Origin of the sequence: Vibrio ichthyoenteri ATCC 700023 (assembly GCF_000222605.1) — a bacterium.
Taxonomy (GTDB): Bacteria; Pseudomonadota; Gammaproteobacteria; order Enterobacterales; family Vibrionaceae; genus Vibrio; species Vibrio ichthyoenteri.
Map to the genome: position 1 here is coordinate 57672 of NZ_AFWF01000003.1, position 43072 is coordinate 100743.

General features: G+C 44.7%; 36 protein-coding genes (1 of these 36 running past the window's edge). 28 read left to right on the forward strand and 8 right to left on the reverse strand.

Annotation, left to right across the window (positions count from 1 at the left end; translation table 11 throughout):
• From mltA to RH85_RS00305, 12 genes are all read left to right on the forward strand, one after another.
• Window positions 1-223 carry the end of a murein transglycosylase A gene (gene mltA / locus RH85_RS00250; RefSeq protein WP_006710155.1) on the forward strand. Its footprint begins 878 nt before the window's first position, so only the last 223 of its 1101 coding nucleotides appear in the window; its start codon lies off the left edge, out of view; it ends in the stop codon at window positions 221-223.
• A 104-nt stretch (window positions 224-327) separates the two neighbouring features.
• Window positions 328-1137 carry a tRNA cyclic N6-threonylcarbamoyladenosine(37) synthase TcdA gene (gene tcdA / locus RH85_RS00255; protein WP_006710156.1) on the forward strand — a complete coding sequence of 270 codons (810 nt, stop codon included), beginning with the start codon at window positions 328-330 and terminating at the stop codon, window positions 1135-1137.
• Window positions 1138-1147: 10 nt separating this feature from the next.
• Window positions 1148-1591, forward strand: a complete 444-nt coding sequence (gene csdE / locus RH85_RS00260; protein ID WP_006710157.1) for a cysteine desulfurase sulfur acceptor subunit CsdE — start codon at window positions 1148-1150, stop codon at window positions 1589-1591.
• A gap of 144 nt (window positions 1592-1735) precedes the next feature.
• Window positions 1736-2860, forward strand: coding sequence for a dual-specificity RNA methyltransferase RlmN (rlmN, locus tag RH85_RS00265; RefSeq protein WP_006710158.1), 1125 nt, complete (start codon window positions 1736-1738; stop codon window positions 2858-2860).
• Window positions 2861-3295: 435 nt separating this feature from the next.
• Window positions 3296-4261: a cytoskeleton protein RodZ gene (gene rodZ, locus RH85_RS00270; protein WP_006710159.1), complete on the forward strand. Its 966-nt coding sequence runs from the start codon at window positions 3296-3298 to the stop codon at window positions 4259-4261.
• Window positions 4262-4269: 8 nt separating this feature from the next.
• A complete protein-coding gene (gene ispG / locus RH85_RS00275; protein ID WP_006710160.1) occupies window positions 4270-5388 on the forward strand; it encodes a flavodoxin-dependent (E)-4-hydroxy-3-methylbut-2-enyl-diphosphate synthase in 1119 nt (372 codons plus the stop codon).
• Window positions 5389-5423: 35 nt separating this feature from the next.
• Window positions 5424-6692 (forward strand): histidine--tRNA ligase, encoded by a 1269-nt coding sequence (hisS, locus tag RH85_RS00280; protein WP_039948280.1) that lies wholly within the window; start codon window positions 5424-5426, stop codon window positions 6690-6692.
• A 64-nt stretch (window positions 6693-6756) separates the two neighbouring features.
• Window positions 6757-7371, forward strand: a complete 615-nt coding sequence (locus RH85_RS00285) for a YfgM family protein (RefSeq protein WP_006710162.1) — start codon at window positions 6757-6759, stop codon at window positions 7369-7371.
• An 11-nt stretch (window positions 7372-7382) separates the two neighbouring features.
• Window positions 7383-8543, forward strand: coding sequence for an outer membrane protein assembly factor BamB (bamB, locus tag RH85_RS00290; RefSeq protein WP_006710163.1), 1161 nt, complete (start codon window positions 7383-7385; stop codon window positions 8541-8543).
• A 186-nt stretch (window positions 8544-8729) separates the two neighbouring features.
• Window positions 8730-10223: a ribosome biogenesis GTPase Der gene (gene der / locus RH85_RS00295; protein ID WP_006710164.1), complete on the forward strand. Its 1494-nt coding sequence runs from the start codon at window positions 8730-8732 to the stop codon at window positions 10221-10223.
• 106 nt (window positions 10224-10329) lie between these two features.
• Window positions 10330-11235 (forward strand): alanyl-tRNA editing protein, encoded by a 906-nt coding sequence (locus tag RH85_RS00300; RefSeq protein ID WP_006710165.1) that lies wholly within the window; start codon window positions 10330-10332, stop codon window positions 11233-11235.
• 304 nt (window positions 11236-11539) lie between these two features.
• Window positions 11540-11770 (forward strand): zinc ribbon domain-containing protein, encoded by a 231-nt coding sequence (locus RH85_RS00305; protein ID WP_006710166.1) that lies wholly within the window; start codon window positions 11540-11542, stop codon window positions 11768-11770.
• 67 nt (window positions 11771-11837) lie between these two features.
• Here RH85_RS00305 and xseA read toward each other — a convergent pair whose 3' ends face one another.
• Window positions 11838-13169, reverse strand: coding sequence for an exodeoxyribonuclease VII large subunit (xseA, locus tag RH85_RS00310; RefSeq protein WP_006710167.1), 1332 nt, complete (start codon window positions 13167-13169; stop codon window positions 11838-11840).
• Between the two features lie 233 nt (window positions 13170-13402).
• Here xseA and guaB point away from each other — a divergent pair, with 233 nt between their 5' ends.
• From guaB to RH85_RS00330, 4 genes are all read left to right on the forward strand, one after another.
• Window positions 13403-14866 carry an IMP dehydrogenase gene (gene guaB / locus RH85_RS00315; protein ID WP_005594225.1) on the forward strand — a complete coding sequence of 488 codons (1464 nt, stop codon included), beginning with the start codon at window positions 13403-13405 and terminating at the stop codon, window positions 14864-14866.
• Between the two features lie 112 nt (window positions 14867-14978).
• Entirely contained in the window at window positions 14979-16532 is a 1554-nt protein-coding gene (gene guaA / locus RH85_RS00320) for a glutamine-hydrolyzing GMP synthase (protein ID WP_006710168.1), read from the forward strand.
• Window positions 16533-16709: 177 nt separating this feature from the next.
• A complete protein-coding gene (locus RH85_RS00325) occupies window positions 16710-18230 on the forward strand; it encodes a Na+/H+ antiporter NhaC family protein (RefSeq protein ID WP_006710169.1) in 1521 nt (506 codons plus the stop codon).
• A 295-nt stretch (window positions 18231-18525) separates the two neighbouring features.
• Window positions 18526-19122, forward strand: coding sequence for an acetate uptake transporter (locus tag RH85_RS00330; protein WP_006710170.1), 597 nt, complete (start codon window positions 18526-18528; stop codon window positions 19120-19122).
• 70 nt (window positions 19123-19192) lie between these two features.
• On the opposite strand, the gene RH85_RS00335 is transcribed toward RH85_RS00330, so the two are convergent.
• Window positions 19193-20740, reverse strand: coding sequence for an alanine/glycine:cation symporter family protein (locus RH85_RS00335; RefSeq protein ID WP_006710171.1), 1548 nt, complete (start codon window positions 20738-20740; stop codon window positions 19193-19195).
• Between the two features lie 446 nt (window positions 20741-21186).
• On the opposite strand from RH85_RS00335, the gene RH85_RS00340 reads away from it, so the two are divergent.
• From RH85_RS00340 to RH85_RS00350, 3 genes are all read left to right on the forward strand, one after another.
• Window positions 21187-22455 (forward strand): O-acetylhomoserine aminocarboxypropyltransferase/cysteine synthase family protein, encoded by a 1269-nt coding sequence (locus tag RH85_RS00340; RefSeq protein ID WP_006710172.1) that lies wholly within the window; start codon window positions 21187-21189, stop codon window positions 22453-22455.
• Between the two features lie 161 nt (window positions 22456-22616).
• Entirely contained in the window at window positions 22617-23546 is a 930-nt protein-coding gene (locus tag RH85_RS00345; RefSeq protein WP_006710173.1) for a DUF808 domain-containing protein, read from the forward strand.
• 245 nt (window positions 23547-23791) lie between these two features.
• A complete protein-coding gene (locus RH85_RS00350; protein WP_006710174.1) occupies window positions 23792-25303 on the forward strand; it encodes a PTS transporter subunit EIIC in 1512 nt (503 codons plus the stop codon).
• Window positions 25304-25469: 166 nt separating this feature from the next.
• On the opposite strand, the gene RH85_RS00355 is transcribed toward RH85_RS00350, so the two are convergent.
• Window positions 25470-26819 carry an MBL fold metallo-hydrolase RNA specificity domain-containing protein gene (locus RH85_RS00355; protein ID WP_006710175.1) on the reverse strand — a complete coding sequence of 450 codons (1350 nt, stop codon included), beginning with the start codon at window positions 26817-26819 and terminating at the stop codon, window positions 25470-25472.
• 729 nt (window positions 26820-27548) lie between these two features.
• Here RH85_RS00355 and RH85_RS00360 point away from each other — a divergent pair.
• Window positions 27549-29543 carry a methyl-accepting chemotaxis protein gene (locus tag RH85_RS00360; protein ID WP_039948282.1) on the forward strand — a complete coding sequence of 665 codons (1995 nt, stop codon included), beginning with the start codon at window positions 27549-27551 and terminating at the stop codon, window positions 29541-29543.
• 42 nt (window positions 29544-29585) lie between these two features.
• Here the strand turns inward: RH85_RS00360 and RH85_RS00365 are convergent, their stop codons facing one another.
• Both RH85_RS00365 and RH85_RS00370 read right to left on the reverse strand, forming a co-directional pair.
• On the reverse strand, window positions 29586-31121 hold the full coding sequence (locus tag RH85_RS00365; RefSeq protein ID WP_006710178.1) for a bifunctional GNAT family N-acetyltransferase/carbon-nitrogen hydrolase family protein: 1536 nt from the start codon (window positions 31119-31121) through the stop codon (window positions 29586-29588).
• Between the two features lie 214 nt (window positions 31122-31335).
• Window positions 31336-31629: a hypothetical protein gene (locus RH85_RS00370; protein WP_006710179.1), complete on the reverse strand. Its 294-nt coding sequence runs from the start codon at window positions 31627-31629 to the stop codon at window positions 31336-31338.
• Window positions 31630-31915: 286 nt separating this feature from the next.
• On the opposite strand from RH85_RS00370, the gene RH85_RS00375 reads away from it, so the two are divergent.
• On the forward strand, window positions 31916-33328 hold the full coding sequence (locus tag RH85_RS00375) for an amidohydrolase family protein (RefSeq protein WP_006710180.1): 1413 nt from the start codon (window positions 31916-31918) through the stop codon (window positions 33326-33328).
• 71 nt (window positions 33329-33399) lie between these two features.
• Here the strand turns inward: RH85_RS00375 and RH85_RS00380 are convergent, their stop codons facing one another.
• Window positions 33400-34671, reverse strand: coding sequence for a mechanosensitive ion channel family protein (locus RH85_RS00380; RefSeq protein WP_006710181.1), 1272 nt, complete (start codon window positions 34669-34671; stop codon window positions 33400-33402).
• A gap of 205 nt (window positions 34672-34876) precedes the next feature.
• Complete coding sequence (locus tag RH85_RS00385; RefSeq protein ID WP_006710182.1) at window positions 34877-35485, reverse strand: short chain dehydrogenase; 609 nt, start codon at window positions 35483-35485, stop codon at window positions 34877-34879.
• 99 nt (window positions 35486-35584) lie between these two features.
• Between RH85_RS00385 and RH85_RS00390 the strand changes: the two genes are divergently transcribed.
• The 3 genes from RH85_RS00390 to RH85_RS00400 all read left to right on the forward strand — a co-directional run bounded on the left by RH85_RS00390 (window position 35585) and on the right by RH85_RS00400 (window position 38539).
• A complete protein-coding gene (locus RH85_RS00390) occupies window positions 35585-36481 on the forward strand; it encodes a LysR family transcriptional regulator (protein ID WP_039948291.1) in 897 nt (298 codons plus the stop codon).
• A gap of 472 nt (window positions 36482-36953) precedes the next feature.
• Window positions 36954-37283, forward strand: coding sequence for a helix-turn-helix domain-containing protein (locus RH85_RS00395; protein ID WP_006710184.1), 330 nt, complete (start codon window positions 36954-36956; stop codon window positions 37281-37283).
• Entirely contained in the window at window positions 37280-38539 is a 1260-nt protein-coding gene (locus RH85_RS00400; RefSeq protein ID WP_006710185.1) for a type II toxin-antitoxin system HipA family toxin, read from the forward strand. The genes RH85_RS00395 and RH85_RS00400 overlap by 4 nt, the downstream gene beginning before the upstream one ends.
• Window positions 38540-39004: 465 nt before the next feature.
• Here RH85_RS00400 and RH85_RS00410 read toward each other — a convergent pair.
• A protein-coding gene (locus RH85_RS00410; RefSeq protein WP_086027057.1) for an IS3 family transposase occupies window positions 39005-40170 on the reverse strand; the annotation gives its coding sequence in 2 pieces (ribosomal slippage) (window positions 39005-39912 and window positions 39912-40170; 1167 coding nt in all).
• A 232-nt stretch (window positions 40171-40402) separates the two neighbouring features.
• Between RH85_RS00410 and RH85_RS00420 the strand changes: the two genes are divergently transcribed.
• From RH85_RS00420 to RH85_RS00435, 4 genes are all read left to right on the forward strand, one after another.
• Complete coding sequence (locus tag RH85_RS00420; RefSeq protein WP_006710188.1) at window positions 40403-40984, forward strand: recombinase family protein; 582 nt, start codon at window positions 40403-40405, stop codon at window positions 40982-40984.
• A gap of 397 nt (window positions 40985-41381) precedes the next feature.
• Window positions 41382-41588: a hypothetical protein gene (locus RH85_RS00425; protein ID WP_006710189.1), complete on the forward strand. Its 207-nt coding sequence runs from the start codon at window positions 41382-41384 to the stop codon at window positions 41586-41588.
• A gap of 53 nt (window positions 41589-41641) precedes the next feature.
• Window positions 41642-42829 (forward strand): reverse transcriptase family protein, encoded by a 1188-nt coding sequence (locus RH85_RS00430; protein ID WP_006710190.1) that lies wholly within the window; start codon window positions 41642-41644, stop codon window positions 42827-42829.
• A complete protein-coding gene (locus tag RH85_RS00435; protein WP_006710191.1) occupies window positions 42830-43048 on the forward strand; it encodes a retron Se72 family effector protein in 219 nt (72 codons plus the stop codon).
• The last annotated feature ends 24 nt before the right edge of the window (window positions 43049-43072 follow it).

Sequence of the window (43072 nt, forward strand, 5' to 3'; positions counted from 1 at the left end):
TGCCGATGGCACTTGGAGCGGAGCGCATCAATTACGCCTTCTTATCGTGTTAGATACTGGTGGTGCGGTAAAACAAAACCATTTGGACCTTTACCATGGTATGGGGGATCGAGCGGGTAACGAAGCCGGCCACTACAAACATTTTGGTCGAGTTTGGAAGCTCGGTCTTGAAGGCTCTGCAACTCAAGCTCCTTGGGCTATGCCGCCAGAGAAACTAAACTAATCCATACCCCTTTGGCTTCAATTAGGCCGGGTATAGACATTTCAATAAAGAGTGCGTATAAATCGCACTCTTTGTTTTTGTAACCGATTTACAGGCTTTACGTTATGCGTGAATTAGACACTCCAGCTTCAGATAATTACAACCAACGTTTTGGTGGTACTCGTCGTTTATATGGCAACAGCGAAGTGGAAATCCTCCGTGCTGCACATGTGTGTGTGATTGGTATCGGCGGTGTTGGTTCATGGGCTGTGGAAGCGCTGGCGCGTAGCGGTGTGGGTGAGTTGACGTTGATTGATATGGACGATGTGTGCGTCACCAATATCAACCGTCAAATCCATGCCATGAGCGGCACGGTAGGACAAAGCAAAATTGAAGTAATGGCTGAACGCGTTAAGTTGATCAACCCAGAGTGTAAGATCAACCTTATCGATGATTTTATTACTCCGGATAATCAGCATGAGTACTTGAGTAAAGAGTACGATTACGTGTTGGATGCGATTGATAGTGTCAAAGCGAAAGCGTCACTATTGGCTTACTGCCGTAGCAATAAAATCAAGGTAATCACTACCGGTGGGGCGGGCGGTCAAACCGATCCGACACAAATCAAAATCGCCGATTTGACGAAGACTATCCAAGACCCATTGGCGAAGAAAATCAAAGATACCTTGCGTCGTCACCATAATTTCCCGAAAAATCCGCAGCGCAAATTCAACATTGACTGCGTATTTTCGACCGAACAGCTCAAATACCCACAAGCGGATGGTTCAGTGTGCGCTGTCAAAGCCACAGCGGAAGGGCCAAAGCGTATGGACTGTGCCAGCGGTTTTGGCGCGGCGACCGTCGTGACTGCCACGTTTGGCTTTGTGGCAGTATCGCGCATTATCGAAAAACTGATCCAGAAACACACCAAGTAGGAGAGAGATTATGTCATCGTTTCCTTCATGCCTTTTTGGTCATACCGTCGCTTCTGACAATATTACGGCTGAGCAGATTGCTGAGGTAATGCAAAACTTCCGTGGTTGGGAAGATCGTTATCGTCAGGTGATTCAATGGGGCAAAAAGCTTCCTGTGATGCCGGAAGAGCTAAAGTCGAGCCAAGTGATGGTCGCAGGCTGCGAAAGCCAAGTATGGCTGGTGAGCGAGCAAATTGATGGTGTGTGGCATTTCTGTGCCGATTCAGATGCCCGCATCGTACGTGGTCTGATCGCTCTAGTCTTAGCAGCGTATAACGGCAAAACCAGTGCACAAATTCAAGCATTTGATATTGATGCCTACTTTGACCAACTCGGCCTTGTCGCTCATCTCAGTCCATCTCGCGGTAATGGTCTAAAAGCGATTGTTGAACAGATAAAACAATTGGCTGCTTAAATGCATTACCGCTAGAGTTGAGTAAAATTTAATCACTGCAATTTTAATGTCTTAGCAAAACAGCCGGTTGTCACACTTGTTGTCATTAGCTAAAGACTGTAAAATCCGCGCCCTTAATAATTGTTCCGTTGCTTGAGAGACACCATGACCTCTGAAAAAATCAACCTGCTCGATTTCGATCGCCAAGGATTGTGTACATTCTTTGCTGAAGAATTAAATGAAAAAGCATTCCGCGCCGAACAGGTGATGAAGTGGATCTACCATTTTGGTGTTGATGATTTCGACAACATGAACAACATCAACAAAGTATTACGTGAGAAGCTAAAACAACGTTGCGAAATTAAAGCGCCAGTTGTATCAGAAGCTCAGCACTCGTCGGATGGCACCATTAAGTGGGCTATGCGTGTGGGTGATCAAGACGTTGAAACGGTTTATATCCCAGAAGATGACCGCGCAACACTGTGTGTTTCTTCTCAAGTTGGTTGTGCGTTGGAATGTAAATTCTGTTCAACCGCTCAGCAAGGCTTTAACCGTAACCTGAAAGTGTCAGAAATCATTGGTCAGGTATGGCGTGCCGCACGTGAAATCGGTCTGCAAAAAGAGACAGGTCGTCGCCCTATTACTAACGTGGTAATGATGGGTATGGGCGAACCACTACTGAATATGAAAAACCTAATCCCAGCATTGGAAATCATGCTGGACGATCTTGGTTTTGGTCTGTCTAAGCGCCGTGTAACGGTATCAACATCTGGTGTGGTTTCAGGCCTAGACCAAATGACGGGTAAAATTGACGTTGCACTTGCAATCTCGCTGCATGCGCCAAACGACAAGTTGCGTAGCGAAATTATGCCAATCAACGATCGTTGGGATATTCAAGAGTTTCTTGCATCAGTGCGTCGTTACATCGCATCATCCAACGCAAACCGTGGTCGTGTAACGGTTGAATATGTATTGCTTGATCATATCAACGATGGCACTGAGCACGCACACGAATTGGCGCAGTTGATGAAAGACACGCCGTGTAAGATCAACCTGATTCCGTTTAACCCGTACCCAGGTTCTCCTTACAAAAAACCAAGCAACTCTCGCATTGACCGTTTCCAAAAAACCTTGATGCAATATGAGCACACAGTGACGACGCGTAAAACACGCGGCGACGATATTGATGCGGCTTGTGGCCAGTTGGTGGGTGATGTGATTGACCGTACTAAGCGTACAGCAATGGCAAAAGCCGCTAAAGGCGAGAGCATCGACATCAAAGCGCTATAATTTAGCCAAATTTTGAAAAGCCAGAGCATTGCTCTGGCTTTTTTATTGCTACCGATAACAAGAAAAATTGTTCGATAAGGGATATTTATCTAAGTTTGTTGTCTTTTTACCCACTTAGAATGTCAGTTTTTAGAAAAACCTTGAGCTTGCTGTAATTTATCTATCTTAGTTGTGTTGTTTCGTGCCTGATATCTATTAGAATTAACAGTCATACTCATTATCGTATTTGTTTGTAAATTGATTTGCTAATTTACACAGAATGCGGTTTTGTACAGGAAGACGAGATTTACCGAAGCAGTGCCAGAACTATCTTGCAAACAAGATGCCTTATATCGGTATATGAATTAACGAATTAAATGACATTGGGTACAACCAACCACTAACGAAAAATAATAAAAATGGTTAGCCCACTGTAAAACTAGAGAATTGAATACTATGAACGCGGACCAACCAACCCCAGTTACAGAAGACAATGTAGATACTATCCGAGTAGAAGCGGGCACCATACTTAAGCAAAAACGTGAAGAGCTGGGTTTATCAAAGAAGCAGGTTGCAGATCGTCTTCGTTTGCGCCTTGCTCTGATAGAACAGATTGAAAGTAACCAGTTTGAAGCCGATCAAGTTGCGACTTTTACACGTGGTTATTTGCGTTCTTACGCCAAGATTGTTGGGATTGATGAAGCGATCGTGTTATCTGCGTTGGATGAGAGCTTAGGCACTCAGCCACAAGAGCAAACGATGAAGAGCTTCTCGCGTAAAACCAATCGTGAAAAACACGATAGCCGTATCATGGCGCTTACTTGGGGGATCGTCGCGATTATCGTCGCGATTTCATCGGTTTGGTGGTGGCAGAATCAGCAAAAAGATATGGTTGATATTGTGGCCGAAGAAGAGGCTGCATTGGTTTCTCCCGCTCCAGAGGTCAGTTTAGAATCTGTAGCAGAAGCTGAAAATGCGCTAACCACAGAAGAACAAGCTCCACAAGTCGATGAGCTGCAACCTTTAGAGCCAGCCGCAGAAACGCAAACGTTGCAAGAGGGCGATGCAGATGCGCAATCAGCAACACAGAGTGCTGATGCTGCGGTAGCGGAAACAACAGCAACGGATGCTTCAGTCGACGTTGTCAGCAATGAAGAACCAACCCCTAGCGCTGATATTGTCAGCGCTAATCATATGGAAATGAGCTTTAGCGATGATTGCTGGGTTCAAGTGAAGGATGCCGCTGGTAAAACGCTTACGACGGGCATTAAAAAAGCCGGACAAACTCTACAAGTTGAAGGCAAAACACCTTATAAAGTTATTTTAGGTGCGCCTGAAAACGTTTCTATCACATTAGCGAGTGAACCTGTCGACCTTTCTGGGTATACTGCAGGCAAAGTAGCAAGATTCACCTTACCTTAGATACGATTATGCAATACGAATCCCCTATCAAACGTCGCCCATCGACTCGAATTTACGTGGGCGATGTGCCTATTGGTGACGGCGCACCGATTGCTGTGCAATCAATGACGAACACCAGAACGACAGACGTGGAAGCGACTGTTGCACAAATTCGAGCGTTGGAAAATGTCGGTGCGGATATCGTACGCGTTTCAGTGCCGACCATGGATGCTGCAGAAGCATTCAAATTGATCAAACAACAAGTGAATGTGCCGCTCGTGGCAGATATTCATTTCGATTACCGCATCGCACTTAAAGTGGCGGAATACGGTGTTGATTGTTTGCGCATCAACCCAGGTAATATCGGCAACGAAGAGCGTATTCGCGCGGTTGTTGATTGCGCCCGTGATAAAAACATCCCAATTCGCATCGGTGTTAACGGTGGTTCTCTGGAAAAAGAAATCCAGATGAAATATGGCGAGCCAACCCCACAAGCACTGGTTGAATCGGCGATGCGCCATGTTGATATTCTTGACCGTCTCAACTTTGATCAGTTCAAAGTCAGCGTGAAAGCATCTGATGTATTCCTTGCGGTGGATTCATACCGCTTGTTAGCACAGCAGATTGATCAACCACTGCACCTTGGTATTACCGAAGCAGGTGGTGCTCGTGCCGGGGCTGTAAAATCGTCGGTTGGCCTTGGCATGCTGTTGGCAGAAGGCATTGGTGATACGTTACGTATTTCTTTGGCGGCGAATCCGGTTGAAGAAATCAAAGTGGGTTTCGATATTTTGAAATCACTGCGCATTCGCTCACGTGGTATCAACTTCATCGCTTGCCCAAGCTGTTCACGTCAAGAGTTTGATGTGATTAGTACAGTAAACGCGCTTGAAGAGCGCTTAGAAGACATTATTACGCCAATGGACGTATCGATCATTGGTTGTGTGGTAAATGGTCCGGGTGAAGCTGAAGTTTCACATCTTGGTCTAGCAGGTAGCAGTAATAAAAGCGCCTTCTACGAAGATGGCAAACGTCAAAAAGAGCGTCTTGATAACCAAGACCTTATTACGACTTTGGAAGCGAAAATTCGCGCCAAGGCTGCGCTTATGGACGAAAGCAACCGCATCAACATTAAAGTACAAGATTAAATCTCAACGAAGTAATACAAATTACGGTAATTATTGTGGCAAAAACTATTCAAGCAATCCGAGGCATGAACGACTGCCTTCCAACTCAATCACCACTGTGGCAAAAACTTGAAAACACAGTGAAAAACGTAGTTAGCGCATACGGTTATAACGAAGTGCGCATGCCAATCGTTGAAGAAACAAACCTATTCAGCCGCGCAGTTGGTGAAGAGACAGACGTCGTTTCAAAAGAAATGTACACCTTTGATGATCGTAACGGCGATAGCCTAACACTTCGCCCTGAAGGTACTGCGGGTTGTGTACGTGCATGTATTCAAAACAGCCTGATCAACCGTGACGAACAGCGTCTGTGGTACATGGGCCCTATGTTCCGCCATGAGCGTCCGCAGAAAGGCCGTTACCGTCAATTCCACCAGTGTGGTGTTGAGGTGTTTGGTCTAAATGGTCCAGATGTTGATGCTGAGCTGATTATGATGACAGCACGTCTATGGCGTGAGCTGGGTATCAATGAACATGTTCGTCTTGAGCTTAACTCTATCGGCTCTCAAGAAGATCGCGCAGAGTACCGTACTGCATTGGTTGCATTCCTTGAACAGCACATCGATGTGCTAGACGAAGATTGTAAGCGTCGTATGCACACTAACCCATTGCGTGTTCTGGATACGAAGAATCCTGACGTTCAGGCAATTCTAGGTGATGCTCCTCGTCTTTCTGAGTATTTAGGCGAAGAATCTAAGCAACATTTTGCTGGTCTATGTGAACTTCTTGATGCTGCGGGTATCGAATATAAAGTTAACGAACGTTTAGTTCGTGGCCTTGATTACTACAACCGTACTGTCTTTGAATGGATCACTGAAAGCCTTGGTTCTCAAGGAACAGTTTGTGGTGGTGGTCGCTATGACGGTCTAGTTGAACAACTAGGCAGTAAGCCAACACCAGCCGTCGGTTTTGCTATGGGTCTAGAGCGTCTGGTATTGATGCTTGAAACACTAGAGCTGACTGATGTACGTCGCAGTGTTGACGTTTACATGGTGACAGCTGGCGAAGGTACTATGATGGCGGGCATGAAGCTGTCTGAACAGCTACGCGAACAAGTACCAGGCCTGCGTGTAATGAACCACTTTGGTGGTGGCAACTTTAAGAAGCAGTTCAAACGTGCAGATAAAGTTGGTGCGGTTGTTGCTCTTGTGTTGGGTGAAAACGAAGTGGCAGACAACAGCGTTGTATTGAAAGACTTGGTTGGCGGTACGCAAGAAACTTACAGCCAAGCTGACGTTATCGCGAAATTAGCTGAATTTATCTAATCGAATTTAAATTTTGAAAGTGGCGATCTGACTCGCCACTTTTCTGATGTTAAGAGGACAGGAAGTGGAACTCTACGATACCGAAGAACAACAAGTTGAAGCGATCAAAGATTGGTGGAAAGAGAACGGTAAAGCCGTGATCTTTGGTGCAGTTATTGGCCTAGGTGGTTTATTTGGCTGGCGCTTTTACCAAGATACAACACTAGAGGCTCAAGAAGCGGCTTCTGCAAGTTATACCAAAGCGATGGAAAGTTTAGCGGCTACGGGCGCTCAAGCTGAAACGCAAGTGCAATCGTTCATTGAAGCGAACGGTGAATCTGAATACAGCATTTTGGCAGCACTTCAGTTGGCAAAAGTACAAGTGGAAGCAAACCAATTGGATGAGGCAATAACTCAACTCCAATGGGCAAAAGACGCAACTCAAGATCAAGCGCTATTAGCGGTTATCAATTTCCGTCTTGCTCGCCTACAAGCAGAGCAAGGTGACTTTGATAGCGCAATTGCACAGCTAGCAAATATTACCGATGCTGGTTGGACAGGTCGTGTTGAAGAACTGAAAGGCGATATCTTACTGCGTAAAGGCGATGCAGAAGGTGCTTATGCCGCATACACCGAGGCACAACAAGCGGGTGATGCAACAGAAGTACTGAAAATGAAATTGGATGATCTCGCCAAGTAAGGGCTTTTTGGATGAAGAAAATGCTGAACAAGGCATTAACTGCTGTTGCCATCGTAGGTGTACTAGCGGGTTGTGCGAGCGAAGAAGACACCATCATCATGGCACCAGTGCCTCAAGTTGATAGTGAGTTTACGCCAACCTCAGTGTGGAGCGCGTCGGTAGGAGATGGTGTCGATCGATACTTCTCAAAACTGTCGCCTGAATTTGCTTATGGCAAAGTGTTTGTCGCAAGTCGTGATGGTGTGGTGAAAGCCCTCAATCCGGAAAGTGGCGAAACATTATGGCAAGTCGAGCTAGAAGAAGATGTGCCAGCACGTCTTTCAGGTGGCATTACGGCTGCTTACGACAAACTGTTTATTGGCAGTGAAAATGGCGAAGTGATTGCACTAAACCAAGAAACTGGCGAGCTTATTTGGCGCGTTGGTGTTCAAGGTGAAGTGTTGGCAGCGCCGGCGACTGATGAAAACCTCGTTCTTGTTCATACCAGCGAAGGTTTCTTGCTGGCGTTGAATCAAGTTACCGGCGAGCAAAAGTGGGCGATTGGTACCGAAGTACCTAACCTAACGCTACGTGGTAATAGTGCTCCAGTTACTGTTTCTGGCGGTGTATTCTGGGGGACGGCAAATGGTCGTCTAGCCGCTGCGATTGTTCAGCGTGGTCAATTGATTTGGCAACAACCAATTGGTACACCAAAAGGCGCAACAGAAATCGACCGTATCGTTGATGTTGACGCGTCTCCAGTGATTCTGGGTGGTGTGCTTTACATTGTGGGTTACAACGGTCAATTGACGGCAATTGATTTGCGTTCAGGTCAACCGGCTTGGAAACGCAGTTACTCATCAGCCACTGATTTGGCCAATGATGGTAGCCGTTTATTTGTCGTGACAGACAAAGATCATATCGTTGCTGTTGATGCACGTAGCGGTACGGAGCTATGGAGCAATAAGCAGTTAGAACACCGCTTAGTGACGGCTCCAGAGATTATTGATAACTACCTAGTTGTCGGTGACAGTGAAGGCTACCTTTACTGGATTGACCGTTCAACAGGTGAGTTTGTTGCACAACAAGAAGTGGACAGCAGCGGTTTCGCGGTGCCACCGGTGCAATTGGATGATGGTTACGTAATTATCACTCGCGATGGCGATGTAAAGAAACTAACGATCAGTCAATAATTTCGTGATATAATTCACATTCGGCTCCTTTCTGGTGACAGATAGGGGCCGTTTTGTTCATATAAAACAAGTGTTTAATCCTGAAATTGTGGTTATAGGTAACTATTTGGTGATGAGCTTGGCAATAAGCAAAATTGTCAGTCGTTACCTATAACTACATAAGAAAAGAATATTGTAGAGGTTGTTATGGTTCCTGTTGTTGCTCTGGTAGGGCGTCCGAACGTAGGTAAGTCTACGTTGTTTAACCGTTTAACTCGCACGCGTGACGCGCTGGTAGCGGACTTCCCTGGCTTAACTCGTGACCGTAAATATGGCCAAGCTAAGCTTGGTGAGCATGATTTCATCGTTATCGATACCGGTGGTATTGATGGCTCGGAAGAAGGTGTAGAAACCAAAATGGCACAGCAATCGCTAGCGGCGATTGATGAAGCTGATGTGGTGCTATTCCTTGTTGATGGTCGCGCAGGTTTAACGCCAGCTGACCAAGCAATTGCAACGCATTTACGTAAGATTGAAAAGCCGGCGATGCTGGTAGTAAACAAAGTCGATGGTATTGACCCTGATGCAGCAAGCGCAGATTTCTGGCAGCTTGGCATGGGCGATATGTACCAAATCGCAGCGGCTCATGGCCGTGGTGTTGGTCAGTTGATTGACCTAGCTTTGAATCCATTTGCGGAAAAAATGATCGAAGATTCAAAAGGCGAAGGTGAAATCGAAGATTTGACTGACTTCATCGACGAAGATGAAGAAAAGCTAGATTACACTGAAGAAGAAGCAGAAGAAGAGTTCAAGCGTCTTCAAGATCAGCCAATTAAGATGGCTATCATCGGTCGTCCAAACGTGGGCAAATCAACACTAACTAACCGTATTCTTGGTGAAGAACGCGTTGTCGTGTATGACATGCCGGGTACTACTCGTGACTCTATCTACATTCCAATGGAACGTGATGGTCGTGAATACGTATTGATCGATACAGCAGGTATTCGTCGTCGCAAAAACATCAATGAAACGGTTGAGAAGTTCTCAGTAGTTAAAACATTGAAAGCGATTGAAGATGCCAACGTTGTTCTATTGGTTATCGATGCACGCGAAAACATTTCTGATCAAGATCTAAGCCTACTTGGCTTTGCGCTAAACTCTGGTCGTTCAATCGTACTTGCAGTAAACAAGTGGGATGGTCTAAACAACGACGTGAAAGAGCAAGTGAAGAAAGAGCTTGATCGCCGTTTAGGTTTCGTAGACTTTGCACGTATCCACTTCATCTCTGCGCTTCATGGTACAGGTGTTGGTCACCTTTTTGAATCAGTACAAGAAGCATACAACTCGGCAACGACGCGTGTAGGTACTTCTGTTCTGACGCGTATCATGAAAAACGCAACCGATGATCACCAACCACCAATGGTACGTGGTCGCCGTGTGAAACTGAAATACGCACACGCGGGTGGTTATAACCCACCAATCATCGTTATTCACGGTAACCAAGTGAAAGAACTGCCTGATTCATACAAGCGCTTCTTAATGAACTACTACCGTAAGTCGCTAGAGATCATGGGCACACCTATTCGTATTCAATTCCAGAATAGTGAAAACCCGTTCGAAGGCAAAACGACTAAGATGACACTATCTCAAGAGCGTAACCGTAAACGCATGATGAGCATGGTTAAGAATCGTAACAAATAACGTCAGTTTGATCGTTTCAAGAGAAAAGCGCCTACAATAGAGGCGCTTTTTTTATATCTAAATTTAATTCACCATTTTTTGTCAACCAGCTAGGGCGCCGACTCCAATGACCGCAGCAGTAATGACTCCCGTCACCGCAACCATCACACAGTTTTGCCACCAAACGTGGCAGTTAGACGCGAACGTTCAACTTATTCAACGTGAGGATCAGCGTCTGTATCTCGTTACCGATCAAACCCCATTTCATCCAGTTAGCCATATTTGGCCCGATCATCCAGCCGATCGTGGGTTTATCAAGATTGGTGCACAACAAATCGCGATCGTCGATTGTCTTGTCGGGGCGGTAGAGCTCAACAGCGGCCAGTTGTGTGTTGATAAGGCGATTAGCGTAAAACGTAATGAACCGGGCTGGGTATTTGTCGTTGTGCATTGTTTAGACGAAAGCGGCGAATACACACTCAACGTTGCTGATAAAGTGACCTTGGTGGTCGATAAAGCGTACCAACAGTCTTTGAGTCGCGGTCACAGCGCAGGACATTTGGCTTTCTTAGCACTCAACAAAGTGCTTTCTACTCAAGGTTACTGGCGTAAAGATGCAGAGCGTAAAGATCCGCACGGTTACAACGATTTTAATAGCTATGCGCAAGAGACCAGTTTTGTGACACCGGATCGATGCCTCGATAGCTACCGCTTAGGTAAGACATTACGCAAGCGTGGCTTAAATAGTGCAGAAATGGTAGAACAACTGAATGAAATAGAAACCCTTATTAATCAACAGGTTAGTCAGTGGCTTTTGATTGCGGCTGAAGTTGAAATGAGATGTGATGGGGATCACCTTACTGACTCTCGTTACTGGCAGTGTGATCTCGGAGAGCAGGCTAGAGCGATAATGCCTTGTGGCGGAAGTCACATTAGTAACTTGTCTGAGCTGGAAAGTGTACAAGTGAAGCTGCAAGAAACACAGCCAAATTACATTGAAATGCAGACCGATGTAATTGGAATGAGTAAATAAGCAGCTTGCTTTTATAAAACTCTGAAAAATTGAAACCAATTGGGTTTGGCAGGATTAGATATCGTTATAAATCCAAATGCAGAACATGTAACTTATGCTTTCGGTGTGTGGTTATATAAATGTTCTTTTCGGTGCTGATCGCTGATCAACTTGTATTTAGCCGATGATCCTATAAAGATCATCGTGACCGAATTGAGGCTCTTTGGTCAATCAGAAGCCTGCTATTGTGTGACGTGACGAAGATCAAAGCCGATTTAAAGCGTACGATCCACAATATGATCAGAATTCACAAGGAAGCATAAAAATGAGCGAAAACCAGTGTCCACAATGCAGTCAAGATTTACAGTGGCAAGGTCATTATCACTGCGAGCATTGCGATGCAGATTTCAAGAAAGTAGCATTTTGTCCTGATTGCGAAGCTGAATTAGAGAAGTTGCAGGCGTGTGGAGCGGCAAGCTATTTTTGTCATAGTAATAGCTGTAATGAACTCAAATCCAAATCACGCGCACGATTTGAATTTCAAAAGCAAGAATAGGCAATATGCTTGGGCTTGATAAAAGAAAGCCGCTTATGTAAGCGGCGTTATCTATGCTGAACCGGAATTAATTTACGGTTGAATGAACTTCGCCATTGGCTAAGCGGGTGACCAGAGTGTCGCCCGTTTTCACATCGTTAGCCGATTGAACCACTTGGCCTTGTGCATCTTGGGTTATGGAATAACCCCGCTTTAACGTTGCTAGTGGGCTGACGGTATCTAGCTTCTCTGCGGCTAATGCGAGCTGATGACGAGTATTGAGCAGCTTTCTATCCATGGCATCTAACAGCTTCTGTTCAACACGTGCAAGGGCTGCTTGTTGCGCGCTTAAACGCTTAGCCGGTGAATTCAGTTGGATGCGGTGTAGTTGTCGCTCTAATTTTTGTTGATGTTGCGCGATGAAACGTTGCATCGCACGTTGGAATCGACCATCCAATTCATCCAGCTGCTGGCTTTGACGTTGCAATTGTTGGCTAGGGTGCTGCCTTTCTAAGCGATGTTGTAGGCGGTTAACTTGCTGCTTTTGTTGTGACAGATAGTAGCGCCATGCAGCAAACAGCTTTTGCTCACGTCCGGCGATGCCTTGCGCTTTGTGGCTATTATCACGGCTAACCAATTCAGCAGCTGCCGAAGGGGTAGGGGCACGCATATCGGCGACAAAGTCTGCGATCGTCACATCGATCTCATGACCGACGGCACTGATGATCGGGATCTGGCTGGCAGCGATCGTACGGGCAACGATTTCATTATTAAAGCACCACAGATCTTCGAGTGAGCCGCCACCACGACCCACGATCAACACATCACACTCGTTACGTGTATTGGCTCGGCCAATCGCTTGAGCGATCTGAATTGCCGCTTCTTCGCCTTGTACCATGGTTGGGTAAATCACCACGGGCAGAGAAGGGTCACGACGCTTTAACACATCTAAGATGTCGAATAGGGCTGCGCCTGTTTTCGAGGTGATAACGCCAACGCACTTAGGGTGCTCAGGTAAGATTTGCTTGCTGGTTTGGGCAAACAATCCTTCACTGGCCAACTTCATCTTCAGTTCTTCAAATTGTTGTTGTAAGCGACCGTCACCTTCAGGCTGCATGCTTTCGATGATTAATTGATAATCACCACGCGGTTCATACAGAGAGAGACGAGCTTTAACTAAAACTTGATTGCCATTGGTAGGCTTGAAACTGACATGACGATTGTTGCCACGGAACATGGCGCATTTTACTTGGGCGCGGGAATCTTTGAGTGTGAGATACCAGTGGCCAGAGACAGGTGCAGAGAAGTTGGAAATCTCGCCAACTAACCAGACAATTCCCATTTCATTTTCGAGTAATAAGCGAACTTCGGCATTTAGACGAGAAACAGTGAAGATGTTTTGATTGGTCAGAGATGACACAGCTAAATTCCGTGGGCGTGGGTATGGAAGTTAGCGGAAATATAATACATAGCAAGGGGGTAAATGCAAGAAAAAAATTAAAAAAATTAGTGGTCAAGCGTATGCGTTAACCGTATAATCCCACCGCAATATCTAATCCAAATGCAACGAGTCACCCTGACGAATTGCCCTCATTATGCGAAACGATGAGACTGGATTGTTTTTTTTACTCCTCTACTTGTGAGATATTGCAAATGCTAAGAATTGCCAAAGAAGCGCTGACATTCGATGACGTACTACTCGTGCCAGCTCACTCCACTGTTCTCCCAAACACAGCTGATCTTCGCACTCAGCTAACGAAAAACATTTCTCTGAACATCCCAATGATTTCTGCGTCTATGGACACAGTTACTGAAGCTCGTCTTGCTATTGCCCTTGCGCAAGAAGGCGGTATTGGTTTCATTCATAAGAACATGTCTATCGAGCAACAAGCTGAGATGGTTCACCAAGTGAAAATCTTCGAAGCGGGCGTTGTTACTCACCCTGTAACAGTACACCCAGATGCAACGATTGCTGATGTCGTAGAACTAACAAGAAAACACGGCTTTGCTGGTTTCCCTGTAGTGACTGAAAGCAACGAGCTTGTTGGTATCATCACCGGTCGTGATGTGCGCTTTGTTACTGATTTAAGTAAGAAAGTGAATGTAGTTATGACGCCTAAAGAGCGTTTGGCTTCAGTTAAAGAAGGTGCATCTCGTGAAGAAGTTCAAGAGAAAATGCACAGCGCTCGTGTTGAAAAAGTATTGGTCGTGAACGATGAGTTCCAACTGACCGGTATGATCACCGCAAAAGATTTCCACAAAGCAGAAACCAAACCTAACGCATGTAAAGATGCGCAAGGTCGTCTACGTGTTGGCGCAGCCGTTGGTGCTGGCGCTGGTAACGAAGAACGTGTTCAAGCATTGGTTGAAGCGGGTGTTGACGTTCTACTTATCGACTCTTCACACGGTCACTCTGAAGGTGTTCTAAATCGTATCCGCGAAACTCGCGCTGCATTCCCTGATCTAGACATCATTGGTGGTAACGTTGCAACAGGAGCTGGTGCTAAAGCGCTTATCGAAGCGGGTGTAAGCGCAGTGAAAGTGGGTATTGGCCCAGGTTCAATCTGTACCACTCGTATCGTAACCGGCGTAGGTGTTCCTCAAGTAACTGCTATCGCAGATGCGGCAGAAGTAGCAAACGAGTACGGCATTCCAGTTATCGCTGATGGCGGTATCCGTTTCTCTGGTGATATCTGTAAAGCAATCGCAGCTGGTGCATCATGTGTGATGGTTGGTTCAATGTTCGCAGGTACAGAAGAAGCACCGGGTGAAGTCATTCTTTACAACGGTCGTTCATACAAATCTTACCGCGGCATGGGCTCACTAGGCGCAATGTCACAAGGTTCTTCAGATCGTTACTTCCAATCTGATAACGCAGCAGACAAGCTAGTTCCAGAAGGTATCGAAGGTCGTATCGCATACAAAGGTCACTTGAAAGAGATCGTTCACCAACAAATGGGTGGTCTACGTTCAAGCATGGGTCTAACTGGCTCAGCAACGATCGAAGCAATGCGTACTAAAGCAGAATTTGTTCGTATCTCAGGTGCAGGTATGGCTGAATCTCACGTACACGACGTTCAGATCACTAAGGAAGCGCCAAACTACCGTCGAGGTTAATTCTTTCGATAGAATTTATCTTACGTAAACGTTTGCTTTTTCCTTGAAGCATTAATGTGAGGCGGGTAAACTCGCCTCCGTTGTAATAACTCAGCTTATAAGACTGCCCAAAATGACTAAAAATATTCATGACCAACGTATTCTGATTCTGGACTTCGGTTCTCAGTACACTCAGCTAGTAGCACGCCGTGTTCGTGAGATCGGTGTTTACTGTGAGCTTTGGAGCTGGGATGTAGAAGAAGCGGATATTCGTGAATTCAATCCAGATGGCATCATTCTATCTGGTGGCCCTGAGAGTGTAACTGAAGCAAACTCTCCACGAGCTCTTCAATATGTATTCGACTCTGGTGTTCCTGTATTTGGTGTATGTTACGGCATGCAGACCATGGCTGAGCAACTTGGCGGTAAAGTAGCAGGTTCTACTGAGCGCGAATTTGGTTACGCTGCAGTACAAGTGACGGGCGAATCAGCACTGTTCGCTGGCCTTGAAGCGACACAAGATGTGTGGATGAGCCACGGTGACAAAGTTATCGAAATCCCATCTGACTTCACTAAGATTGCGCAAACGGACACTTGTCCTTACGCAGCAATGGCGAATGAAGAGAAGAAATACTATGGCGTTCAGTTCCACCCAGAAGTAACGCACACCAAAAACGGCCTTAAGATGCTAGAAAACTTCGTACTAAACGTATGTGGTTGTGAGCGTCTATGGACTTCTGAATCAATCATCGAAGACGCGGTTGCTCGTATTAAAGAGCAAGTAGGTGACGATGAAGTGATTCTTGGCCTATCTGGTGGTGTGGATTCATCTGTTGTGGCAATGCTTGCGCACCGTGCAATCGGTGACAAGCTAACGTGTGTATTCGTTGATAACGGTCTACTACGTTTAAATGAAGGCCAGCAAGTGATGGAGATGTTTGGTGATCAGTTTGGTCTAAACATCATTAAAGTTGACGCAGAAGAGCGTTTCCTTAAAGCACTTGAAGGCGTGTCTGAGCCAGAAGCAAAACGTAAAATCATCGGCCACGTTTTCGTTGATATCTTTGATGAAGAATCAAAGAAACTGACCAATGCTAAATGGCTAGCGCAGGGTACGATCTATCCAGACGTTATCGAATCAGCGGCGTCTAAGACAGGCAAAGCACACGTGATCAAATCTCACCATAACGTAGGCGGTTTGCCAGACGATATGGAAATGGGCTTGGTTGAGCCATTACGTGAGCTATTTAAAGATGAAGTACGCAAGATCGGTCTAGAACTTGGTCTGCCATACAACATGCTTTACCGCCACCCATTCCCAGGACCAGGCCTTGGTGTTCGTGTCCTTGGTGAAGTGAAAAAAGAGTACTGTGACTTGCTACGTCGCGCAGATGCTATCTTCATTGAAGAGCTACACGCTGCGGATCTTTACAACAAAGTTTCTCAAGCATTCACTGTGTTCCTGCCAGTACGCTCTGTAGGTGTAATGGGCGATGGCCGTAAATACGATTGGGTTGTATCGCTACGTGCGGTAGAAACCATCGACTTTATGACGGCTCACTGGGCGCACTTACCATACGACTTCCTAGGTAAGGTTTCTAACCGTATCATTAACGAAGTAGACGGTATTTCACGCGTGGTGTATGACATTTCTGGTAAGCCACCAGCAACGATTGAGTGGGAATAATTTCCGCTTAAACGATTGTGATAAGAACCAGCCTTAGGGCTGGTTTTTTTATATCTAAATGCCATAGCAATCAATAATGAATACGGATATAAACTTTTGAATTAGTATTTATATACAAGATGGGTTGTTGTATGTACATTCACTTTTAGTGGTTAAATATACAAAATGGATTTTATTATGGAACAGCCCGGCATCTTCTCTCTTTTACCTATTATCGTCACTTTGGTTCTGGCTCTCACAACAAGAAATGTTGTTTTGGGTTTATTTGCGGGCGTGATCAGCGGCGTTGCGATGCTAGAAGGCACGTTTGTTCAAACCGGATTGCTTGATTCATTTAGCGCATTAATGAAAAGCTATCTTTTACCGCAGCTAACGGACAGTTATAACGCGGGCGTTATTTTGCTCTTGGTGTTTATTGGTGGCTTTGTTGCCCTGATGGAAAAATCCGGTGGTGGTGTTGCCTTTGCTGAGCGCGTGACGAAATTGGTTGCCAATAAATGCCAAGCTCAACTTTCCGCATGGCTGGGTGGCATCGTTATTTTTTTCTCTGATCTAGGCACGCCGTTAATTGTTGGCCCGGTGTTCAGGCCGTTATTTGATAAGCTTAAAATATCGCGTCAGAAACTGGCATTTATTATCGACTCTACCTCTTCTCCTGTTGCAATTCTGGTCCCATTCATTGGTTGGGGCGTCTATATCATGGGGTTGATCCAAAAAGAGTTCACTCAATTGAACGTTGGTATGAGTGATTGGGATGCGTTCATTGGCGCGATTCCTTATCAATTTTATGCATTCCTAGCGATCGCGATTGTACCGATTATTTCGATTTTCAAACTGGACTTCGGTCCGATGGCACAGGCAGAGAAGCAAGCTGAGCAGGGCATAATTAACCAGCCTTCTGAGCAAGAACAGCATCAAGCCTTTACGCATAAAAATGCAAAGTCGTCTTTTGTTTGGGCGCCGTTGTTAGTGATGCTGGTGGTGTTGTGTTCGATGCTCGTCCCACAAGGTTTTCCTTTCCAAAAAATCGCCGGATCGACTTTTCGCGCGGCGCTTTCTACCGCATATTTGTTTGCAGCATTTACGTTAATCAGTTTAATGGCCTTTTACGGCGTAAGAAAAATGGCGGACAGCATCCAGGTTTACCTAAAGGGAATGTCAGGGATGATGTCGGTGGCTGTGATTTTGATCCTTGCTTGGTCACTCAGTTCTGTTGGTAAAGAACTCGGGGCGGCGGCCTATATTGCAGAGCAAGCCCAAGCTGGATTCCCACATTGGTTATTACCAGCGATCGCGTTTCTATTGGCGGCGATTATTTCGTTTGCAACCGGTTCATCTTGGGGAACGTTTGCGATAATGATGCCGTTAGTTATCCCAACCGCAGTCGCTATTGATGCGCCATTGTTGGTGTGTATTGGTGCGGTTCTATCGGGTGGTTTGTTTGGCGATCATTGCTCACCAATTTCAGAAACGACAATCCTTTCGTCAACGGGCGCAGCTTGTGAGCAATATGAACACTTTCGGACTCAACTGCCTTATGCAATGGTGAATGGTATGATTGCATTGGTTGGCTTCTTGTTCGCAGGGGTAACCGCATCACCACTGACACTTATTTTCGCTCTTTCAGTACAATTGGCGCTCTATTTCTTGTTGACCAAAACAGCATTGGGGCAAAAACTGTATCAAGCCGATACCTAGTCATTGTTAACCGTTTCCCATTCATGCAACTGATGAAGCGCCAGGATCAGTTGCTTTTTATTTGAGCAGATTAGCGTGATTGTAAATAGCAAAAAAGCAGTCAACTTTGATTAAAAAATCTACGTTAATGCGTTTGTCCGTTTGTTTTAAAAGGTCATGATTAAGTCGTTTGGATTATTCGTCTGATTTCGTATTTGTGTAATCTAAGTTTGCGTTACTCGCTTCTTGTGTTTAATCGGGTGTACCTTAAAATTCGCGCGTAATTTTTATAAACATTTTTGAAAGGTACGCGCCAATGTCAACAAAACTGGCTAACCCAGCCCCACTAGGCCTAATGGGTTTCGGTATGACAACTATCCTGCTTAACATCCATAACGCAGGCTTTTTTCCAATCGATTCAATGATCCTAGCAATGGGCATCTTCTACGGTGGCCTTGGCCAAGTTCTTGTTGGCATGATGTGCTTTAAGCGTGGCGACACCTTCGGTACTACTGCTTTCACTTCTTACGGTCTTTTCTGGCTGACTCTAGTGGGTATTCTTGTAATGCCTAACATGGGTCTTGCACCAAGCCCAGCAAGCTTCATGGGTTGGTACCTAGCACTTTGGGGTATCTTCACAGGCTTCATGTTTATCGGTTCTCTTTGCTACCCAGTAGCGAAGCAAGTGGTATTTGGTTCTCTAACGATCCTATTCTTCCTACTTGCTGCACGTGATTTCACTGGTAGCTCAGTTATCGGCACTATCGCTGGTATCGAAGGTATTTTCTGTGGCGCAAGCGCAATCTACTTCGCAATGGCTCAAGTGTTAAACAACGAATTCGGTCGTGTCGTGCTGCCAGTTGGCGAAAAGCGTATCAAGCCAATCGTTGCTGCTGAGCAAGTTGCTGCTTAATCGCGCTATTGTTCTAATGTAATGAAAAGGGTTAGCCATTGGCTAACCCTTTTTTGTACACCGCTTTTTCTTATTTTATTGAGGGCTGTGATACGACCTCAGTTTTTTCTTCGTCGATCGGGTTATCCCCCGTTTTGCGACGATATCTCTCTTCCCAGTAGTGAGCGCCTTTGATCCCCAATTTTATTGGATTAAAGGTGTATTCAGTGACGCCTTGCTTTTGTTGCTCTTCGTAATCTTTCAGTGCTTTTAAAGCTGGTTTTGATAAGAAGAAGATGATCAGAATACCAACAATGTTGAGCCATGCCATGAGTCCGACACCAACATCGCCCATCGCCCACGCCAGATTGGCGGTTTTCACCGTGCCGTAGAACACTGATGAGATGATCACTAACTTAAGTATGAACATCAGCCCACTGACTTTGAAAGTTCGTCGGATGTAAGCAATGTTCGTTTCGGCAATGTAGTAGTAGGCCAATACCGTCGTGAATGAGAAGAAGAACAGGGCAACAGCAATAAACGGTTTACCGATCCCCGGTAGCGCACTTTCAATCGCCATTTGGGTAAATACTGGGCCATTAGCGCTGATATCAGCAGAAAGCTGTTGGACTAAAAATGCTCCTTCAGCAGCACCATGGACGTTGTAAGCGCCAGTGATAAGAATCATAAACGCAGTGGCTGAACAGACTAATAGTGTATCAATATAGATAGAAAACGACTGCACTAAGCCTTGTTGAGCTGGGTGTTCCACGTTCGCTGCTGCTGCCGCATGTGGGCCTGTACCTTGCCCTGCTTCGTTAGAGTAAACCCCGCGTTTCACCCCCCAACCAATTGCAGCACCAAAACCGGCCATTGGCGTGAAGGCATCGCCAATGATCATTGAGAAGATGCGTGGTACTTCGCTGATGTTGAGTAGGATAATCACAAACGCAGTGATGATATAGGCCAGCGCCATGAATGGCACAACCACTTGAGTAAAGTGGGCAATGCGTTTTACCCCACCAAAAATAATGAAGGCTAGAATAATCGAGATAACGGTGCCGGTGAGGATTTTGGCAAAACTGAAGGTGCCGACCGCTGTTTCAATCATCTCACCACTACCAAATGCCGCTTCAACCGCATTACCAATGCTGTTTGATTGCACCCCTGGTAATAACACACCACAGGCAAAAATCGTAGCGATGGCAAAAATCCAGGCGTACCAGCGTTGTCCCATCGCTTTCTCGATGTAATAAGCTGGGCCACCACGGAATTCGCCGTTATCTTCTTCCTTATAAATTTGTGCCAAAGTGGATTCTGCATAAGCGGTTGCTGCACCAAAAAAGGCCACCATCCACATCCAAAACACCGCACCTGGTCCCCCAAATCCTATCGCTGCGGCCACGCCGGCAATATTACCCGTGCCCACACGGCCAGATAGCGACACGGCAAGAGCTTGGAAAGATGAAATACCTTTCTCTGAACTCTTGCCTGAAAGTAATAAGCGCCACATTTCGAAAAAGTGGCGAACTTGAACAAACCGAGTGGTGATTGAGTAAAACAAGCCCGCACCTAGGCATAAATAAATCAGTGCGGGGCTCCAAATGATTCCATTCAGAAAATCAACTAAAGACTGCATAAGCATTTTCCCTGTTAGCTATGTATAGCAATGTTGTGTTTATTTTTGTATTTATCGTGTCGACAAATATTAACCTGTATGTAATTAAAATGTTAAATAAAACCTGCTTTAATTGTGATGAGCGTGATGTGGAGCACAAGATATTAAGGTTTTATTACTTTTTGATATTTACCAAGCTTATAAGGAGAGATTTTGTTTGGATCGTTGGTCTTTGAAGGGATATGCAGACTTTAGTCAGCGTTACATCGCCCACTTTCATTAGTGTTCTACTCTAAAAATGTGAGCTTGGTTAGTGATTTGTATTATTGAGTTATCACGAATTCGCCTAGGAAAAGCAATTGAAGATCATTTCGCCGACCAGCATCAAATGTCCTCTAGTTGATGCTTTATTCATCAAGCAGAAAGGCGCATTATCAAATATCAAATACAAACTTCACGGATGATTTATGAAAGACGAAACCCTCGCGATTCACTTCGGTTATGAAACTGAGCCCACCACCAAGTCTGTCGCGACACCAATCTATCAAACAGTGGCCTATGAATTTGATAGCGCCCAACACGGCGCGGATCTTTTTAACCTCGAAGTTCCGGGGAATATCTACACCCGAATCATGAACCCGACCAATGATGTTCTCGAAAAACGTATGGCTGCGTTAGAAGGTGGCATTGCGGGTTTGGTTGTCAGCGCGGGGAGTGCGGCAATTAACTATGCGATTTTAACTTTGGCTGAAGCGGGCGATAACATCGTTTCCACTCCGCAGCTCTATGGCGGTACTTACACCTTGTTTGCCCACATGCTACCAAAGCAAGGTATTGAAGTGCGTTTCGCCAAAGACGATAAACCGGAAAGCTTAGCGGAATTGATCGATGAAAATACCAAGGCGGTTTATTGCGAAAGCATTGGTAACCCAGCGGGTAATATTATCGACCTTGAACGCGTCGCCGAAGTGGCGCACGCGCAGGGTGTGCCTGTGATTGTCGATAACACCGTAGCGACTCCTGCACTGTGCAAGCCGATTGAGTTTGGCGCTGACATCGTGGTGCACTCGCTCACCAAATACGTCGGTGGCCATGGTACGACATTAGGCGGCGCGATCATTGATGCTGGCACCTTCCCTTGGACGGAGCACAAAGAACGTTTCCCAGTGATGAATCAACCAGAGCCTTCTTATCATGGCGTGGTGTACACCGAAGCATTTGGCCCCGCGGCATTTATTGGTCGGGCACGTACCGTACCACTGCGTAACACGGGCGCCGCACTATCACCAATGAATGCGTTTATGCTGATGCAAGGGTTAGAAACCTTATCGCTGCGCATGGAGCGCCATACAGAGAATGCGCTGAAAGTCGCCCAATACCTGCAGCAGCATGAGAAGGTGAGTTGGGTTAGCTACGCCGGTTTAGTGGACTCACCATTCTACCCACTCGCTGAAAAGTACATGCAAGGTAAGCCGTCGGCGATTTTGTCGTTCGGTCTTAAAGATGGCTATGACGCTGGCGTGCGATTCTATGATGCGCTGCAAATCTTCAAGCGTTTGGTCAATATTGGTGATGCGAAATCACTCGCTTGTCATCCTGCTTCAACGACACATCGCCAGATGAGTACTGAAGAGCAAGCCAAGGCGGGGGTGTATCCTGAAATGATTCGCTTATCGGTAGGCATTGAGCACATCGATGACATTCTTGAAGATTTAAATCAAGCACTGCAAGCGTAATCGTTTTACTAGTTATTTTTGTCTTTTTTTAGGCGCCTTATGGGCGCCTTTAGTTTTATTTACAGCGTCAATAAGTGTTTATGGCCTATGATGATCCCAATGCGATAAAAGCTTTAAACCCGCGAGAATACGGGTTTAGAAACAAAAAATAAGGAAACAAAATGGCAGGGTTAAGTTTACTGACACTACTCGATGACATTGCTTCGGTATTGGATGATGTAGCGCTGATGTCGAAAGTCGCGGCGAAAAAAACCGCAGGGGTGCTGGGTGATGATCTGGCATTAAACGCGCAGCAAGTGTCGGGTGTGCGCGCCGAGCGAGAAATTCCGGTGGTGTGGGGCGTAGCCAAAGGCTCTTTTCGCAATAAGCTGATTTTGGTTCCTGCGGCCTTATTGATCAGTTCGATTGCGCCTTGGCTCATCACGCCCTTGTTGCTGATTGGTGGCTTGTTCTTGTGTTTTGAAGGGGCAGAGAAAGTGCATGAGAAGTTTTTCCATCATGCAAGCTCAACAGAACAAGCAGAGCATAAAGCGGAAATCGAATCCTCGGCCGAAGATCTTAGCGATTACGAGCAGAAGAAAATTAAAGGGGCGATTCGTACCGATTTTATCCTCTCGGCTGAGATTATTGTGATTGCGCTAGGCACAGTGCAAGGACATCCATTCCTGACTCAAGTATTAGTGATGAGCTTGATTGCCATTTTGATGACGATTGGTGTGTATGGCCTAGTGGCCGGCATCGTTAAGATGGATGACTTAGGCTTTTATCTGCAACGCAAAAGCGGTGGGCAGGGCATATTAGGTTCCCTTGGTAACGGCTTGGTCGCAATGGCGCCAAAGCTAATGAAAATCCTAACGGTTGTCGGCACTATCGCGATGTTTTTAGTTGGGGGTGGCATCGTGGTGCACAGTTTGCCATTTGTACATCATGGCTTGACCAGTGTGGTGAATATGTTGCCAGTGATCCCTTATGTGACGCCGACTTACTCAGTTATCGGTAACGGCATTATTGGCCTTGTGAGCGGGTTTATTATCCTCACTATTATGACGTTTTATCACTCGTTACGCGGAGTGAAAAACGATGATCAATAGGGAAGGCTACAAGAGTTAATGCTGCATGATGAGTAAAAAGATCATCATGATCCTAAAGCTCATAAATGATTGAATAGCTGATATTTTCATTTATTAAAAACGAATGTAAAACAATTCTGGTTTGTAAGAGGGAGCTTACAAACCACTCGCAATTTGCAACCTTAGACTTGAACTATCTCGATAGAATCGTTGTTGGCAAAGTACCTTACGAAAAAGTACCTTACAACAACAGATGGACATGAATTATGATAGACAGTCTTAAGAGTGGTTTATCAAAGCTTTCCTCAATCGGCAAAGCGTTGATGTTACCGATCTCAATCCTACCTGCCGCGGGCTTGTTACTCGCCTTCGGTGCAAAACTCGACATGCCGCTAATGATGCGCGCTGGCGGGGTCATCTTTGATAACCTAGCACTGCTATTCGCGGTTGGTGCTGCGGTAGGTTTAACTAAAGAATCCGGTATCGCAGCATTAGCGGCAATCGTTGGTATGGTGGTCATGAATGCCACTATGGGCGTTGCACTCGGCATTACCCCCGAAATGGCGATGTCGGGTGGTCGTTATGCAATGGTGATGGGTATTCCTACCCTACAAACCGGCGTATTTGGTGGCTTGATAGCCGGTATTCTCGCCGCAACTATGTATCAGAAGTTCTTTGATACCAAACTGCCTGATTTTCTTGGTTTCTTCGCCGGTAAATGCTTCGTTCCTATTGTTACTGCTTTTGCTGCGTTTCTTATCGGCCTTGTATTACCTTACATCTGGTCTTACATCCAATCAGGGATTGATGCACTGTCGCACATGGCGAACGGTGGCAACATGTACCTCTCTACCTTTATCTATGGGTTTATGGAGCGCGCTCTGATTCCGGTTGGTTTGCACCATATTTTCTATAGCCCTTATTGGTTCTCGTTTGGTGAATACACCACTGCAGCGGGTTCGGTGGTTAATGGTGACCACACCATTTGGTTCAAAATGCTGGAAGATGGCGTGAAAGATTTCTCTACCGAGCAATATGTGGATGCCGGCAAATTCCTTTCAGGTAACTTCGCTATCTACATGTTTGCTTTCCCAGCGGCGTGTTTGGCGATGTACCACGAAGCCAAAGACAAGAACAAAAAAATTGCGGCGGGTATTTTGGGCTCGGCGGCGCTAACATCATTTGTTACCGGCATTACTGAGCCGGTTGAGTTCGCCTTTATCTTTGTCGCGCCAGTGCTGTATATCTTCTCCGCTATCATGGCTGGGGTCTCTTACGCGGTGACTTATGCGTTAGATGTGCACATTGGTAAAACCTTCTCTGCGGGTATTATTGACTTCATTTCTTTTGGTGTTCTGCCAAGTATGGATGGTTTTAAAACCAACTGGATCAACGTGTTAATTTGGGGTCCATGTATGGCGGCCATTTACTACACGGTATTCCGATTTGCGATTCGAAAATTCAATCTAAAAACCGTTGGTCGTGAAGATACAGAACGCAAAGAGATCACGTTAGAGAACGATGAACTGGCGACGGAAATAACTAAGCTGTTAGGTGGTCGAGGTAACATCACCACGGTCGGCGCGTGTATTACCCGTCTGCGCTTGGAAGTCAAAGATGTTTCTATCATTGATGAAGACGGCATTACAGCGTTGGGCGCGATGGGCGTGATTAAAGTGGGTAAGCATGGCGTACAGATTATCTTAGGTGCCCGTGCTCAGTTTGTGGCTGACTGTATGAATGAAGGCGCAAATGGTCATCAACCAGCGACGGCATAATACGCTCTAGTGTAAGTAATAAAAAGCGCACGTTGTCAGTATGAACACGTGCAATAAAATTTAGTCATTCTCCCCCAAAATGTAATGACGAAGAGCGCCTCTAACGGCGCTCTTTTTTTATCGGGTCTATTTTATTAAGCTACTCGATGATTAGGGCTCTCCTTTGTTAAGGGACGATACATTGATAGCCCTTTGTTTGGAGTAACTTGGCAAACTGAGTTTTTGATGCCACCTCACCATGAATCAAATGCACCTCTTTAGGTGGGGGCGAAATCCCTTCAATAAAACGCAGTAAATCGGTTTGATCTGCATGGGCAGAATAGCCAGACATTGTATGCACTTGAGCATGGATATCGATGACTTGGTCATCCATGATTACCTGCTTATCGCCACTTTGTATCACCCACCCTAAAGTGCCTTGCGCTTGGTAACCGATCAACAACACGTCGGTCCGCTTGTCGCTTAACAAGGCTTGTAAGTAATCCATAATCCGCCCACCTTGGCACATACCTGAAGCGGCAACGACAATTGCGGCTTCTCCAGTGGAAGTGAGGCGATTGACCAGCCGCTGGTGAGTTCGATGATCTTCTACCGTAATGCACTGTTCAAACGCGAGGGGATGACGGTGATTATTCAGACGTTGTTTGGCTTCTTTGCCCCACAAGGTTTGGAAGCGTCGATAAGATTTAGTCACTTTTTGCGCCATCGGCGAATCGAGAATGATGGGTAAATTGGCGTTGATTTTTTGCTGGTGGATCAATTGTTCTATATCAAACAGTAATTCTTGTGTTCGTCCAACACTAAAGGCCGGGATTAGTATCGCGCCGCCATCGGCCAGAGAGCGTTCGATGATCGCCAGTAAGCGATTTGAACGAGTTTGGATATCGTCATGAGTTTTTGCGCCATAAGTGGACTCAATCAGCAAATAATCTGCGCGGGATGGGGGCACAGGATCGGGTAAGAGCGGGGTATTGCTCGGCCCCAAGTCACCCGAAAAAACTACGATCTCTTGATTGGGCAATAACACTTCAATATAGGCCGAGCCAAGAATATGTCCGGCATGCTGAAAGCGGGCTTTTAAGGGCTCGTGTTGCCTAGTGGCGAGAGTGGGAGCGAAAGGTAGCGGCGGGATTTCAAACCATTGGTTATAGGCTTGAGGGCGAAGTAAATGCTGAATATGTTTAAGCACACGTTTGACTTGTTTCTTGGAGAGGCCCAATTGCAATTTCAAGCTATCTTCTAACATTAAAGGCGCCAGTTCAGCGGTAGCCTCCGTGCAGTAGATGGGCTGTTTAAATCCTTGTGCGAGCAGCCAAGGTAGCCGACCAATATGGTCGATGTGGGCATGAGTGAGCAATAGGGCTTGGAGATGCTTGATCGCAAACTCAATTTCAAGAGGGCGCTTATCTTGACCTTGAAATAAACCACAGTCGATCAAGATTGCGAGATCGTCAACTCGTAGCTCATGACAAGAGCCTGTCACCGTATCTTTACCACCATGATGAATGAGTTGCATAACCCCCCCCTTAAAGAATGAAAAAACGATATGTGTTGAGGCTAACGTGTGCCATTGAGCGCCACTCACTATATATCGCTAAGCGTAATCCTCGTTGATAAAACTAAACTGCCTCGATTTATCAGCTTATACAATTGTTAAGAGGTTAAATGTGAAGCAGTAAAAATAACGGCGATGCAAGAGAAAAACAGTGATTGATTATTAAGGATTGCCACAAACGTGAATAAGCTGGGTCGATAAGTAACGTTAGATAGCGAGTTAAATAAGGAAAATTAAACAGAAAATTATCGTTGTTAAACTTGCTAGCAAAATGGATAAATTGTTGAGTGAGATTTTTTGATTTTGGATGCGGTGTCACGAAAATTACTTTTATTTATGTAACTAAATGTAATTTCAATTCGTATTGAATCAATAAAACAAAAATAAATCAATAGCTTACCTTTAATTAATATAAGCAATGCTTTTGACAAAAACAATGTTGTTCAAAAAGTGCACTGCTCAATGGTATTTCTGACGCCACTCAAAATGTGTGCGATAAATTTTTTCGAACGATTGGTTTTTATTTTTGGCCATTTTATTAGCAGTAGATTCTTACCATGGTTTCGTAAAGCACCTGCTCGTGGATAAGCAGTTTGAGGTTAAAGCACACAATGTGGCTTTGTAACTGTATTAAGTCAGCATTAAAAAATAAATACAAAAAGGTTATCAGTTTCTATCGTTGGAGAAGAAATGAAAAATAATACACACAGCTCGCCTTCTTGGTTAACGAGCTTATCTTTACGTACATTATTGTTGTTGCCAGTCGGGATATCGCTGTTTGCTTCTGCCATTGTCTCTTGCTTGATCTTAGTCTTTTTAGAAGAAATGAAACAAGGTGTTGAGTATTCAACATCACGCGCTGAACGCGCTGAATCAGCTGCGCTATTAGACAATAATTGGAACAATATCCGCGTTGATACGCGCGACATGATGATGGCGGATACTGAGAAATTGCGCGCGGAGCTGCAAGGCATCAACGATCATATCAAGGAAACACAAGATCTGATCAACAGTGAATTTATTGCTAATCCTTCGATGTCTCAAGGCACTAAAGACGATATGCAACGTGTCTTTGAAAACATGAATGGTTACTCGAAAACGTTATCAACCACGGTTGAACAGTATGAATTGATTCACGAACAGTGGTGGACGCATACACCAAATATGTGGGCGCCGTTGTTTGCTATGGTTAACGAAGTGATGGAATACGCAGAAGTTAACGATGATCTCGATGTTGCGGTGTGGCAAAAGCAAGGCGAGCAGTTGGTTAAAAATCTAGACAGTTACTATTCAAGTATGTCGATGAATGTCTTCATGCGTGTTGATGTAAGCCGTGATCAGACACTTGGTTACCTAACCAATGCGGGAAAAATATTAGATGAGTTTGACTGGTTACCTGCGGTTAAAAACTTTAAAGACACCACTTTCCAAGGGTATATCACTTCAACGGATGTTATTTTTGCTGCGTTAGAAGCGGACAAGCAAGCAACCACGACTCGTGTTGAGTTTGCTGGTGATATTCGTACTGCCATTGTTACAGTCATTGAACGTAACATGCAAATGCTCGGTGAAGCGAATAATACCTCGCTCGCTACGATCAACAAGGTTATCTCAGTTCAAGTGATCTCTTGGATTGTAGCGGCGTTGGTGTCGATTGCTTTCTGTATCTATCTAGTGCGCCACTTTATCCAGATCTTTGGTCAGCTAACGGTGACATTGCATTCAATGGCGAGCAAAGACTTCTCAACCCGAACGCACATTAAAGGTAAAAATGAGTTAGCTCGCCTTGCAATGAATGCCGATGAAACGGTGGTGTCGATCAGCCGTGTTATTGATGAAGTCCGTGGGCAGGGCGCTGAAGTGTCAGCGAGTTCAACGCAGTTAGCGGCCGTGATGGTACAAAGCTCAGCTAACGCACAAGAGCAGAACCAACAAGTACAACAAATTGCCGCAGCAGTGGCTGAGATGTCGGCATCTGCAGGAATTGTTGCTGAGTCAGCTAAACTCACGGAATCTCGTGCGATCATGGCTTACAGCGCGTGTGAGCAGGGCCAATCGTTAGCACAAGAAAACAGCCAACGTGCCAATGATCTAACGGCGCAACTGGGTGAAACCGCGGTGGTGGTCGATAACCTTAAACAGCGTTGTCATAGCATTAGTGAAGTGGCGGAAGTGATCAGTGCGATTTCAGACCAAACCAACTTACTGGCGCTAAATGCAGCGATTGAAGCGGCACGCGCGGGTGAGCTTGGCCGTGGTTTTGCCGTGGTGGCAGATGAAGTTCGCTCACTGGCAGGCAAAACGCAAAACTCGACTGAGCACATCAAATCGATTATCGAAGAGCTGCAACGTCAATCAGATACTGCGCAAATCACAGTACAAAGCTGCTTAGAAAAAGTGGATGAAGTACGTGAAGCATCAAGTGTCGTAGTAGACAAAATTTCGGCAACTCAGCAAGCAGTGGCAGAGATTAATGATAGCTCGACAGAAATGTCGGTGGCGGCTGAGCAGCAATCAAAAGCGTCAGAAGAGATCAGTGAATCGCTGCATGGCATCAAAGATACCATTGCACAAAATATGGCTGGCATTGATGAATCAAGCCAAGCATCGAACTTCTTATCTGAGTTGGCTGAGCGTCAAAGCAGCCGTTTGAAAGAGTTCCAGCTCACTGCAGTAAACAGTTAAGCACAATAAAAAAGCCGCTAACCTTGAGTTAGCGGCTTTTTTTTATTTCATTTTGGCTTGGGTAAAACCGCCATATAAATCGGTTCTGCGATGGCGTAAATTTGTCACCGATCCTTCGGTATTAAGCTGTTTGAGCTTGGTTAAATCCACATCAGCAAAAATGATCATTTCAGTATTGGCATTGGCCTCGGTTAAAGTTGCATCATGTGGGAAATAAATATCCGACGGAGAGAACACCGCCGACTGGGCATATTGAATATCCACATTATCCACTCGCGGTAAATTACCAACACTGCCACCAATCGCTACATAACACTCATTTTCTATCGCTCGTGCTTGTGAGCAAATTCGTACTCGTTGATAACCATTTTTGGTGTCAGTCCAAAATGGCACAAAGATGATCTGTACGCCTTCTTCGGCCATCATGCGGCCAAGTTCAGGAAATTCACTATCGTAACAAATTAAAATGCCCACACGGCCAGCATCAGTATCAAATACCGTGACTTTATTGCCACCATCAATGACCCAGTCCTTCTCTTCGTGCGGAGTAATATGCACCTTGTACTGAGCGTTTATCTGACCATCTCGTTGCAGCAAATAAGCGACGTTATACAGCTTGTCATCTTCAATAACCGGCATACTGCCCGCGATAATATTGATATTGTAAGTGACCGCCATTTGCGAAAAACGGTATTTGATTTCCTCACTAAAGCTGGCAAGAAAACGAATTGCTTCCACCGAATTTTGATCTTTTTGTAGCCCCATTAATGGCGCATTGAAAAACTCCGGGAAGAGGGCAAAGTCGGCTTTGTAGTTCGCCAGTGATGAGATGAAAAATTCCGCTTGGTCGAGCAGATCTTCCAAATCATTCATCGCACGCATTTGCCATTGCACTACGCCAATACGCACTAAGGTCTTCTCCACATCGTGGACAGACTGCACATCCTCTTCGTAGAAGAAGTTATCCCATTCCAACAGTGTCGCGTAGCCTTTAGAGGCATCATCTTCGGGGAGGTAATTACGCATGATACGTTTGACATCAAACCCGTTCGCCAACTGGAAAGAAAGGATCGGATCATGCAACTCGCGGCGTTTTACCTTATCGATATAATCGGCCACGCTCACTTCGCTGGCATGCTCGTGGTAATGCGGAATACGGCCACCTGCCAAAATGGCTTTAAAGTTCATGCTGCGACAAAGCTCTTTGCGCGCATCATAAAGGCGACGCCCCAAGCGTAATCCGCGATAGTCTGGGTGGACGAAAACATCCAAACCATACATGGCATCACCGGTCACTTGGTTTTGAATTACGTTGTTTTCGGTAATGATGTCGGTATAGAGGTGCGGCAGTGAGAAGCGGTTGTAATCGACCTTAATCGTTAGCGCTGCACCAACAATTTTACCATTGTCTTCAATGCATATTTGCCCATCAGGAAACTGATGGATTAAATCCATGATGGTTAACCGTGGCCAAGAGCCGCCCACATCATGAAAAACTAAATCCATTAACTGAGCCAATTCGGGATAATCAGCCGGTTCGATTGTGCGTAGTGAAAGCTTTGGCGAGTTGCCGTCCATATCAGGTCATCCATTTTACCGTTTCATAGAGTATGGCTGAGAATGCCACAAATAGGGGGAGGCAGATACATCGGTTACTCACAGTTTTTGAGTGATGGGTAAAGCTCTATTACCCGTTAACTATTAGTACTGAAGGTGATATGAGAAAAAGAAAACCTCCTTGTAGGAGGCCTTTCATCACGGGGAAATTGCGGTTAACAACGCGCCATATTGTTCACATCAAATCACGCATCAAGGTTTCATATTCCTCATGGGCATTATCAACTAGATTCGAAAGTTCTAGACCGTCGCCTGTCGCCAAGCTCAAATGCCATGACAAGGCATTATCTTTTCCACACACGCGAATTCCCCCCTCGCTGCATATAAATGAGAGGTCATCAAATTCGCTACTATGACGCTGATTGAGTTCAATTATTTCCACTTCAAGTTTGCCGAGTGGATTAACCTCGACTCGGGCGTGCAGATCGGGGCTATCAGATAAACAGTACTTTCTTTCAACGGTAATCATGACGTTTTCCTTGCAGACGTAATGGCCAACGAACTATCAGTGTAGACAAGCGCAAAACATTATTGAGTGACTTAATAATGAATGTTGTCGATCGTCGCTTGGTGGGCAGAAAATGGCGAAAAATAGGGGTGTGACGAGTGGCGGTGATTGGTCTCTTTTTCTTTGTTTTATTATGTGAACTTCATCGCTTAATTGTGTGTGAATTATCTACTGTTTTCTCGATAGTATGGCTAATATCGCAGCAATATTTATCGCTTAACATTGAGCTGTTTATTTAGGTAAAGGCATGAAAATAAAAACGAAAACCCTTATAGCTACCAGCATTGCTTGTGCATGTGCCAGTCTGCCCGTATTTGCTGCTGAAAAAGTCGACCTGATCATCACCAATGCCCAAATCCTACCCATGGATGGTCAACAACGTATCATCGATGATGGGGCGATTGTGGTGAAAGGCAACAAGATTGTTGCCTTAGGTGAGATGAAGATTGCCAGCCAATACCAGGCGAAACGTACCATTGATGCCGGTGGCGATATCGTCATGCCGGGCATGATCAACACTCACAACCACATCCCAATGGTTGCGTTTCGTGGCTTAGGAGAAAATGGGGTTGAGAATCGTCTGATCAACTTTATGTTCCCGCTTGAAAAAGAGATGCTTTCACGTGATTTGATTCGTACCGCCTCTCGTCATGCCGCGATGGAATTGGCATTGTCTGGTGTTACGCTGATCACCGATATGTATTACCACGAAGATGAAGTGGCGAAATCGGTCGCCGAAGTTGGCATTCGCGGCGTACTAGGTGAGACGGTGATTGGATTTCCAGTGGTTGATGCCAAACAGCCTTATGGTGGCCTTGAGTACGCAGAAAAATTTATTGATGAGTGGAAAGATCACCCATTAATCACCCCAGCCGTAGCCCCTCATGCGCCTTACACTGTTTCAGCTGAATGGCTGATCAAAGCCAAAGATCTCGCGGTAGAAAAACAAGTCCCTTTGCTCACACACCTAGCGGAATTTACTTGGGAAGAGTCAAAAACCGATGCGTTCTCTGAGCAAATGCAGCCAGGCCAATCGGTCATTGAGTATTTGGATTCGATCGGCTTTTTGGTGGATAACCTAGTGGCCGCACACGTAAACCATCTTGACGAGCAAGACATGGAGTTGCTCAAGAAGCATGGCGTGGGTATTGCTCATAACCCGAAAGCCAATACCAAAGGCAACAATGGCTATTCACCATCGTGGGATATGGTCAATAAAGGCTTGGATGTTGGTTTAGGTACCGATGGGCCAATGTCATCGAATCAAATGGATATCATCAATGTGATGGGCTACGCCGCAGTGGTAGCACGTACCAACCATGGTGATAATGCTAAATTTACCCCATATGAGCTGGTGGAACTCGCCACGATTGGTGGGGCGCGTGTACTGGATATGGATGATGAAATTGGCTCACTAGAAGTGGGTAAAAAAGCCGATATCGTTATCGTGGATACTGACGCGCCGAATACCCAGCCAAACTACGACCCCTTTGCGACGCTCGCGTTTTCTGCTTATCCACAAAACGTCACACACACCATTGTTGATGGCAAAGTGATTGTGGCCGACGGTAAGCTAACCACGGTATCGCAACAAGCCCACGATAAAGAGTGGTTGCCAGTGACAAAGAAAGTGGGCGAATTTGCCAAAACACTGAACTAGCCATACTTTACATCGACCGTTGGCGAAACAAGTTTCGATGATTAGTGAACACATCACTAATCATCGAAGCGCTATTGTTTGTGACCCACGCCAATTGCAAAAGCATCATTACTGCTAAGGGCTTGATAAGGGCGTAAGCCAAACATCGGCATGATGGAGTAGATATGATCGAAAAGATCCGCTTGAACACCTTCGTAAACCGCCCAATCCACATTGTTGCTAAAGGCATAAACCTGCAAAGGAATGCCTTCTGAGGTCGGTTGCAACTGACGCACCATGATCAGCATATACTGATGAATATCTTTATTGGCGCGCAGATAAGCGTTGAGGTAAGCGCGGAACAAACCTAAGTTGGTCATTTGGCGTGTGTTGCCAATGCCTTCCGCATCCTCGCCAAGCTCTTCGTTGTACTGATTAATATCGCGCATGGTTTCGTAAATATACTGACGCAGAAGCCGAATTTTCTTCATTGATTCTATCTCGTCATCTTGCATGAAACGAATGGAAGTGACGTCGATATTAACCGATCGTTCAATACGGCGACCGCCAGAATCTGACATGCCTTGCCAGTTGATAAACGCATTTTGCACCAATGCATAAGCAGGCAGCATACTGACGGTGTTATCAAAGTTTCTCACTTTGACCGTGGTGAGCGAGATCTCTTCAACCGTACCATTGGCGCCGTAAGCGTTCATCTGAATCCAGTCGTTTAAGCTGATCATACGGTTAGCCGAAAGCTGAATACCCGCCACAAAGCCTAATATGGTGTCTTTAAACACCAGCATGACAAAACCCGTAGCCACCCCAAGACCCGATAAGAAAATAACCGGCGACTCATTGGCGAGTATAGAAATCACAATCACTAAACCGACAAAGAAGGTAAACAGCTTAATTAACTGTACAAAGCTTTTGATCGGCATTTTGCGTGTAATGCCTTTAAAGGTCGCAATGTCGTTAAGGGCATCCAAAAGGGCAAAGATGAGCCACACAATCATAAACAGCAGCGATATGCTTAAGAGCCGATCCAGTACGTTAGCGAGCAAGGTGTAATGCCCGACTGCAATAGGCAATAACACATCTAAGATCATCAATGGCACGAGCAGGGATATTTTTCCCAGTAAGTCGAATTTGGCTAAACTCTCGGCCAGTGGTTTGTTGGTTTTTTGCAGTACATTTTTGACCGATCGAACAATCAGATGGTGAACGATGAGATAACTCATGCCAGCAACAGCAAAAGATACCAATGCAAACACACTGGTTAATTCAATGCCGTAAGGATCGCTGTTGATGCCGACGTTAGCCAGTTTCGTGGCAATATAGTTGCGAATATGATGCTCAAGCAAAATAGCATCCTCTAAGTTGTTATTAGTCTGGGAGGGAAAGAACGAGTAGTGATGCAACTCGTTCATTTTTATAGTGTAGCGTGATAATAACAGCTTGAACGGAAGTTTGTGTTAGAGGAGAGGCGGGGAGCTTTTAGCCACGGGTATTGAGACTTGATAATGACGTAAAGCCGCTCAATAGAGCGGCTATGTCTAGGAAAGGAAATTAGTTACCAGCAAACGCTTTGAAGGTTTGACCATTTTCAATGCCTAACGTACTACGTAGGTAAGATTTCGCGACATCTTTTGCCGCCATAGAATGAAAACCGGGGAAGTAGTCCCCATAAGTAGCCAGTGATTCACTCACAACCGTTGGGCTAACCGCATTGATGCGAATTCCACGTGGTAGTTCGTGTGATACGGCCATCACAAAGTGCTCAAGTGCGCCATTGAGCGTCGCGGCGCTGACACCATAGGCAATCGGATAATCAGCAACGATACCGCTGGTCAGTGTGATACTGCCATTATCGTTGAGGTAGCTGAGGGCAATTTGTGCTAAATTAACCTGCCCCATTAAACGACTATTAATGCCGACATCCCACTCTTCACGGCTAATATTTTCAAAGGTATTAAAGACCACATCACCAGTAGCACAAATGATGCCATCAAGTTTACCGATTTTATCTAGTGCAGCATGAATTGAATTGGGATCAGTAATATCAATTTGCACGTCACCACTTGATTTACCAGCCATTACCACCTCGTGCTGCTCTTGAAGTGCTTGAGTGACTTCTGAACCAATGGTACCTGCTGCGCCGATTACTAAAATTTTCATTGTTTTTCTCCTCTGTGTTTATGTTTTGTATCTTATGGTGTTGAGAGTTACAGAAAAACCGCACAAAATGAGCACACTGTTTACTAAATGGTGTTAATGATGAATTTAATCTATCTACAAACTTTTTTGACGGTGGCTCAAGAGGGTAGCTTTACTAAAGCGGCGGATGTATTGGATGTATCGAAAGGGCTGGTTTCTCGGCATATTCAACGTTTAGAAATGTCACTAAATAGTAAGCTCTTCCATCGCACCACTCGTTCGATTAGCTTGACCGAATCTGGTCGTGACTTATTAACGCGGGCACAACAGATCCAATTGTTGGCAACAGAAGCCGAAATGCGGGTGCGAGACATGGCGCAAGAGATCAGTGGTGAGTTGAGAATCACCGCACCATTAGAGTTTGGCCGTTCATTGTGCCAGAGCGTGATCCCGGCATATTGCCAACAAAACCCGAAAGTCGAGGTGATCTGTGATTTTGGCCCAGGGAAAAAGCGTATCGAGCTGGGTGAGTTTGATGTGGCGATTCGTGCCTTTGATACATTGCCAGAGGATGTGGTAGCAAAAGAGTTGGGTGATATGCGTAACGTATTGGTTGCCGCACCGGATTTTTTCGCCACTTTAGAGACGGTTACCATAGACAATATTGAACAGCTGCCATTTGTGCTGAATAGTCAAAATGAGCGTTGGAACCACCTGCAATTGGTGCGAGGAGACGAGATTGTCTTTAAACAAGTGACGGGGCATATTCGAGCCAACACCTACACGGCTATTCTGTCTTTGGCACAACAAGGTATGGGACTGGCTTGTGTGCCGTTTATGCATGTGGAAGCAATGATTGAGCGGGGAGAGTTGGTGCAAGTATTACCACAGTGGTCGGCCAAGTCTCATAAGCTGAGTTTGATTTACGCGCAGCGCAGGATCACACCGTCAAAGTTGGTTAAATTTAACCAAGCGGTAGTGGATTGGTTGCGAGCGAACCCAAGGTATCTGATTTAGATCTACACTCCTGAACGGCAACGAATAACAACAGGCTCAAGTCTTGCCTTTTACTAGGTTCATTATGGTTTTATAGGCAGTTGAGTGGGAAGGGAGCTGCTGGTTTACTTAGCTTCAATTTTGAAAATGTTATTGCGCTAAATACAAAAAGGGCCAACTCTTGCGAGTTGGCCCTTTCCAAACGTTTGGTGTAAGTTGAACTTAATTTTTAACTTCATGTTTTTATTTAAGTTGTGTTGGTTTAACTTTAATTGGTGTACCTTTCTGTGTACCTATTCGTTACGGTTACCCCCATTTTTCACCCAAATAGGGTGTATTTCCTCAGAATTTAATTCTCTCATCCATCTCAATGGAACAACTCCTTAGTTGTTCATAATGTGCAATACAACTTTAAAGTTGTTATAAGGAATGTTTACAACTAATATGTTGTCCATGGTAACTGGTACAACGGTAGGGTTGTTTGGGGTGAGTAATGAAGAATATTGATGAAATTGCAGTGCTGCTTATCGAACAACGTAAAAAGCTGGGTATCGAGCAAAAAGATATGTACATGCGAATCGGCATGAAGCAGCAGCAGTATCAACGTATTGAGGCGGGTAGTGACGTAAAACTATCTACCTTGCTCAGAGTGCTGGAAGGGTTGGATTTAGAGCTTTCTATTGTTCCAAAGGGAGATAAAGCGCTCCCTTCCCTCGTCGAGAGGGTACCAGGTAGCCAAAGTGAACTTGGCAAAATTAAAGGTGAGCTAGAAGATGACTCTGATGACCTTGGGTTTTGGTTCAACTCAGAGGATAACGCATGAGTAAGCAGATCGAGAAAGTTGCAGGTTTAAACATCCAACTACACGGTATCGGTGTCGCCGTCATTGCGCATTATGCTGGTGGAAAAAACATACTAACCTTTAATCCCGAATTTATTGCGATGCCAGTTGAGAAGCGGCCTGTTTTTACATTGAGGCAACTGCGTGACCCTAGCTATTTAGATAAGCCCCAGATTCGGACCGATAAAATCCCACCTGTATTGTCCAACCTGTTGCCAGAGGGAGCATTGAGAGAGTTGACAGCCAAAGCGCTCCAATGCCACGTAAACAATGAGTTCTCGATTCTTGCCTACTTAGGCGCTAACTTACCAGGAGCACTAATCGCTAAGCCGATAAAAGCGGGTGATGTGCCCGATTGGGCGCTGGAGCAGCGATTATCAACAGAACCTCAACAAATCAATGTTAGACATGCTGATACCAAATTTTCATTGGCAGGCGTACAGATGAAGTTTTCCTCGTCACATCTAGATGGCCGATACCATATCGACCAGGAAATTTCTGAGGATATGTGGATTATTAAAACCCCATCCACCGTACACAAAGGTGTACCTGTCAATGAATATACCTGTATGAAGCTGGCTGAGGCGGCGGGGGCAGAGATACCTGAAATACGGCTAATTGAACTGGAAGAGCTTGAGGGGTTACCTAGTATTAAATTACCAGATGAGCAATATGCTTATGGCATTAAGCGATTCGATCGTAGTGACGAAGGGCGTATCCATACTGAAGATTTTGCTCAAGTATTTGGTCTTTACCCTTCGGATAAATATCAACGGGTTAACTATGAACAACTAGGCAACGTGCTCTATCAATCTAGTTCTGAACGATTGAAAGACATTCAGCAGATGGCAAGAAGGTTATTGATTAACATCTTGCTAGGAAACGGCGATGCACACCTGAAAAACTGGACGTTGATTTATAGTGATGCTTACTCCCCGCGCTTATCACCTCTTTATGACGTGGTATTCACCTCTCCATATATAGAAAATGACAGCCTTGCGCTGAACATGGTAGGAACCAAGCAGTGGTTTGAAATCACCATGAAACACTTTGAAGTGTGGGCTGAGAAAGCCGGTTCTCCGTGGGTTGCAATTAAGCCGCACCTGATTGATGTGATGAACCTAGCCCGAAAAAACTGGCCTGATTTACTGCAAGAGCTTCCTATGGAGGAAGGGCAAAAAGACGCGCTAAAGAAACACTGGGGCAAGTTGAGTGATGACTTCAGAATTCCCCTGTAGACGGATAAAAGAGAAATAGATGAGTAAATTACTTAAGCTAAAGAGATTTTTTACACTGGAGGAAGCCGGGAGATATCTCAGTAGTGCCTTTGAGGAAGATGTATCAGTGTCGGACATTTATTCTTTTGCACTAGACCGACATTTGATCCTGTCTGTCAAGTTTAACAGCGTAATAGAAGCATCTCCTGGGTATGAACTTGCTGAGTCAGAGTTACCCTACAGTGTGAATGAAAGTAATAGTTTTGTTTCTAGATTTGGTAGTAGGGTATTTTTTGAAGATGGAGTAATGATCACTGAGGGTATTTTTGACCTATCCTTGTTTGGCAGAGAATTCATGGATCTCAATGCGCTTTACATGAAGTCAGTAGGGGAGGTTGCTTGGGAGTGTTCCCCAGTTGATTCAGTTATTCTCAAGAAAAATGGCTTCTACTACAAGTTAAAAGGGATTGAGTCGCAGTGTAGTGGTCAACTAAAATTGGCCACGGTTTTAGAGTTTTCCCAATATAATCGTTCAGACTCATTAGGAGTTAGACCACCGTTATACTGATGTGGCCTGAGTTGGCAGTAATATCCAATGATGTAGCGAGTGATCTCTTGCTGAGCCTCAGCAAAGCTACGATAGCCCACCGTTGGCACCCATTCCGTTTTCAGACTTCTAAAGAAGCGCTCCGTCGGCGCATTATCCCAGCAATTTCCTCGGCGAGATAAACTCTGCTTTATTTGAAAACGCCACAGTAATTGGCGGTATTTACGACTGGTATAGTGACTACCTTGATCGCTGTGGAACATGACACCTTTAGGCTTACCACGAGACTCATAAGCCATCGAAAGAGCTTTGCCTGTTAGCCTAGAATCAGGTGATAACGACATCGACCTGCGGGCAAAAAGGTCGATAACAACCGCTAAATACATCCACCGATTACCTGTCCAAATATACGTAACATCACCAGCCCAGACTTCATTTGGCGCGGTAACCGCAAACTGGCGACCTAAGTGATTTGGAATTTCAATGTGTTCTTGTGAAGCCTTTCTGTAACGATGCTTTGGCTCTTGGCTACTCACTAAACCAAGAGTTTTCATAAACCTTGTTGCTCGATATCGGCTCAGCTTTACGCCCTGGTTTGTGACGATATCTGCAATGGTTCTCGCTCCCGCTGAGCCATTGCTTGCAGTGTGCGCCTCGTTCACCAAGCTGCGAAGTTTTACAACTTCAGCATTGATTGCCGTTGGGCGTTGATGCCAATAGTTATAACTGCTTCGATGAACATTGAAGACTTCACATAATGTTTTTATGCTGTAGCTCTGCTTGAGTTTCTTGATTATCAAGAATTGTTCAGTGAGTCCGACATCAACAGAGCCGTGGCTTTTTTTAGTATTTCATTATGCTCTTCAAGGCGAGCCAGCTTCTTTTTTAATTCCCGAATTTCTATTTGTTCAGGGGTCATAGGCGCAGCTTTCGGTGCTTTCCCTTGGCGCTCTTCTCTGAGCTGGCGAACCCATTTATCCATCGTGGATTTGCCCACATTCATGGCTTGGGCTGCTTCAGTCACTGAGTAGTTTTGATCTAGAACTAACTGCGCTGCTTCTAACTTAAAATCGGCACTAAATAGTCGTCTTGTACGTTTAGTCATAATGTCACCTTTTAACTTATGAGGTGATGATATCACCTCTAACTAAGTGACCAAATTCACTATGCCACTACACTGTCAAATAAACCTAATTAAGCTGGTATCAAAAAACATTCGTATGTTGATACCAGTTTTTTTTAACAGAACAGGTATCATTAAAGTAGGGTGTTTCATTTGTGATACTGAAACTATATGATACCAATATAGTTGATACCATTTATAGAGTAAGTGACCGATGCGTATTTTTTCATATTGCCGAGTTTCTACAACGGAACAAACGACTGAAAACCAGATTATTGCTATTCGCCAAAAAGGATATGACGTGAGTGATTCTCGTGTCATTAGTGAAACTGTATCTGGTTCGACTGAAGCAATGAAGCGAGAGAAATTTAAGATGTTAATCAATCACCAGATGGAAAGTGGCGATATGCTGGTGGTATTGAAGTTAGACCGTTTAGGGCGAGATAATATTGATGTGCAAAACACAATCAACTTGCTTACAAGCAAAGGAATGAAAGTTGTCTGTTTGGACTTACCTGTTGCTGATTTATCAAGTGCGGAAGGAAAGTTGATGCTTCAAATGTTTTCTGCTTTTGCAGAGTTTGAGCGCAATCGAATTCGAGAGCGTACGAGAGAGGGGCTTGAACGTGCTAAGCATCAGGGGACGAAACTTGGTAGGCCGAAAGCCCATAAAACCACAATTGCCGTGCAATCCAAAAAATCAGAGGGGTTGTCTCAGTTAAAAACGGCTAATGAACTTGGGTTAGGTATAGCCACGGTGAAAAGGCACTGGAATAAGCTGGCCCCCAAGGTTTGAGCTATTGTTAGTGCAAGATAGAGGTTCAATCCTGATACTATGAATATCGCTCTCTGAAAAACACATTTACAATCATGATGATAGTGAGTATCATATTCCTGTGGGTGATATTCGCCCATTTGCTTATTGTTTTCTTTGTGTAACAAACAGAAAAACGACGCTCTATCTTGAGCGAACTAATAATATTTTTTGATGTTATTGGTTCATGACCTGCATCCGTGCACCTTCTTCCGGTTTTTGCGCCCGAACGTATTCGATGCAAAAAAAATCCGAATTTGAGCGACGGTTGTCTGGCACTGATTAGAGAAGTCGGCTCAACGGTCATTACTAAGATTTCTGTAAACGTTTTTATTGGTCTGGCAGGCGATTACGCCAACAACTAATAGGAGCAAAAAAAATGTTTAAATTTAATTTACACATCCGTTACACAAATCAAAAAGAAAACACAGAACTCAATGTTGAAGCCAACTATGAATCTTCTGAATTGCAAAATGACCAGAGCCCAAGAAGTAAGGTAGGACTAGTTTTAGACTACGTCTTCTTGGCTGTTAATATCTTAAGTACAGTACCAATACTTTTGGATACAGTGTCTAATCTGATTTAACAGCTGACTTCTCTTTTTTAACTCCTTTCCCTATTGTTGGTGTTTTTTATCTTATGGATAAGCCCCATTACCCTTGTCAGCCTATTGGTTCTATTGATGTTTTAGCCAACACTTTAGGTGTGCATAAAAGAAAGCTTATTAGCATCGCATCTAAGGTTAATACATCTTACTCATCTTATGAGTTGCCAGCACATCCAATAACAAAAAAAGTTAGAACGGTTGTGGAAGCTAAGCATGAGCTAAAAAAAATCCAAAAGAGAATAAACTCTAGAATTTTCTTACATGTTAAATTCCCCGAGTACTTACAAGGCGGGATAAGAGCAACAGACAAAGTTAAGCGCGATTATATTGAAAATGCTACCAAGCATGGTCGTAGTCAAACACTTATAAATTTGGATGTAAAAAATTTTTACCCAAATATAAAGTCTGAAGTTGTTAGAGATATATTTAAATATTTCTTCAAATTTAGTGATGAAGTAGTGGATATTTTAACTACTCTAACTACGTATCGAGGATGTGTGCCTCAAGGCGGCTGTACTTCAAGTTATCTAGCTAATTTGGTTTTTTTTAATGATGAATATCGTTTAGTCAGTTCATTAAGAGGTAGGCAACTTAGGTATACTAGGTTGCTTGATGATATAACAATATCTTCTGTGAAAAAGATTGACCAGAAATTATCAGAAAAGATCATAAAAGAAGTCGCGGGAATGTTGAGAAAACGGAGTTTATCTCTCAAATCGCCCAAAACCAAAGTATCAGATCGTTCTGAAATGCATAAAGATTTTGAGGTGACAGGGCTGTGTGTCCGTGATAGTGAGCCTAAAGTACGGAAAAAGGATCGTCGTCATATCAGACAGTTGGTGTTTAACTGTGAGTTAAAGGCTGTCAATGATAGAACGAGCGATGAATATCATGCTCTTTGGAATAAAACATCTGGCTTGGTAGCTAAATTGAAACGATTGAAGCATTCTCAGGCTAGTGATTATAGAAAAAGACTTGCTGTGATACTGCCTCTATATGATCAGTATCAAGAAGGCAAAATTGTTAAACGTGCGAATGCAGCGCTAAAAGTACCGGTTGATTTACACTCTAAATTTGGTGTAATGCGACGTTTTAATTCACTTATCTATCAACTTGGGATTCTTTCTCGAACGAACAAAAGCGTAGCGAAAGGGCTAAGCTGTTTGTTAAAGAAACATTATTCCTCAGTGCCATCAATTAATGATTTTTGGGAAACTTAGATGACTAGAGATGTTGGCTATATAAATGTGTTTAATGATTTTAAAGGCTTTGGCTTCATTCGTAGAGTTAAAGGGAAAGACGTTTATTTTTCAATCGATGACTTCGATGTTGAAATGGATATTGAAAGTGTTTCAATTGGATTGAAAGTTGATTTCTTAGTTGAGAAAACGACTAAAGGCCCAAAGGCTTTAGATATAAAAATATTACCGTTAGTGTAGGTTATTTAGTTATTTAGTTATTTA

What these genes read in the sequence shown, in the direction of transcription:
- RH85_RS00330 (WP_006710170.1), top strand. Translation starts at nt 18,526, where the DNA reads ATGTCAACAAAACTGGCTAACCCAGCCCCACTAGGCCTAATGGGTTTC.
- RH85_RS00360 (WP_039948282.1), top strand. Translation starts at nt 27,549, where the DNA reads ATGAAAAATAATACACACAGCTCGCCTTCTTGGTTAACGAGCTTATCT.
- RH85_RS00420 (WP_006710188.1), top strand. Translation starts at nt 40,403, where the DNA reads ATGCGTATTTTTTCATATTGCCGAGTTTCTACAACGGAACAAACGACT.
- bamB (WP_006710163.1), top strand. Translation starts at nt 7,383, where the DNA reads ATGAAGAAAATGCTGAACAAGGCATTAACTGCTGTTGCCATCGTAGGT.
- RH85_RS00425 (WP_006710189.1), top strand. Translation starts at nt 41,382, where the DNA reads ATGTTTAAATTTAATTTACACATCCGTTACACAAATCAAAAAGAAAAC.
- RH85_RS00305 (WP_006710166.1), top strand. Translation starts at nt 11,540, where the DNA reads ATGAGCGAAAACCAGTGTCCACAATGCAGTCAAGATTTACAGTGGCAA.
- rodZ (WP_006710159.1), top strand. Translation starts at nt 3,296, where the DNA reads ATGAACGCGGACCAACCAACCCCAGTTACAGAAGACAATGTAGATACT.
- RH85_RS00370 (WP_006710179.1), bottom strand. Translation starts at nt 31,629, where the DNA reads ATGATTACCGTTGAAAGAAAGTACTGTTTATCTGATAGCCCCGATCTG.
- RH85_RS00345 (WP_006710173.1), top strand. Translation starts at nt 22,617, where the DNA reads ATGGCAGGGTTAAGTTTACTGACACTACTCGATGACATTGCTTCGGTA.
- RH85_RS00350 (WP_006710174.1), top strand. Translation starts at nt 23,792, where the DNA reads ATGATAGACAGTCTTAAGAGTGGTTTATCAAAGCTTTCCTCAATCGGC.
- RH85_RS00385 (WP_006710182.1), bottom strand. Translation starts at nt 35,485, where the DNA reads ATGAAAATTTTAGTAATCGGCGCAGCAGGTACCATTGGTTCAGAAGTC.
- ispG (WP_006710160.1), top strand. Translation starts at nt 4,270, where the DNA reads ATGCAATACGAATCCCCTATCAAACGTCGCCCATCGACTCGAATTTAC.
- RH85_RS00435 (WP_006710191.1), top strand. Translation starts at nt 42,830, where the DNA reads ATGACTAGAGATGTTGGCTATATAAATGTGTTTAATGATTTTAAAGGC.
- RH85_RS00300 (WP_006710165.1), top strand. Translation starts at nt 10,330, where the DNA reads ATGACCGCAGCAGTAATGACTCCCGTCACCGCAACCATCACACAGTTT.
- rlmN (WP_006710158.1), top strand. Translation starts at nt 1,736, where the DNA reads ATGACCTCTGAAAAAATCAACCTGCTCGATTTCGATCGCCAAGGATTG.
- RH85_RS00395 (WP_006710184.1), top strand. Translation starts at nt 36,954, where the DNA reads ATGAAGAATATTGATGAAATTGCAGTGCTGCTTATCGAACAACGTAAA.
- csdE (WP_006710157.1), top strand. Translation starts at nt 1,148, where the DNA reads ATGTCATCGTTTCCTTCATGCCTTTTTGGTCATACCGTCGCTTCTGAC.
- RH85_RS00325 (WP_006710169.1), top strand. Translation starts at nt 16,710, where the DNA reads ATGGAACAGCCCGGCATCTTCTCTCTTTTACCTATTATCGTCACTTTG.
- tcdA (WP_006710156.1), top strand. Translation starts at nt 328, where the DNA reads ATGCGTGAATTAGACACTCCAGCTTCAGATAATTACAACCAACGTTTT.
- RH85_RS00340 (WP_006710172.1), top strand. Translation starts at nt 21,187, where the DNA reads ATGAAAGACGAAACCCTCGCGATTCACTTCGGTTATGAAACTGAGCCC.
- der (WP_006710164.1), top strand. Translation starts at nt 8,730, where the DNA reads ATGGTTCCTGTTGTTGCTCTGGTAGGGCGTCCGAACGTAGGTAAGTCT.
- RH85_RS00375 (WP_006710180.1), top strand. Translation starts at nt 31,916, where the DNA reads ATGAAAATAAAAACGAAAACCCTTATAGCTACCAGCATTGCTTGTGCA.
- RH85_RS00390 (WP_039948291.1), top strand. Translation starts at nt 35,585, where the DNA reads ATGAATTTAATCTATCTACAAACTTTTTTGACGGTGGCTCAAGAGGGT.
- RH85_RS00365 (WP_006710178.1), bottom strand. Translation starts at nt 31,121, where the DNA reads ATGGACGGCAACTCGCCAAAGCTTTCACTACGCACAATCGAACCGGCT.
- RH85_RS00400 (WP_006710185.1), top strand. Translation starts at nt 37,280, where the DNA reads ATGAGTAAGCAGATCGAGAAAGTTGCAGGTTTAAACATCCAACTACAC.
- RH85_RS00355 (WP_006710175.1), bottom strand. Translation starts at nt 26,819, where the DNA reads ATGCAACTCATTCATCATGGTGGTAAAGATACGGTGACAGGCTCTTGT.
- guaA (WP_006710168.1), top strand. Translation starts at nt 14,979, where the DNA reads ATGACTAAAAATATTCATGACCAACGTATTCTGATTCTGGACTTCGGT.
- RH85_RS00430 (WP_006710190.1), top strand. Translation starts at nt 41,642, where the DNA reads ATGGATAAGCCCCATTACCCTTGTCAGCCTATTGGTTCTATTGATGTT.
- guaB (WP_005594225.1), top strand. Translation starts at nt 13,403, where the DNA reads ATGCTAAGAATTGCCAAAGAAGCGCTGACATTCGATGACGTACTACTC.
- RH85_RS00335 (WP_006710171.1), bottom strand. Translation starts at nt 20,740, where the DNA reads ATGCAGTCTTTAGTTGATTTTCTGAATGGAATCATTTGGAGCCCCGCA.